Origin of the sequence: Thiohalocapsa halophila, assembly GCF_016583825.1 — a bacterium.
Lineage (GTDB): Bacteria > Pseudomonadota > Gammaproteobacteria > Chromatiales > Chromatiaceae > Thiohalocapsa > Thiohalocapsa halophila.
The window spans coordinates 1-56,214 of sequence record NZ_NRRV01000019.1 but is presented as its reverse complement, the minus strand read 5'-3'; the positions used below and the strand labels follow the sequence as shown (position 1 = coordinate 56,214).

Genomic DNA, 56,214 nt, shown 5'->3' with positions numbered 1-56,214 from the left:
CATCCAAACGGACGATCCGGCGCTGGCCATCGAGCAGTATCGCCGCGTGCTCGACAGCAATCCCGACAACCCCCTGGCGCTGAACAACCTGGCGATGCTGCTGGCCGAAGAGCATCCCGACGAGGCACTCGACTATGCCGAGCGCGCGCTCGAGCTAAATCCCGAGGATGCAGCCTTCATCGACACCAAGGGCACGGTGCTGCTGGCCAAGGGCGACTACGAGGCGGCGCTGCCGCTGCTATCCAAGGCCCATGCCGGCAGCACCGACCCGAGCATTGCCTTCCGCTACGCCAAGGCGCTGGCGGGCACCGGCGACGAGGCCGGCGCGCGGCGCGTGCTGCTGAACCTCAAGGCGCAGTCCTTCCCGGAGAAGGCGGAGGCCAACGCCCTTTATCAGCGCCTGGCCGGCGGCAACTGAGAGCCCGAGCCAGAGGTCCAGGGGGCGTCGTCACGAATGGATTCGATCCGCATCCGCGGGGCGCGCACGCACAATCTCAAGGATTTGGACCTGGATCTGCCGCGGGACCGGCTGGTGGTGCTCACCGGCCTGTCCGGCTCGGGCAAGTCGTCCCTGGCCTTCGACACGATTTATGCGGAGGGCCAGCGCCGCTACGTGGAGTCCCTGTCCGCCTATGCGCGGCAGTTCCTGTCCATGATGGACAAGCCGGACGTGGACCTCATCGAGGGCCTGTCGCCGGCCATCGCCATCGAGCAGAAGACCACCTCTCACAACCCCCGCTCCACCGTCGGCACCATCACCGAGATCCACGACTACCTGCGCCTGCTCTACGCGCGGGTGGGCACGCCGCACTGCCCCGAGCACGGCGAGCCGCTGTCGGCACAGACCGTCACGCAGATGGTGGATCAGATCCTCGCCCGCCCCGAGGGTGAGCGCCTGATGCTGCTGGCGCCCTTGGTGGCCGCGCGCAAGGGCGAGTACCAGCACCTGCTTACCGAGCTGAACGCCCAGGGCTTCGTGCGCGCACGCATCGACGGCGAGATCCACGAGCTGGACGACCCCCCGCAGCTGGACGCCAAGAAGAAGCACGACATCGAAGTCGTCGTCGACCGCTTCCGCGTGCGGCCCGATCTGCAGCTGCGGCTCGCCGAGTCCATCGAGACGGCGCTCAAGCTCTCCGGCGGCATCGTCCGCCTCGCGTCCATGGACGACACCGACGCCGAGCCTGAGACCTTCTCCGCCAACTTCGCCTGCCCCGTGTGCAGCTGGAGCCTGGCGGAGCTGGAGCCCCGGCTGTTCTCGTTCAACAACCCCGCCGGCGCCTGCCCCACCTGCGATGGCCTCGGCGTGGAGCAGTACTTCGACCCGGCCAAGGTCATCGCCCAGCCCGAGCTCAGCCTCGCCGACGGCGCCATACGCGGCTGGGACAGGCGCAACGGCTATTACCACCAGATGATCAAGTCGTTGGCCGCGCATTTCGGCTTCGAGCTGGACGTGCCCTGGCAGGACCTGGAGGCCTTTGCGCAGGAGGTGGTGCTGCACGGCAGCGGCGACGAGAAGCTCAAGCTCAAGCTCCCGCACGAGCGCGGCGCCGGCAAACAGCGCAGCTTCGAGGGCGTGCTCGGCAACATGCAGCGCCGTTACCGGGAGACGGACTCGCCGACGGTACGCGAGGAGCTGGCGCGGTTCATCTCCACCCGCCCCTGCCCCGCCTGTGGCGGCGCCCGGCTCAACCCCGCTGCGCGCCACGTGCTGGTGGCGGGCAAGGATCTGGGGACGATCTCGGCGATGCCGGTGGGCGAGTCGCTCCGGTGGTTCGACGGGCTGCAAGACGACGGCCAGCTCAAGGGCCAGCGCGCGGAGATCGCCGCCAAGGTCTTGCAAGAGATCGCCCAGCGGCTTCGGTTCCTCTCAGACGTGGGCCTCGATTATCTGACCCTGGAGCGCAGCGCCGAGAGCCTCTCCGGCGGCGAGGCCCAGCGCATTCGCTTGGCGAGCCAGATCGGCGCCGGGCTGGTGGGTGTCATGTACATCCTGGACGAGCCCAGCATCGGCCTGCACCAGCGCGACAACGAGCGGCTGCTGGGCACCCTCACCAGACTCAGGGACCTCGGCAACACCGTCATCGTGGTCGAGCACGACGCCGACGCCATCCGCGCCGCCGACCATGTGGTGGACTTAGGCCCAGGCGCCGGCGCCCACGGCGGCGAGCTGGTGGCGGCCGGCACGGCGGAGGAAATCGCCGCCGATCCGAGCTCCCTCACCGGCCGCTACCTCTCCGGCGCCCTGCGCATCGAGATCCCCGCCGAGCGCAAGCTCGCCCAAGACGGCAAAGTGCTCATCATCCGCGGCGCCGCCGGCAACAACCTACAGGCCGTGGATGCCGCCATCCCCGTCGGCACCTTCTGCTGTGTCACCGGCGTGTCCGGCTCCGGCAAGTCGACACTGGTCAACGACACCCTCTATCCCGCCGCCGCCCGCCGGCTCAATGCCGCCAGCCTGCGCGCGGCCGAGCACGCCGCCATCGATGGCCTGGAGCACTTCGACAAGGTGGTGGACATCGACCAGAGCCCCATCGGCCGCACGCCGCGCTCCAACCCCGCCACCTACACCGGCGTGTTCAACCTGATCCGGGACCTGTTCGCCAATGTGCCGGAGGCCCGCTCCCGCGGCTACGGCCCCGGGCGCTTCAGCTTCAACGTCAAGGGCGGGCGCTGCGAGGCCTGCAAGGGCGACGGCCTGATTCGGGTGGAGATGCACTTCCTGCCGGATGTCTATGTCCAGTGCGATGTCTGCCGCGGCCGGCGCTACAACCGCGAGACCCTGGAGGTCCGCTACAAGGGCAAGACCATCGACGAGGTGCTGGACCTGACGGTGGAGGACGCGCTGACCTTCTTCCTGCCCGTGCAGGTGATCCACCGCAAGCTGAAGACCCTTGTCGAGGTTGGCCTGGGCTACCTGCGCCTGGGCCAGAACGCGGTCACGCTGTCCGGCGGCGAGGCGCAGCGGGTCAAGCTCGCCCGGGAGCTGTCCAAGCGCGACACCGGCCGCACCCTCTACATCCTGGACGAGCCCACCACCGGCCTGCACTTCCACGACGTCAAGCACCTGCTGGACGTGCTGCACCGCCTGCGCGACCACGGCAACACCGTCGTCGTCATCGAGCACAACCTCGACGTCATCAAGACCGCGGACTGGATCATCGACTTGGGCCCCGAGGGCGGCGACAAGGGCGGGCAGATCGTCGCCGCCGGCACGCCGGAGCAGATCGCCGAGATCGACGCCTCCCATACCGGGCGGTTCCTCGCGCCGTTGCTGGCGCGGGGCTGGTGACAGGACGAAGGGGCTCCATGACCCGAGTTTACCGTCCATAATGGACACAACCTCTGTCCATGAGGAGCCCCGCCATGTCCTGGAACATCGCCGATGCAAAACAGCGCTTCTCGGAGCTGATCAAGCAGGCCGTCGCGGAGCCGCAGCTCATCTACAACCGCAAGCGCCTGGTCGCCGCAGTGATCGACGCCGAGGACTATCAGGCCTTCAAGGCATGGTCCGAGCAGCGTGCCGCCCGGACCCTCGCCGACGAGATGGCCGAGCTGCGCGCGCTGATGCAGGAAGAAGACTATGCGCTGACCCCGCCGCCACGCAGCACCCGCCCCAGCGCCTTCACCGCGGCCTGCGACGACTGAGCCGGTTGGCTGCTTGGTCTTCACGACCATGTCTGACGCGTCTTGACGCTGCTGCGCTCGACCTCCGGGCGCTCATAGAGTGCATGCCCGCACGGGGCGCAGGAGCGCCCCCAGGATGCATGTCACCGCCGCAGCGGTGTTACGAGCCGAGTGGCAGGCTCAGCCCGCCCGCAACGCCTCCCGGAACGCCCGCACCGCATCGTATTGGTCGCGCATGCCGACCAAGCGCACCAGGTGCACCACATCGAGCCCCGGCAGCAGCTTGCTGCGCGGACTCACGCTATAGGCTCCGCCTGCGAGACAGTGGATGACTAGCCGGTCCTGCTCCCATATCCAGACCTCGGCAACCCCCTTGTCCCGATACAGCGGCAGCTTGCTCAGCGCATCACTGGAGACCACCACCTCGATCACCAAGTCCGGCACCGTCTTATCCGCGCCGATGCAGTAAGACTCGTCCGGCTCACCCGCGGCACGGCCCGGCTGCGTCAGCGTAAAGCCGCCGCGTCGATACCAGCGGATGCCGGCCACGTCCAGATAAGTCTCCAGCAGGACGCCCAGATTGCTCTTGATGCGCTCGTGCTCCGCACCGATCGGGGACATGATCTCCAGGCTCCCGTCGATATAGGTAAGGCGCACCGTTCGCGTGTCACCGAAGCAGGCGGCCAACCGCTCGTAGCGCTCCCAGGGCACAGCCTCCACCAGGACGCGACGCTCCTCGGTGACAGGGGGACCAGTTGTCTCAAAGATGGCTGACATGAGTATCTCTAGCGAGCCGGCGACGGCCCGGTTGAAGCGACAGCAAACCCGGGTGCGTTCTCGGCATGAGCAACCAGTCGGCATCTTACGCCGGCACCTGGATTCCGCTTTGCTTCATCCAGGCTGCGGTGCGAAGCGTTCACACATTCTTGCGCAGCTTTAACGACATTGTCACTCGTGTGGCACGGCGCAACGGGAGATGCCTAATTGCACTCTCCACGCGGGCCGGCAGGATGCCGGCGCTGCGTCAGCAGCACTCGTGCTCGAGGGTCTCCAGCAGCTCAACCAGGTCGGGGCGCTCGGCGCGGAGCAGCATGTCGCGCACCGGGTTGAGGTTGGCATGGATGTGGTAGAGCGCGTCGTGCGCAGGACCGCGCTCGCCGTCGAGCTTGGCGCGGAAGTAGGTCCAGAAGGGGTCGGCATCGGCGTCTGTCTCCAGCGCCTCGCGCATGGCGGCGGCGAAGCGCTCGGCCTTGCCGTCACAGTCGAGGCCGATGAAGCTGATGTAGCGGTCGAGCCCTGTGGGCTGGGGGGAGTCGGTCATGGGTACGTCGGCGCTGGAAGGTTCGCGTTGAGGGGGTTGCGATTGCAATTCGAGGGGGTGGCGCAACACCTGCGGTGTCGGCAGATCCATGACGGGGACCCGACAAACCCACGCAGGCGGCGTCGCGAAGCCTGCACGACAATCGGCTCAGCAGAGATCAAGCCTGCCGAAACAAGGCTTTCGCTGCTGCGATTAGCTCCGCCGGATGCCCCCACTGAGAAGGCAGCATATTGCTTGCCAACTTTCGAGAAGTCCCAAGCGCAAGCAGGCCGCCACCCTGGCCCCGCGCTAGCGCTCCAGCCAGTCTTCGCTGGCGCTAGGTAGGACGGTGCGGACGCTGAAGACAGGCTCGGCGTCCAGGTCGACGCTCACCCAGACCCCGGCGACAAAGGGCGAGCCCGGCACCTCCAGGCGTTGCACCCGGGCGATGGGCTCGCCGGTGGCGGGGTCCACCATGGGACGGTCGAGCTTGTAGCTATGGGTGTCGCCGTGGATCAGCAGCACCGCGCCGTCGAAGCCCGCCAGGAACCGCTGCAGATCCTGCTTGAGGGACATAAAGCCGCGCTTGCCGGGCTGCTCGAACACGGGGTTGGCGTGAAAGATCAGCACCGCAGCCTGCACCCCGGCGCCCATGCCTGCTTCCAATGCCTGCGCCAGCAGCGCCCGGTTCGCGTCGGCACGCGCTTTGAATGCAGCGTTTCGGGCGGGGACCCGCGGCTGCCAAGCATTGTTGCTGCCGACGACATGCAGCACCACGAAGAGCACATCATCGCGGATGAGCCAGACGTTCTCGGGAAACTCGGGCTGCGGCGCCCTGAGCCCGAGGGCGCGGTTGTGCAGCACGGCCGGATCACCGAAGAACATCCGGCGCACACTGGCGAGGCGGGCCAGCGGGTCCAGTCCGCCCGCGGCTGCGCGGTGGCAGTCGGTCCATTCGTTGTCGCCTGGGGTATAGACCATAGGCACGGGCTGATCACGGAACAGCCGCGCCACGGCACGGTTGCGGGCGTCGGTGCAGGGCTGGCCGCCGCCCTTGATGTCACCGACATGGACAATGAACGCGGGCTCCTCTGCGGCAGCCTGTTCCAACAGGCGCTCCAGCAGGTCGGCCTCTGCGTTGGAGTACGGCAGATCACCGACCGCAAAGAAGCGCAGCGACCCGGCCGCCGCCGGCCACGCCAGCGCGGCGGCCACCAGCAGGACGGCGAGCCAGGCGACGAGGGACAGACGGCGGGCGACTGAGGACGAGGACATAGAGCCGAGGCTGCGGTTAGCGTGGGTCAGCCGGCTCGACGCCGCCGGGACGACCAACGGATAAGGTCCAGCCGAGTGACCGCACGCCGCGGCGCTCAACGAGGCACCGGCGCACGTCGAGGGCCGGGGCTGTCAACGCAAATGGCCGCGACCGCCCGGCCGCGGCGGCTGGATGCCGAGATGTCCACGCCGGCGGCGCGGCTCGGGCTGTACCGGCACGGGATAAGGCACCACCACCGGCGCTCGACCATAGCCGCTGCCGGAATACGCAGGGTGATTGCAGTCGCCGGTGTGGCCCCAGCCGCGGGCGCGCTGTTGCACGCACTTGTTGGACCAGTACTGGCGCACGGCAGGGTCGACGGCCTCCATCAGCGTCGGCCGGGGCGCCCGGGCCGAGGGCGTGACCAGGCGCGCGCCCGACCCGCGGCTGCCCGCGCTGCCGGCACTGGCGCCTTGTGGCGCATGCCGCGCCGTATCTTCACCGGATTGCCGGCGCTCGGCGGCCGAGAGCACAGCGGGCGGCAGGCACGACAGGAACCCCAGCACCACCACCGGGAGGATCTTGCTGACTGATCGGGGACTGAAAAGCATCACAATGCGCTCAGGCGGGGGCGGCGCGCGAGCCATGGCCGACGCGCACGTCGAGGGTGATCAGCGGCATGGGCATGCCGTCGCGAATGACGGCGCGATTCCACGGAATCAGCGCCGTATTCAGCGCCTCGCGGGCGCGGGCGCGGGCGTAGGGGTCCAGGTTGACCTCGACGGCGCAGCGCCACCGGCGCAGACCAAAGCCGTCCTCGCAGCGCGATACCAACCGATAGCGCGCGGCCGGCACCAGGCCCTCGGCAATACAGGCATCCAGCGCCTGGCGCAGCAAGCCCTCGGCGGCATCGGCGCTGGCCGGGCACTGATGGCGCGAGCCCTGCCAGGCCCGCGCCTGCTCCGCCAGTGCGCGCTCGGGCTGGGCCAGCAACTGGCGCCGACGCTCGGTGATCCAGTCGCCCGCGACCAGGGTCAATGCCACGGACGCCACTTCTTCGGAGCAGAAGCGACGCCCCGACAGCGCCACGACGGCGGGAGGCACGTAGACCCCCAGCAGGCGCATGGCGCGGCGCTGCTCCGCGGCGGTCAGCGGTCGGCGCCCGGCGGTGGCGGTGGTGCGCTCGGCCATCTCGAACCAGCGCCGCGCCTCGGCCATGGCGTGGGTGTCGACCACACGCACGGCGCCGTCGGACTCCAGCACCCAGCCGTCCGGCCAAAGTGCGATGCGATAAGCCGGCTGGGCGCGAATCGCGTCGGCGGCAGCGCGCCGCGCGGCGAGCTGGGTGCGGATGGGATGGCTGCGCAGCAGCAGGCGGCTCGGCAACATCGACGCAATGCCTCGTATGGCCCCACGGCCCGACTATACCGAACCCCCGCCGCAGGGATGAAATGCCATTCCAACCAAGGCGCCCGCATCCTCGCGCGCGGCGGCGCGCGGGAACCCTCAGTGCAGCCGCAGCGACTGCCCCGCAAGCGCTTCGATGACGGGGGTGGCGGCGGCGATCTGCTCGGCGTCGTCCGAGACCTCCGCGAAGCGGCGCAGGTCTGCCAGCGCAGCGGGTGCATGCCCCAGCTTGTGCAGCAGCATGCCGCGCTGCTGGAGTGCATCCGGCAGGTCCGGCAGCAGGTTCAGCATCGCCGTGAGCGCTTCCAGCTGATTGCCGTCGTCTTGGCGTTGGGTGTAGATGCCCGCCAGGTTGCGCAGCATGCGCACCAGGATCTCGCGCCGCGCCGCTGGGCGCAACAGCGACGGATAAGCGCGAATGCTCGCGGTCCCCTCGCCATAGACTTCGGCCAGCCGGCGGTCCAGCTCCGACTCCGGCAGCACGATACCGCCGGCGTAGACATCGAGCATCAAGGCGCTGTTGCCGCGGCCGACCCGCACCAGGAAATGCGCCGGAAAGCTCACACCATAGGCCGGCAGCCCGAGACGACGGGCCACCTCGCAGTACAGCACCGACAGTGAGATGGGAATGCCGCGGCGTCGGGCCAGGACCTGGTCCAGGAAGCTGTTGCGTGGGTCGTAGAAGTCGTCCCGCTCGCCGGCGAAGCCCAGCTCGTCGAACAATAGATCGTTCAGCGCCTGCACTTGGCGCATCAGATCGGCATCCGTCGGCCAGCGGCTGCGTGCCGCCGCCGCGAGCAAGTCCAGCTCGCCCACGGCCGCCGGGATATCGACCTGACTCTGGAAGAGCTGGCTGACGGCCAGCGCCCCGTGCGCCAGGTCGATGGTGTCGTCCGGACAGCGTCCGAGGGCGGCGAAGGTCTGCTGTGCGTCGGCCATTGGCCTCACCGTTGCTATAGGTCATTGTGGAAGGGTCGCGTCTCGGCGGATGCCGCGCCGAGACCGCAGCGCGCGCCACACCCTCGCCTGCGATGACCCTATAATGTTGGGCTTTGCGCGCGGAACAAGCCCGAATCATGCCTTCCAACCCGGCGAGCGGGGCGCTATACATGCTGCGTGGCATCCGCCTGCTGATGCGCCCCGGACTCAAGCGCTACGTATTGATTCCACTGCTGGTGAACATCGCCGTGTTCGGCGGTGGCATCTGGCTCGGGGCGGCAGGCTTCGAGCACCTCATGAGCCAGATGCAAGCCAATATCCCCAACTGGCTCGCCTGGGTGGAATGGCTGCTGTGGCCGCTGTTCTTGGTGGCGGTGCTCGTCATCGTGTTCTACAGCTTCACGCTGGTGGCCAACCTGCTCGCGGCCCCCTTCAACGGGTTGCTCGCCGAGAAGGCCGAGCGCCTGATCACGGGCCAGCCGGTGGGCGATGACATGGGCTGGGCGAAGCTGCTGCGGGAACTGCCGGCAACCCTGGGGGACGAGGTGCGCAAGCTCCTGTATGCGGTGCTCTGGAGCCTGCCGTTCTTGATCTTGGCATTCGTGGTGCCTGTGATCGGTCCGCTGCTGTGGTTTCTGTTCACCGCCTGGATGCTGACCCTGGAGTACGCCGATTTCCCCATGGGCAACCACGGCCTCAAGTTCCGCCAGATGCGCGCGACCCTGCGCCGCCGGCGTCTTCTGAGCTTCGGCTTCGGCGCCACCACCGCCGCCCTCACGGCCATTCCGGTGGTGAACTTCATCGTCATGCCGGCTGCTGTCGCCGGCGCTACGCTGATGTGGGTCCGGGACTTGCACAAGGTCGCCGCGGACACCTGATCTCTAAGTTCGGGCGCTGCCGTGGTGCCCCGCTACGAGCGGTCGATTGCCTCCAACGCCTGACGGCCGATCTCCAGCTCCTCGTCCGTCGGCACAACCAGCACCGCGACCCGGCTGTCGGCGCTGGAGATGACCTCGAGGCTCCCCTGAGCACGCGCGTTCGCTTCGGCATCCAGGGCAATACCGAGCTGCGTGAGGTCGGCACAGGCGCAACGGCGAACCTCCGCGTCGTTCTCGCCGATGCCGCCGGTAAAAACCAATGCATCGACATGCCCGAGAACGGCCGCATAGGCACCGATGTACTTGCGCAGGCGATGGCAGGTGACCCCAAGGGCAAGCTCCGCATCCTCGTTGCCGGCTTCGGCGAGCCGATGGACTTCGCGCATATCGTTGACGCCGCAGAGTCCGACCAAACCGCTTTGGCGATTCAGCAAGTCGTCCAGGGTGTCATTGTCGAAGCCCAGGTGCCGGCATAGGTAGAAATGCACCGCCGGGTCGATGTCGCCGCAGCGCGAGCCCATGACCAAGCCCTCCAGGGGGGTCATGCCCATGGACGTGTCGACGCTGGCGCCGTCGCGGATGGCCGTTGCGCTGGCGCCGTTGCCGAGGTGCAGAGTGATGAGATTGCATTGCGACAAGGGCTTGCCGAGCCTCCGCGCCGCCGCCTTGGCGACGTAATGGTGGGAGGTGCCGTGAAAGCCGTAACGGCGTACGTGGTGCTCGCGATAGAGATAGCCCGGAATCGCATACCGATACGCGGTCCGCGGCATGGTCTGATGGAAGGCGGTGTCGAAGACGGCCACCTGCGGCACGCCGGGGAACAGCTCCCGGGCGACGAGGATGCCATCGAGGTTGGCCGGGTTATGCAGCGGCGCCAGCGGGATCATCTGGCGGATGGCGGCAATGACATCATCGTCCACCAGCGTCGGCGCGTGAAAGGCCTCCCCGCCATGCACCACCCGATGCCCGACGGCGCCGAGCTCATCGATCCCGCCCAAGGCGCCGGTGTCCTGCAGCGAGGCGACGATGCGCTCGATACCGGCGTGATGCGATCCGATCTCCGCGGCCTCCTCGCGCGCACGCGCCTCGCCGGAGGCATCGCTCCAGCTGAGGCGCACCGACGCGCCCTCCTCGCCGAGGCGGGTGACCGCCCCGCTGGCGGCGACCTGCCAGTCGCCATCGCTCACGCTGAACAGCCGGAACTTGATGGACGAGCTGCCGGAGTTGAGCACCAGTATCTTCATCGGCTGCCTCTGGAGGATGTGTTCTGTCGCGGCGATCGCGCGGGCTCAGCCGGCTCGGTCCTAAGCCTCGCTCGCTTCCGCCGCTGCGGTTTGCGCCTGAATGGCGGTGATGGCCACGGTATTGACGATGTCGGTGACGGTGCAGCCGCGGCTCAGGTCGTTCACGGGCTTGTTCAGACCCTGGAGCACGGGCCCGATGGCCACCGCATCCGCGCTGCGCTGCACCGCTTTGTAGGTATTGTTGCCGGTGTTGAGGTCCGGAAAGATGAACACCGTCGCCTGGCCCGCCACCTCGCTGTCCGGCAGCTTGGAGCGCGCGACGCTGGCGTCCACGGCGGCATCGTACTGGATCGGCCCCTCGATCTTCAGGTCCGGCCGACGCCCGCGGGCAATGCGCGCCGCTTCGCGCACGCGCTCCACGTCCTCGCCCTTACCCGAGGTGCCGGTGGAGTATGACAGCATGGCCACCCGCGGCTCGACGCCGAAGGCCGCCGCGGTGCCGGCGGAGGTGATGGCGATGTCCGCCAGCTCCTCGGCATCGGGGTTCGGGTTCACGGCGCAGTCGCCGTACACCAACACCCGGTCCGCCAGGCACATGAAAAAGACACTGGACACCAGCTTGGTGTGCGGCTTGGTCTTGATGGTCTCGAACGACGGGCGGATGGTGTGCTGGGTGGTATGCGCGGCGCCGGAGACCATGCCGTCGGCGTCACCGCAGTAGACCATGAGCGTGCCGAAGTAGCTGACGTCTTCCAAGGCATCGTAGGCCATCTGCTCCGAAATGCCCTTGTGCTTGCGAAGCTCGAAGTAGACGCCGGCGTACTCGTCGCGTTTCGGCGAGCCCATGGGGTCGATGATGGCGATGTCCGCCAGCTGCAGACCGAGCTCGTCGATTCGCCGCCGGATCTTCTCCGGGTTGCCGAGCAGGGTGAGATCGGCGACACCGCGCAGGGTCAGGATCTCCGCAGCGCGCAGGATACGCTCGTCGGTGCCCTCCGGCAGCACGACGTGCTTGCGGTCGGCCTTGGCGCGGTGCACCAGCTGGTATTCGAACATCAGCGGTGTCATGCGCTCGGTACGGTGCACGGCGATGCGCTGCTGCAGATCCTTGATCTCGACGTTCTGCTCGAACAGGCCCAGCGCACCGGCGATCTTGCGGTCGTCGCCGGGCAGGATGGTGGACTCCACGCGGTTCACCGCCAGTGCCGTCTGGAAGGTGTCAGCGCTCACGCTAAGGATGGACACCCGCGTGCGCCTTAGACCGGCGAGCAGGCGCTGGACGTTCTCCGCCGGCTGCAAGCCGCCGGTGAGCAGCAGCCCCGCCACGCGCGGGAAGGCCGCCGACACGTCCGCAGCCAGGCTCGCGAGGATGATGTCGCTGCGGTCGCCGGGGGTGATGATCAGGCTGCCGTCCTCGACGTAGTTCAGGAAGTCAGGGATCTCCATGGCCGCGACCTTGTAGTTGGTCACCACCTGGTTGAGCGCGTCGTCGTCACCGCACAGGCACTCGCCGCCCAGCATCTCGCTGATCTCGCCGATGGTGGGCTTGGCGAGCGACTCGGTGTCGGGCAGCACGTAGAGGGTCTCCTGGGATGGCACTACTGCGCGGGACCGCTTTTTGATGGTCGCGACGAAATCCGGGTCGACGCCGTTGACAATGGTGGCGAGCAGGTCGCCGCCGCGGTCGACCATGGACTCGTGCGCCATGTGCACGGCGTGCAGCGCCTCATCCGGACTGCGCCCGAAGCCCTTGACCACGACCACGATGGCGCAGCCGAAGTTGTTGGCGACATCGGCGTTGAAGTCGAACTCCAGCGACGGCACTAGGCCGTCGTAGTCGGTGCCGGCACACAGCACCATGTCGCATTCCTCCTCGAGCAGCATGTACTTGTCGAGGATGCGCTTGAGCAGCTCGTCGTACTGGCCGGCGGCCACCAGCTCACTCGCCTGCTCGGCGGTGCAGCCGTAGAGCCGCTCGGCCGGAAAGGGCAGGTCGTAGCGTCGCCGGATCAGGGTGGTCAGGTTGTCCTCGTGCACATCCCGGCTGACTACGGGCCGAAAGAAGCCCACGCGCCGGTTGAGGGCGGACAGGAGCTCCATGAACCCCAGGACCACCACTGATTTACCGCTGCCGGCGCCGGCACCGGCGATGTAGATGCTCTGCATGTCGCTTCGATCTCGATGTTGAAAATGTGCCGCGGCCGCCCGGCGCCGCCGTCATCTGTGCGGATGATGCCGCAGCCGGCCCGCCGGCGAAGTTACCTGCTGTTTACAAGGCCGGGCTGCGGGTCCACACTGCCGATAAACACCCAAAGTGGACGGCTGATCACCCTATCTGACGCCTGACGGAGATCAAGCAAATTGCGTGCACAGACGAGCAGAACATTCTCGGCTGCGCTCGGCGCCGGCTGCGCACTGGCCTTGCTCACACTGCCGGGCAGCCTCGCCGCCCAGGCGCAGGTTTATCGCTGCACCTCTGCGGACGGCAGCATCGAGTTTCGCCAGCACCCCTGCGCCGAGAGACAGCGCTCCAGGACAGTGAAAATCGAGGATACGCGCACCGGCTGGGTGCCGCCCAAGCCGGCGCCGGAGCCGAAATCCAAATCACGGGGCCCGGCCGGGCGCGAGAGCGCCGCATCGCGCAGGCGAGCCGGGCGCTCCTCGGACGAGCACAAGTATGCCGAGCGGTGCTGGCGCAAACGCCAGCAGATCCAGCGCATCAACAATGAGCTCCGGGCCGGCTATCGGCCGGCCCGCGGCGAGCGCCTAAAGGACCGCCGCCGCCAGTACGAGGCCTATGTAAACGAGTTCTGCCGCTGATGGTGGCGCCGGCGGCTCAGGCCTCACCGGCGCCCGTCACTTGAGCGGATACCAGGTATCGTCGTCCCGGCGCGGCGGCAGCAGCTCCCGGCGCAGCTCACGCAGGCTGGGGGCCCCGCCGGCGGTGAGTCCCGCAAGCGGATCCTCGGTATCCAGCACGTCGCCATATTCGGCTTCCAGCGCGTCTGGATCCTCCCCCGCCTCCATGCGCCCCAGCATATCGGCCATGGCGTCCCCGGGCTTCAAGCCGGCCGACTCGAACAGCCGCCGCATCACACGGGCCGCCTGCTTCGGGTCGTCCTCGTCGATATTCTCCAGCTCGCCGGACATGGCGGCCATGGCTTTCATCATCGCCTCCTCGTCCATGCCGGGCGGCATCTCGGCATCGTCGTCGCCTTCGGCATCCCCGCGGCCCTTCGAGATCGCGAACAACGAGGCCCGCCGATCCAGCTCCGCGCGCTGGCACTTGGGGCATGCGGGCTGCGTCTCGGTATCCACCCGACGCGAAAAAAAATTATAAATGGCGTGGCAGTCTGGGCAGTAGAACTCGTAGACGGGCATGGTCGATCCACTCCTTTGTTGCGCTCGCGGGTACTGGGCTCGCGCGCTCGGCGCGCTCGCAGCCGAGATTTAAGCCTCCCCGCGGGATTCCGACAAGTCCCCAGCGATGTCAGCGCCATCACCTGTCCCAAGCACTGCCGCGAGCGCCGCCAACAAGCGCTGGTTCTCCGCCGGTGTCCGCACCGCCACGCGCAGCCAGCGCGCGTCGAGGCCGCGATAATCCTCGCAAGTCCGAACGGCGATGTGCTTGCGCCGCAGCAGTACGTCGGCAACCTCGGCGCCCGGCGGGGCGCTCGCGGGCAGTCGCCACAACAGGTAGTTGGCGCTACCGTCGACGACCCGCGCGCCCAGCCGCCGCAGCCCGGCGGCGAGCGACGCGCGCTGCGTGCGTATCAAACGCCGCGTACGGGCGGTGAACTCCACCAGTCCTGAGTCCGCCAACAACGCGGCCCCGACCCTCTGCGCCGGCGTGCTGACGGACCACGCCGGCAGCAGCCGCCGCCCGGCGGCCGCAAGGTCCGGCGCCAGCACCGCGTAGCCCAGGCGCAAGCCCGGCATGGCGAAGAACTTGGTCAGGGAGCGCACCACGACCACGTTGTCCAAACCGAGCTCGACGCCGGATGCCGCGCCGTCCACGAAGTCGATAAAGGCCTCGTCCAGCGCCCACCAGACATCGGGGCGGGCAGCAGCGGCCGCCGCCAACGCATCCAGGTCCAGGAGCCGCCCGGTTGGGTTGTTCGGATGCCCGAGCCAAACCAAGTCCCCGCCCACCGCCATAGCGGCGAGCGCCGGCAAATCCACCTCGAAATCGGTCCTGGTGTGCTGGTCGACCGGCAGGACCTTCAACCCCCACGCGCTGGCCGCGCGCCAATGATCCAGGTAACAGGGCGCCGTTACCACGACACGCCCCGCCTGCACCAACCGCGGCAGCCACCAGATGAGCTGCTCGGCGCCATTGCCCGCGAGGACGCACTCCGGCGCCACGGCGAGCACATCGCCGACCACCGCGCGCAGCGCCGTACAGTCCGGGTCCGGATAGTCCGCGAGCGCCTGCATCGCCTGCCCCAGCGCCTCCTGTCCCGACAGCGGCATACCCAGGGGATTGATGTTGGCGCTGAAATCCAGCAGGTCGCCGGGCCGGCAGCCGGCGCGCCGAGCCAGCGCTTCGCGGTTGCCGCCGTGCGTGCCGGGGACGCCCTGCGCAGTCATGGCAGCGCAGACCGCCCGCAGATCGACTCACCGAGAACGCGGTTGCGACTCACTCGTATTTGCATTATCGTTCTACAGCAAGGCTGGGCCGAGGACCGGGCCGGTTTCAGGGCTCGAGCGCGCCGCGGCAGGTCGCGCACGACATAGACACACCGCCAGCCGCAACGCAGCACAACAACCCCCGAATCCTTAAGGCCTGTGCCAAACCCCGTATCGCAACCCTCAGTCCGCAACCCTAGAGTCCATCCGGAGAGAAGCCATGCAGCAACCCGCACAGTCCCTCCCCGATAGCAACCGTGCTGCACAGTTGCCGCCGCGGCGCCTCACCAGCGACGAGCTCATGCAGGGCGAGCGGCGCATCGTCATCGAGCACGGCGACGCCCGTTACACCCTCCTGGTGACGCGCAATGACAAACTGATCCTCGTGAAGTAGCACGGCGCGGCGGACGTAGGCGTGGTTGCGCCGCCAAACGACGTTTGACAGAGTCCGAATGCTTCGCAAGCGCTGTTGCTGCCAACGAGTGTTTACTACTCGACAGGCACGCAAAGAAAAAGGGGCCACGGTCACCCGTAGCCCCTTGATCATGTTGGCTCCCCGAACTGGACTCGAACCAGTGACCCACTGATTAACAGTCAGTTGCTCTACCAGCTGAGCTATCGGGGATCAGCGAGCCGCGAAGAGTAACCCTTGGGCGCCGGCGCGTCAACCGCTGTTGCAACAAAACCGGCAAACTGGCTCGGGCGCTGGCCATTGCCGATCAGCACGGCTGGCCGTCGGCGGCACTGCGACTGCGCGCCCGCCGCTCAGCTGTCCGGGCAGGTGACGCCGGTTTCTTCCAGCCTGATCCGGCCCATGGACGAGACCACGACTCTGGCCGCGTCCATGCCGTCGGGGTCCGGGTCGCAGAAGCGAATACTGCCGGGGCCTGAGCAGCCGCCGAACTTCAGGGTTCCGTCGTCTTCGAACTCGAAGCACACCCGGTTGCCGATGATGTCCACGGCGCGCGCGCCCTGTTGCACGCGCAGCACCGAAGCCGTGCCCCCTGCCGCGTCCAGCTCCACGATTGCATAGCCGTCGCTCCAGGAGCCATTGGTCGGCGCAGCATCACAGCCCGCACTGAGGTCGTGCGGATCGGCAGGACAGACCCGGACGTTCGCCGCGCGCATAATCGCTTGCGCCCGCGCGAAGTTCAGGTGCCCCACCATGGTGTTGACTTCCGCCGCGCGGGCATTGCGCTTGATGACCATCCTCATGCCCGAGACGCCCACAGTGATCAGGATCACGACGATGCTCATGGTGATCAGCAGCTCCACGAGCGTCACGCCGCGCTGCGGCTGTCGGGCGACTGCGATGGTCATGGCGTGATCTCGGCATCGGTCCTGCGTACTCGCCACTAGAACACACTTCGCCGTCTAAGCCGGGACCGCCTAAAACTCTCGTCGCCGTGGAATCCTGCGGCGCCTCAGCCGGCGACGGCGGCGATGCGCTGCATGGCTTGCTCCAGGTTGTCCCGACTGGTGGCGATGGAGATGCGTGCGCAGCCGTCGAGCCCGAACGCCGAGCCCGGCACCAGCGCGACTCCGGCCTGCTCGATGAGGTACTCGGCAAGCTCCAGGTCGTTGCCAACACCGTCCAGACGGTCGATGAGGCCGCTCACCTCCGGGAAGACGTAGAAGGTGCCGTCCGTCGGCAGACAGCGGACGCCGGGGATGACGTTCAGGGCCTCGACGACGAAGTCGTGCCGCTCCTTGAAGGCCGTCAGCATCTCGCCAATGCAGTCCTGCGGGCCCTCCAGCGCCGCCTGCGCGGCCACCTGGCTGATGGAGGTGGGGTTGGAGGTGCTCTGGGACTGGACCTTCTTCATGGCCTTGATCACCTCGGCGGGGCCGCCCGCGTAGCCGATGCGCCAGCCGGTCATGCTGTAGGCCTTGGAGACGCCGTTGAGCACCAGGGTGCGGTCGGTGAGGTCCGGGCAGGCGTTCAGGATATTGGCGAAGGGCGTGGCCGTGTCCCAGCGGATGTGCTCGTACATGTCGTCCGTGGCGATGAGCGCGTTGGGATAGTCCCGCAGCACTTCGCCGAGGGCGGCCAGCTCGGCCTTACCGTAGGCCATGCCCGTAGGGTTGGACGGGCTGTTGATGACCACGAGCCGGGTGCGCTCGGTCATGGCCGCGCGCAGCTGCTCTGCCGTGATCTTGAACCGCTGCTCGGCGCCGGCATCGACGATCACCGGCTTGCCGCCCGCCAGTAGCACCATGTCGGGATAGGACACCCAGTAGGGGGCCGGGATGACCACCTCGTCGCCGGGGTCCAGCAAGGCCTGGGCGAGGTTGTAGAAGCTCTGCTTGCCGCCGCAGGACACCAGGATCTGGTCCGGCTGGTAGTCGAGGCCGTTGTCGCGCTGGAACTTGGCGATGACGGCGCGCTTGAGCTCCGGCGTGCCGTCCACGGCGGTGTACTTGGTGAAGCCCTCGTTGATGGCCGCAATGGCGGCCTGCTTGATGTGGTCCGGCGTATCGAAGTCCGGCTCGCCGGCGCCTAGGCCGATGACGTCCTTGCCGGCGGCCTTGAGCTCCTTGGCGCGGGCGGTGATGGCGAGGGTGGCCGAGGGCTTCACGGCCTGGACACGGGCGGAGAGCTTGATGGTCATCGGCTTGGTCTGCTGCTACGGCTTTGGGTGGGCGAATGGCGGCATTGGGCTGGGGGTCGGGCGCACAGGCCGGTGTCGCGCCTGGGCGGGGCGTTTTGCATCGCGTCGCGCACAGGCCTGGGCGAGCATTCCGCGCCGGCCGGGCCAGCACCTTAGCGCCGCGGCCTCTGACGCGGTGCCCGCGTAGCCCGTTGATCGGACGTCGACGCCGCTTGGCAAGCGTCGAATGCAGCCCGAATAATAGCCAATCATTGAGCCTCATGGCATCCGCCTGCAACGACGGCGCCCTCGACACACAGCATCATGTCCAAGCCCTTCGAGCTCGAATCCCAGTTTCCACCCGCCGGCGACCAGCCCGCCGCCATCCTCCGGCTCGTGGAGGGTCTGCGCGACGGCGAAGCCGGCATGACGCTGCTCGGTGTCACCGGCTCCGGCAAGACCTTCACCATCGCCAACGTCATCAACGAGGTGCAGCGCCCGACCCTGATCCTGGCGCCCAACAAGACCCTCGCCGCGCAGCTCTACGGCGAGATGCGCGAATTCTTCCCGCACAACGCCGTGGAGTACTTCGTCTCCTACTACGACTACTACCAGCCGGAGGCCTATGTGCCGGCCTCCGACACCTACATCGAGAAGGACGCCTCCATCAACGAGCACATCGAGCAGATGCGCCTGTCCGCCACCAAGGCGCTGCTGGAGCGCCCGGATGTCATCCTGGTGGCCACGGTGTCCAGCATCTACGGCCTGGGCGATCCGGAGGCGTATCTAAAGATGGTCCTGCACCTGTCCCGCGGCGAGCAGATCGATCAGCGCGCCATCCTGCGGCGGCTGACGGCGCTCCAGTACCGGCGCAACGAGGTGGAGCTGAACCGCGGCAGCTACCGGGTGCGCGGCGACGTCATCGACATCTACCCGGCGGAGTCCGACGACGAGGCCCTGCGCGTGGAGCTCTTCGACGACGAGGTGGAGGCCCTGTCCCTGTTCGACCCGCTGACGGGCGAGCTCAAGTACAAGGTGCCCCGTTACACCGTCTTCCCGAAGACCCACTATGCGACCCCGCGGGAGACGGTGCTGAACGCCGTAGAGCAGATCAAGGACGAGCTGCGCGAGCGCCTGGAATGGCTGCGCACCAACGACAAGCTGGTGGAGGCCCAGCGCCTGGAGCAGCGCACCATCTTCGACCTGGAGATGATGGTGGAGGTGGGCTACTGCTCCGGCATCGAGAACTACAGCCGGTACCTGTCCGGCCGCGGTCCCGGCGAGCCGCCGCCGACGCTATTCGACTACATCCCATCCAGCACCCTGCTGGTCATCGACGAGAGCCATGTCACCGTGCCCCAGCTGGGCGGCATGTACCGCGGCGATCGCTCGCGCAAAGAGAACCTGGTGGAGTACGGCTTCCGGCTGCCGTCGGCGCTGGACAACCGCCCGTTGCGGTTCGAGGAATTCGAGGCCCGCCAGCCGCAGGCCATCTACGTCTCGGCCACACCGCGGGACTACGAGGCCCAGCACTCCGGCGCCGTCATCGAGCAGGTGGTGCGCCCCACCGGCCTGGTGGACCCGGAGGTGGAGGTCCGCCCGGCGCTGACCCAGGTGGACGACCTGCTGAGCGAGATCCGCGAGCGCGTCGCCGCCGACGAGCGCGTGCTGGCGACGACGCTCACCAAGCGCATGGCCGAGGACCTGACGGATTATCTCGGCGAGCACGGCGTGCGCGTGCGGTATCTGCACAGCGACATCGACACCGTCGAGCGGGTGGAGATCATCCGCGACCTGCGCCTGGGCGAGTTCGACGTGCTGGTGGGCATCAACCTGCTGCGCGAAGGGCTGGACATGCCGGAGGTGAGCCTGGTCGCCATCCTCGACGCCGACAAGGAAGGCTTCCTGCGCTCCGAGGGCTCGCTGATCCAGACCATCGGCCGCGCCGCCCGCAACGCCCACGGCAAGGCCATCCTCTACGCCGAGACCGTCACCGGCTCCATGCAGCGCGCCATCGACGAGACCGAGCGCCGCCGCGCCAAGCAAATCGCCTTCAACGAAGAACACGGCATCACGCCCCAGACCATCAAGAAGGCCGTCGCCGACATCATGGAGGCCCATGTGCCGGGCGCGCCCAAGAGCGCCCGCGAGTACGCCCGCGTCGCCGACGAGATCGCCGAGTACGCCGATCTCACCCCGGCGCAGATGGCCGCCAAGGTCAAGCAGCTGGAGAAGGACATGTACCGCGCCGCCCGGGAGCTGGAGTTCGAGCGCGCGGCGGCGATCCGGGACCAGATCAAGGAGCTGCGGGGGCGGGGCCTGGCGGCTTGAGCGCCGACGCCAAGTCGGCGCCGACTTCGGGCCTATTGAGCTGCCCTGTCATGCGTACGAGAGTCGCCTGAGCCATGAAGTTCGAGTGGGACGAGCGCAAGAACCAGGCGAACAGACGCAAGCACGGCGTCGACTTCCGTCAGGCGATCTATGCCTTCTCCGACCCGTTTGCACTGAACCTGCCGGATGAGGAGCACTCGGCGTTGGAAGACCGCTGGGTACTGCTCGGCGCAGCCGCCCCGAACAGGCTCGTCGTCGTTGTGCACACCGACCGCAGTTCCGGCAGAATACGAATCATCTCTGCGCGCAAGGCAACTCGCCGCGAGCACGCCACCTACGAATCCAGGTTGCAGCGATGAAAGACGAGTACGATTTTTCACATGCCGAGCAAGGCAAGTTCTACGTCCCCGCCAGCGAAATCGAGCTGCCGATCTATCTGGATGCCGATATTCTCCAGCATCTGCGCCGCCACGGGGAGGGCACGGACGTCCAGACGCTGGTCAACGACCTGCTTCGCAAGGATATCGAGATCGCAGGGCGATTGTCAGATTAATCGAGTGGAAATCAGTGTCATTGATCCGGGCACGGCCCTCGATGGCTTCGCGCATGCCTGGCACCAAGCCGAGCTTGGGCATCCGCAGCCGTCCAAACTCGCTTTTGGGTCGCGTGGCTCAGACCTCGCGGCCCCGCATCGCCCCTGAGCCGAAGGATCCCCAAAGCTGCTGCGACGCTGCAATGGCCGGCACGGAGCACCGAGCCGCTACAATGCGGCCCCATGCTGCTGTCGCCGAAACACCGCTTCCTGTTCGTGCACATCGCCAAGACCGGCGGCACCAGCGTGCGCGCGGCACTCCAGCGGCGGCGCTGGGCGGACCCCTGGTACTGGCCCATGTTCCTGTGCAGCCGCTTCAGCCACCTGAGCGGGCACCGCATTGCCACCAAGCTGCCGCGGCACGCCAAGGTCGTGGCCGCCAAGGAGCTGCTGCCGAAGGAGTGGTTCGATACGCTGTTCAAGTTCGCGTTCGTGCGCAACCCCTGGGACCTCCAGGTGAGCTCCTTCCACCACATCCGCCGCGAGCGCCCGCAATTCCTCGGCGGCCATGACGACTTCGCGGGCTTCCTGCGCTGGAAGCTGGACCCGGGCCGCCGCTACCAGTTCCATGTGGATACCTCCATCGAGCTGCAGACGGACTATCTCATGGACCTCCACGGCAACATTGTCGTGGACTTCATCGGCCGCTACGAGCGTCTGGAAGCCGACTTCGACGAGGCCTGCCGGCGCATCGGGCTCACGCAGGTCCAGCTCCCGCACCGCCGCCAAGCCAAGGACCGCGCGCACGACTACCGCAGCTACTACGACGCCGACACCGCCGAGCTCGTCGCCAGTCATTTCGCCCGCGACATCGCGCTGCTGGGCTACGCGTTCGACCCCGCCGACGACTGAGCCCGCCGCGCGTCGCGCGCCGCCATTCATCGCCCTGCCCGCCTGCAACACCCAACATGGACTGGTTTCTGCTCGCGCTGCTGTCGGCGGCGGCCCTGGCGTCCGCGGATGCCGCCACCAAGGCCTGGCTCCAGGACTACTCCGCCGCCGAGGTGAGCGTCGTGCGCTTCTCGGTGAGCGGCCTGTTGCTGTCGCCGCTGCTGCTCGGGATGCCGGCGCTCGGGACCCTGCCGGCCCCCTTCTGGGGCTGGCTCGCGGCGATGCTGCCGCTGGAGATCGCCGCGATGCTGCTGTACATGGCCGCCATCCGCGATCATCCGCTGTCCCTGACTCTGCCCTATCTCGCGTTCACGCCCGTGTTCGTGCTGGTGATTGCCGATGTGCTGCTAGGGGAGCAGGTGTCGGCGCAGGGCGCCTTCGGCGTGTTGCTGGTGGTGGCCGGTGCCTGGCTGCTCAACGTCCGCCACGCCAGGCTCGCCAAGGTGCGCAGCTGGGCGGCACCCCTGGCGGCCATCTTCTGGGAGCCGGGCTCGCGGATGATGCTCGCCGTGGCGCTGCTCTACGGCTTCACGGCCACCATGGGCAAGGCCGTGCTGGACTACCTGCCGCCGGCCTACTTCGGGCCCTTCTATTTCCTGGTGCTCGGGCTCACGATGCCGCTGGTGTGGGCACTGCCGCTGCGCCTCGGCCCAGGCAAGGGCGCCGGCGGCACTCCGGGCGCTCGACTGGCGCTGCTCGGACCCCGCGGGCTGTTGCGCCGCCCGCGGGCGGTGCTCACGGTGGCGGCCCTGCATGGGCTCATGGCCTTCACCCATTTCCTGGCCATCGCCCGGGTGGAGGTGGCCTATATGATCGCCATCAAGCGCACCAGCCTGCTGTTCGGCATCCTCTACGGCGCCCTGGTGTTCGGCGAGATGGGCTTGCGCTCGCACCTGGCCGCCGGTGCGCTGATGGTGGCCGGCGTGGCCGTGATCGTCGCCAGCTGACGGCTTCGCCCGCCGGCCCGAGCCTCCGATGAGCGAGCCCGCCGACCCCGTGCTGCCCATTCGTCGCGCCTTTCCGCCGGTGCTCGGCGACGCGCCGCGGCTGTTGATCCTGGGCTCCATGCCGAGCGAGGCATCGCTCGCCCGCCGGCAATACTACGGCCATGCCCGCAACGCCTTCTGGCCCATCATGGAGCGATTGCTGGGCCTGCCCGCGGGCACGGACTATGCCGGGCGCACCCGGGCCCTGCGCAACCACGGCATCGCGCTGTGGGACGTCATCGCCGCCTGCGCCCGGCCCGGCAGCCTGGATGCGGACATCCGCCCGGAGACGGTGCAGGTCAACGACTTCGCGGCCCTACTGGCGGCTCACCCGAGCATCCAATGCATCGCCTTCAACGGCGGCACCGCCGAGCGGGAATTCCGCCGCCGCGTGCTGCCGACGCTGGCAGCCGAGCAAGCCGGCATCGAGCGCCTGCGCCTGCCGTCCACGAGCCCGGCGCATGCGGGGATGCGGTTCGAGGCCAAGCTGCACGCCTGGCGGGTGATTCTGGACAAGATCGCGGGGTCCGCGTAGGTCGGCGCCGACGACAGGAGGCCCGACACCGCACCGACCACCGCCATCGCGTCGGGCTTCGCTGCCGCTCAGCACCGACCTACGGCGCCCGGGTAGGTCGGCGCCGACGACAGGAGGCCCGACAGCGCACCGGCCGCCGTCATGGCGTCGGGGGCTTCAGCAGCCGCCTTCGGTGGTGGCGTCCACGTTCTCTTGCCACCAATCTTGATAGGCCTGATCCGGCGCCAGCACCCGGGCGGTGCCGGACGACAGCGGCTCGCCGGCCGCGTCGCGCACCTCGATGGCGATGTCAACGATACCGCCGCGCAAAATGCGGGCGACGGTCAGCGTGACACCAATCTCATCGCCCGGGCAAATCGGCCGGCGGAAGCGCTCCGGGCAGAAGGTGAGCCCGAGGGTGCCGTCACCCGGAAATAGGGTGCCGAAGAGCGCAGAGACGGTGGTCTGGATCAGCCCGCCCGGCACGACGATGTCGTGGATGTCCGGGAAGCGCAGACGCGCTGCGTCCAGGTCGCGGTGAATGGCGTTGTAGTCGCCCACCAAATCGCAGTACTGATCCACCTGCTCGCGGGTGAAGGCGAGCCGCGCCTCGTGGCGCATGCCCTCTTCGAGCATGTTCGCCGTCAAGCAACGGGTTCGGGTCATGGGCGGGTTTCTCCCTGGCATGGAAACGGACCGACAGACACGAACCCTTCATGATAGCCCGTGCCGGCGCCGCTTGCCCCGACCGGGCGCAAGTCAGCCCTCCTCAGGCCGCCGCGGACTGCGTGCTCGTGTCGGCGCGCAGACCCTGCCAGCGCCGCGCAGCCGGCGCCGGGTCGAACAGCTCCAGCCAATGCACCACAGGCACCTCGGCGCCGCCGGCGAGATGCGTCTGGCAGCCGACATTGGCCGTGGCGATGAGTGCCGGGCCGCCCTGTTCCAGCGCCTCCAGCTTGCGCGCCCGCAGCTGGTTGGAAAGCTCGGCCTGGAGGATGGAATAGGTGCCGGCGGAGCCGCAGCAGCTGTGGGCATCGCGCACGGGCGACAGCTCGAAGCCGGCGGCGCGCAGCAGACCCTCCACCCGGCCCATGAGTCCCTGGCCGTGCTGGAGGGTGCAGGGTGGGTGGAACGCGATGTGCTGCGGGACACCCCGGGCAATGGGGTCCGGCAGTCGGGCGAGGTCCTCGGCGCTGAGCAGCTCGGCCGGGTCCCGCGCCAGCTCGGACACCCGGGCGGCCTTATGGGTATAGGCCGGGTCGTCCCTCAGGTGATGGCCGTAGTCCTTGACCATGGCGCCGCAGCCGCTGGCGGTGACGACGATGGCCTCCGCCGGATCGGCCGCGTCCGGGGCCATGTAGGGCCACCAGGCGTCGATGTTGCGGCGCATGAAGCCGCGGGCCTCATCACCTGCGGCCAGGTGCTCGCTGACGGCACCGCAGCAGCCGCCGCCGGGGCGGATCACCTCGATGCCGGCGGCGTCCAGCACCCGGATCGCCGCGCCGACGGCGGCGGGCGTCAGCGCCGGCTCCACACAGTTCTCCAGCATGAGGACCCGGCGCCGATGGCGGCTTTGCGGTAGCGGGCCGAGCGCCCCGCCGTCCGGCAGCTTGGCCTTGAGCGTCGCCGGCAGCAGCGGCCTGACGCTCTGCCCGAGCTTGAGCAGCGGCGTGAACCGGCGCGGATAGGGCACCACCAGCCGCAGCACACGGCGCAGCAGCCGCTCCGTGAGCGGGCGCTGGACTTGCTCCTCCACCAGCTCGCGGCCGGTGGCCAACAGCTTGTCGTACTGTACGCCGGAGGGGCAGGTGGTCATGCAGTTGAGGCAGGTGAGGCAGCGGTCCAGGTGGGTCTGCACCGTGCGCGTCGGCTCATCACCCTCCAGCAGGGACTTGATCTGGTAGATGCGCCCGCGCGGGCCGTCCAGCTCATCGCCGAGGAGCTGGTAGGTGGGACAGGTGGCGGTGCAGAAGCCGCAGTGGACACAGCTGCGCAGGATGCGGTCGGCCTCCAGGCCGGCGTCGGTGCTCGCGAGCTCGGAGAGCAGGTTGGTTTGCATGGCGGACTGAGGCTCGGCTGCTTGCGCTGGGGGCATCGGCGGGCGGCAGCCGCACCGCCGGGCGACGCGCTAGAGGTCGGGATATAACCGTCCCGGGTTCAATATCCCTTCCGGGTCGAAGGCGCGCTTCAGGTTCCGGTGCAGGCGCAGCGCCACGGCGGCCTGTGGCGCGAAGACCCCATCCGCGGGCGGCTCGCCGCCGCCGATACGGAACAGGGTCGCGTGGCCGCCGGCAGCCTTTGCGACCTCCCGCACCCGCGCCGGCGGCAGCTCGCCGCGCAGCCAGCGCAAGGCCCCGCCCCACTCCATCAGAGACTCGCCGGCGCCGAGGCCGGCCGTGGCCTCGGCGGCGGTGGCCGGCGGCAGAGACAAGCGCCACAGCGGCGCATCGCCGGCAAAGAAGCCGAGGCGCTGCTCGCGCAGATCCCGCCAGAACGCGTCGGCCGCCTCCAGCGGCAGGCCCTCGACGATGCGCTGCGTCTGCGCCAGCGCTTCCTCACCGCCGTCCACCCGCACATGGAGCCGCCCGTCGAGCCAAGCCGCGGCGGTGATGGGCAGCGCCTTGCGGGACCAGCGCCGCAGCAGGTCCAGCGCCCCGGACAGCGTCTCCTCGCGCACCAGCGTCAGGGTACCGGGCGCCCGCGGAATGACCTTGAGCGACACCTCCAGCAGCACACCAAGCACCCCGAGGGAGCCCGCCATGAGCCGCGAGACGTCATAGCCGGCGACGTTCTTCATCACCCGGCCGCCGAATTCCAGCACCTCGCCCTTCCCGTTCAGCAGCCGCACGCCGAGCACCGCGTCGCGAACGCTTGCGGCATAGGGCCGCCGGGGGCCGGACAGCCCGGCGGCGACGGCACCGCCGATGGTGGCCGTCGACGCGCCGGGCTCGGACCCGGCAGCGAAGTGCGGCGGCTCGAAGGGCAGTTGCTGGCCGTGCTCGTCCAGCAGCGCTTCGACCTCGGCGAGTCGCGTGCCGCCGCGCACCGTGATGGCGAGCTCCGTGGGCTCGTAGGCGACGACGCCGGTGTGGGCCGTGCAGTCCAGCGCCGCGTCTGCCGTCACCGGGTTGCCGTAGAAGGCCTTGCTGCCGCCGCCGCGGATGGCGACGCGGCGGCCGGCGGCGACCGCGGCGCGGACCTGCTCGGCGAGGACTTGCTCGGCGTCGATGCTTGGGTTTTCGGCTGGCATCATGGACAACGCTGGGGCTCGTTCTCGATCCGCTGGGAGGGCCGATCAGATCGTACAGACTGGTCGTCTGCGGGATCAATTAGATTAACTGTCACCGTTTTTTGGGGTTTCAGTCTCGGGGCAGACGGTAAGACACCTTATCCCCGTCCAGGGTGATGTAGCCCTGGTCCTGCAGGTCGCGGATGAGCTGGTCCACGTCGCCCTCCTCCAGCTTCGGCTTGAACAGGGAGTAAATGGTATTGGCCAGCGTCTTGACCTTGCGCGGACGGGACTGGCCGCGGCCGGCGAGGTTCTTGACGATGACGCCCACCTTGTCGCCCTCGGCCACCGTCGCCGGCGTGCGCAGCGGCGGGATCTCGGCGAGGTCCTGCTCGCGGTGGGCCTCGATGCCGAGGCGGCGCAGGTGCTTGATGAGCGGGTCGAAGCCCGTGTCACGGCTGATGACGTGGAAGTAGCCCTTCGGGTCCTGGTGCACCAGCTCGCCCAGTGTGAAGGCGATGTGAAAATCCAGGGCGTTGCGGCCGTTGCCGGCGATCTTCACATAGCGCCCGGCGTCGCCCAGCTGCTGCATGGCATCCACCAGCTCGAAGGGCAGCTTGGCTTGGTTCTCGCCGACGAAGACGTGGACCCGATACCCCTTGCCCACCAGCAGCGACAGGTTCTTCGGCTGCACGTTCTCGAAGTCGATGAGGACGTGGTTGAGCTTTGTCGGCATCGCGTCGCCGGGGCGTTCGTCCATTTACCGGGCCTCGTAGAAGGTTCTGCAGGCAGGACTGAAGGCCAAGGGCTGAGGGCTGAGGGCTGAGGGCTGAGGATGCGCCGGACCTCAGCCCTCGGCCCTCAGCCCTTTCTCGGCCATCGACCACCGGTTATCGCTCAAAATCTAGGCAGCTCCGGAAACTTGAGCTCGCCGTGATGCACATGCATCGCACCGAATTCGGCGCAGCGGTGCAGCGTCGGCACCGCCTTGCCGGGGTTCAGCAGTCCGTGCGGGTCGAAGGCGGCCTTCACGGCATGCATCTGAGTCAGCTCCTCGCTGTTGAACTGCACGCACATCTGGTTCAGCTTCTCGACGCCGACGCCGTGCTCGCCGGTGACGGTGCCGCCGACCTCGACGCACAGGGTGAGGATGTCGCCGCCCAGCTCCTCGGCGCGCTCCAGCTCGCCGGGGATATTGGCATCATAGAGCACCAGCGGGTGCAGGTTGCCGTCGCCGGCGTGGAAGACATTGGCCACGCGCAGGCCGTACTGACTGGACAGCTCGGCGACGCGGCTCAGCACCGTCGGCAGCTCCTTGCGGGGGATGGTGCCGTCCATGCAGTAGTAGTCCGGCGAGATGCGCCCCACCGCCGGGAAGGCGGCCTTGCGACCCTTCCAGAAGATCATGCGCTCGGCGTCGTCGCGGGCGGTGCGGACGTCGCTGGCGCCGGCGGCGAGCAGCAGCTCGCGCACCCGCATAACCTCCGTCGAGACCTCGGCGTTGAAGCCGTCCAGCTCGCAGATCAGGATGGCGGCGGCGTCCACCGGATAGCCGGCATGCACGAAGTCCTCAGCGGCGCGGATGGCCGGGTTGTCCATCATCTCGAGGCCCGCCGGGACGATGCCGGCGGCGATGATCTGTGCCACCGCGGCGCCGGCGGTCTCGACGCTGTCGAAGGCGGCGAGCAGCGCCTGGGCGCGCTCGGGCTGGGGCAGGAGCTTGACGGTGACTTCGACGATGACCGCGAGCATGCCCTCGGAGCCCGTCATCAGCGCCAGCAGATCGAGGCCCGGCGAGTCCAATGCCTCGGAGCCCACCTCGAACAGCTCGCCGTCGACGGTGACCAGCTTGAGCTTGACGATGTTGTGCACCGTGAGCCCGTACTTCAGGCAATGCACACCGCCGGAGTTCTCGGCGACATTGCCGCCGATGGTGCAGGCGATCTGGCTGGACGGGTCCGGCGCATAGTAGAGCCCGTGGGGCGCCGCCGCCTCGCTGATGGCGAGGTTGCGCACGCCGGGCTCGACCCGCGCGGTGCGGTTGTCCGGGTCGATGTCGATGAGCCGGTTGAACTTGGCCAGCGACAGCAGCACCCCGTCCGCCAGCGGCAGCGCGCCGCCGGATAAGCCCGTGCCGGCGCCGCGGGCCACCACCGGCACGGCCATGTCACTGCAGAGCTTCAGCACCGACTGTACCTGGGCGATGGTCTCAGGCAGCGCCACCGCCAGCGGGCGCTGGGCAAAGGCCGTCAGCCCGTCGCACTCATACGGCCCGAGCTCCGCCGGCGTGGACAGCACCGAGGCCGCCGGCAGGATGCGCCTCAGCGCGTCGACGATCTCGGGCTTGGGGTTCAGTGGGCGTTCGTCTGGGATTCTGGGCATGGCAGTGTCGTGCATTCGCGCTGTTGCTGTGCATGCTGCGGCGGAGCCGACCGGCTTGCAAGCCGGGAGTCATCGTTCGCCGTGGGAGCGGCATCCTTGCCGCGACGCCCAGCTGGCATGGTTCTGGAAGCCGTCGCGGCAGGGATGCCGCTCCCACACGCCGATCGCGGCAGGGATGCCGCTCCCACGGGCCGGGATCACTGTGGGGGCGTGCTCATGATCCGGTAGACCTCGGTCAGCGACTCGTCGCCGCCGACATTCCCGGGAAAGATCACCACGGGCAGCTCCGGAAAGCGCGGGTGATCCGCGGGGCAGCGCACCACGGAGCAGCCGGCGCGCACCTGGCCCAGCACCCGGGCGGTGGTGAGCGCGAGGCCCTTGCTCAGGGTGTCGTTGGAGGTGATGCCGCCCTTGCTGATGAGAAAGCCGATATCCGGGGGCAGGCTCTGCACGATGCGCACCAGAAGGTCCGACACCCGCTCGCCGAAGGTCAGGCGCTCGGCCTTGCTCGGAAAGCGGTACTCGCCGCGGCTGGTGTAGAGCACCGCACCACGGCCCTCGGCCGCAGCCGCTTCGACGCCGGCGATGAGGTCTGCGATGAGCGCGTCCGCGTCGGCCAGGCGGTCCAGATCCACCTCCAGCGCGGCGATGTCGGTGTTGGCGATCAGGTGCTCCAGCTGGCGGGAGGACTTGCCGACATGGCTGCCCATGAGCACCACCCCCGGCCATTTCTCGGAGGCGTCTCCGCGGGTGAACTGCCCCATGTCGGCGGGCGCCACCGGCTGGGTCGGCAGCGCGGCCAGCGAGGTCAGCAGGCTCGCGGCGCTGCGAAACAGGAAGCGCTTGCCCTGCTCGGTGGCCGCGAGCACGGCCGCGGCGAAGGCGTCCAGGTCCGCCTGCCGCTCCGCGTCCACGGCGCCGCAGGCGTTGCCGTCGAGGGCGATGAGTCGCGCTTGCAGCCGACCCGGGTCACCGCGCAGGTCGTCGAGCCCGAAGCGCTCCACCATGCCCGCCGGGATGCGCCCGCCGGTCTTCTCCTCCACATAGTCCGGCAGGAAGGCGGTGCTGAAGCCGAACACCGAATCCTGCGCAAACTCGGTCTCATGCACCGGCACGGGCCGGTCGTCGACAATCAGATAATGGGTGCCGTCGCGGGTGATGCGCCCGCCCTCGAAGAAGGCCGGCACCAGGAAATGCGCATCGAAGGGCCCGAGCTCGGCGGCGATGACATCCGTCTCCACCGGGTAGTGGCCGCGCAGGGTGCTGTCGGAGCGGCTCACGATGACGGGCTGCACCGGCGTGCCGGCGGCGGCCATGTCGGCGAGCGCGAGCCGCAGGTTGACGCAGATGTCCCCCGTCACCTTCGCCGCGCGCTCCGCGTCCATGCCGCGGGTGTTGCTGAGCACGAAGAACAGCGGGGCGTCGTCCTGCAGCGCCCGGGTCAGGGTGCGCACGTCCCAGCGCGTCAGCAGCAGGCAGCCGTGGACCGTCTGCGAGCCGGTGGGGTCGTCATCAATGGCGATGATCTTTGTGGTGGTCATTTACGGAGAGGGGCGAGGTTCGAGGGGCTGGGTGCGTGGGGGTTGAGTGGGGTGTACGAAGTGCGGAGTACGGAGTACGAGGCGCCGGTTTCGACGCCTCACGCCCTGACCCCGCGGTCATTCGTACCCTGTACTCCTAACAACTCCCGAAGGACGCAGCGGCGGTTCCGTAGGCGCTCGCTTTGGCCGCGCCGTACTTCGTATTCCGTACTCCGTACTCCAATCCCTAACTGCTCCCGAAGGACGCAGCGGCGGTTCCATAGGCGCTCGCTTTGGCGGCGCCGTACTCCGTACTCCGTACTCCAATCCCTGAGCCTATCCGCGTGCGCCCGTCAGTCGGACAGCGCGCTCCGCCAGCGCCTCGCCCGTGATGCCGTTATAAGCCATGATCTCCGCCGGGCTCGCGGTGGTCTCGCCGCGCTGCCAGGCGATGAGGTCCCGCGCCGGCGACCGGGTGCGCAGCAGGACCGGCTCCAGGGCCGTGCTGCCGCCGCCGCTGACGGCCAGCAGCGCATCGCCGTCGAACAGCTCCGCGAAAGCCGCATCGCTCATGAAGACACCGTCGGCCTCGGCGCTGTGCTGCCAGGCGACGTCGCCGGGGCGGAACAGCCGGCGCGGGTTGGCAACGGCGACGATGCGCACGCGCTTGCCTGCCGCCTCCAGCTGGTCCTTGGCCGCAAACACCGGCAGCAGCACCATGTCGCCGGTGACGGCGAAGACCACCAGCGGGCCGGCGCCGACGTCGGACTCGTACAGGCCGACGGCGCCGTGGTCGATGGCCTGCTGCGCCTGCTCGGGCGTGGTGTACACCGGCAGCGCGGACTTGCTGGCAACGATGCTGACGGCCTTGTTGGACTGCTGCACCGCCCAGGCGTAGGCCGCCTGGATCATGTTGGCGTCGCTCGGGTAGAGCAGATACACATTGCCGTTGCGCATCTGGGCGCCGATGTAGTTTTCGATCTCCGGGCGCTGGTGGGTCCAGCCGTTGCGGCCCTGCTCCAGGGCGCCGGCGGTGAACATGGTCACCACCGCCGGCGTTCTGCGGCGCAGCTCCGCCATGGCCTGGCCCACGGTCTGCACAATGGGCCAGCCGTTGATGGCGAAGGACTCGTAGCTGAGCCACAGCGAGCGCCCACCGAAGAGCGCAATGCCGGCGGCGAGGCCCGCGCAGGCGTCTTCGGACAAGGGCTCGTAGACCTGGCCGCTCGGGCCCTGATGATAGAGCTCGTCGGCGGTGGGATGGCGAATGCCGAGCCGCTGGTTGATGACCTTCATGGCACTCGCCTCGGTGCCGTCGGCATTGCTGACGATGAAGGCCGGGTCCCGCTCACCGAGTGCCGCGACCATCTCCGCCATGGCCGTGGAGGGCACCGCCTTCTCGCCCACCGGAAAGGCCCGGGTGGGCAGGGTGCCGATGGCATCCAGCGCCCGCTCGTGCTCGGTGACGGCCACTTCGGCGGCCGGGCCGCCGCCGGCGCGGGACAGATTCTGCCGCACCAAGGCCCACTGCTGCGGCGACAGCGCGCCGCGCGCCAGGGCCTCGGCGATGGCCGGCTTCTCCGCCGTGTCGCCGGGGTAGAGGTTGTGGGACTTGGCGCCGTTGGCATGCACGCCGGCGCCCTTGAGCTGCTTGATGATCACCACGGTGAGCGTGCCGCTCATGGCGGACTCGGCCGCCTCCTGCATGGCTTCCAGCACCGCGCGGGTGAAGGCGTCCCGGGCCTGCTCGCCGAGACGGGTGCTGTCCACATAGGCGCCCGGCTGACCGGCGTCGTCATAGTCCTTCGCATCCACCAGGATCACGCGCTCGAAGTCGTGCGCCTGCCAGAGCCGGGTCATGGCCGCGTTGTCCATCAGCGAGACCATGGCATGGTGCTCCTGGCTGTAGCCGTTCCACACCAGCACCGGCAGGAAGTTGGTGATGTCCGGATAGGCCGTGTGGAAGTGCTTCATGGCGCTCAGCACATAGGGCTCGCCCAGGCCGCCGTCGCCGATGGTGCAGGGGAAGAGCTTGTCCGGATGCAGATAGGCCCCGGCCATGGCGAAGTGCTGCCCCTGCCCGAGCGGGCCCGCCGGTGCCAGCAGGCCGGGAATGGCGCCGGAGAGGTGCCCGAGCAGGCCGTCGCGCTCGCGGAAACGCGCCTGGAGGTCCGTCATGGTCTCAATTCCCATGCCGGCCAGGGAGCCGTCCAGGAACATGGCGCTGTAGAAGCCCGGCGCATGGTGGCCGACCTCGGTCACGATGTTCTTGTGCCCGAGCAGCGTCAGCGCCGCGACGGCGTCCGCGGAGCTGGCGAAGCCGCCGGGGTGCCCTGATTGCTTGGACGCGCAGAGCTGCAGCGTCGTGTAGCGCAGGGCGTCCGCGGCGAGCCGGGTCTGGTAGACGGCGGCGGCGTCGATGGCAGCGATGGCCGTCTCGCCCTCGGCGATGACCGGCTCACAGGCGAGGTCCGCATCACGCGGATCGGGCTCGCCAAAGTACAGCATGCCTTCGCAGAAATCGGGGACGGCCTCGGCAGAGGCTTGAGCGGAGGTTAGGGACGGCTCGAAATCGCGGGTGCTCAGCACGGCGGACATGGCAGGGCTCCAGGTTGACGGACGGCGAAACGGGCCGCGGGGGCAGCGGCACGGCGTACGGTCAAGCTGAAGCCGTGGGCGTTTTTTCGCAATGAGCAATAGTTTTCACAATGCGAGAAACGGTGCATTCCTCACCGGAGCCGAGACTGCTGAGCGCTGAGCGTTGTGAGGTGCAGCAGCAATTATGGTGACGGTAACCATAATAAAGTCCTGCTCACGCGACAGCCCGTGACTGCATCAAGGTTACCGTCCCCGTAATTCTGTTCAGCACCCCGTCCTCCGACACGCAGGCAGGCTATCGCAGGCCCGCGTCAGAGCCGCCGCCCAACCGCTCGAGATCGCCGCGCTCGATGCCCTCCTGGATCTTCTTCTCGGCGAGGGCGTCGATGAGCCGCATGGCGTGGATCTCCAGTCGCAGCTTGCGGCCGGCTGCTATGTAGGCTACACACATCACTGCATGTAACCCATCGCGGGAGTCAAGCAATGCCGCAGCTGTACTTCTCCGTGGAACGCCCCCTGGCGGACGAATTAGCCCGGCGCGCAGCCGCAGAGAATCTGCCGCTGTCGCAGTATCTGGCCCGACTCGTGCGCCAGCAGGTGCAGAGCGAATGGCCGGAAGGCTATCTGTCGGCGGTCATCGGCTGCTGTGCGGTGGAAGACTGGGAAATTCCCTGAGTCCGCCGCGCGAGCCACAACACCGGCGCTTTCACGATACGCAGAAGTTTTCACAATGCGGAAATGCAAGCACCGCAGTGCTGCAATGCACAAAGCCCGTAACCGGCGCCGATGCTGGGCTTACAGGCGGTCGGCCGAAAAACTATAGATCAGAGGCTATCCAAGAAATCGAAATCTTAAGTCTTGTCTAAGTGACGCAGGCGGCTATGTTTCGCTCCGTGCCCCGGGCAACGGGGATTCAACGAGGAGGAGACCATGTCTGCGACCGCCTTCACCGTAAGCACCGCCGCCGCCCTGGCGGCACCCGTGATCCTCTGGCTCACCGGCTTCGTGCCGCGTGACACCGCCGACCGCCACGGCGCCACCATGGCCAAGCTCGCCACTGGTGTCGCCTGGAGCGCCTTCGCGCTGGCCATCGTCGCCTTCGCGGGCTATGCCGCCGGACCCGGCTTCGGCAGTGCCCAGACGCTGAATCTGTTCGCCATCGCCCTGCCCTTCGGCGTCGGCGATTTCGCCATCGGCGTCTTCGTCAACGCCGTCACGGTGATCATGCTCGCCCTGGTGTCCCTGGTGGGCGCCGTGGTCACCACTTATGCCCGCAACTATATGGCGGGCGACGCCGGCGAGGGCCATTTCCACAAGTGGCTGATGCTGACGCTGGCGGCAATCCTGACGCTGCTGGTGTCGAGCAACCTGCTGATGTTCGCGCTGGCCTGGATGGCCACCAGCCTGAACCTGCACCGGCTGCTGCTGTTCTACCCGGAGCGCCGGGCGGCGCAGATGGCGGCGCACAAGAAGTTCGTGTTCAGCCGCATCGGCGACGCGAGCCTCTTCATCGCGGTGCTGCTCATCGGCGCCTCGGTGCACACGCTGGACTTCCAGACCCTGTTCGCGGCCATGGAGACCGTCGAGGGCCCGCTGCCGCTGGCGCTCGAAGTCGCCGCCTGGCTCATCGCGCTCGCGGCGATCCTGAAGTGCGCCCAATTCCCCTTCCACGGCTGGATCATCCAGGTGATGGAGGCGCCGACGCCGGTGTCCGCCCTGCTGCACGCCGGCATCGTCAACGCCGGCGCCTTCCTGGTGATCCGCATGAGCCCGGTGATGTCGGTGTCGGGCGGTGCGCTGGAGGCCCTCGCCGTGGTGGGCCTGGTGACCCTCGCCGTGGCTTCGCTGGTGATGCTCACACAGACCAGCATCAAGGTGTCCCTGGCCTGGTCCACGTCGGCACAGATGGGCTTCATGCTGATGGAAGCGGGCCTCGGCCTCTACAGCCTGGCGCTGCTGCACTTGGTGGCCCACTCGCTCTACAAGGCCCATGCTTTCCTGGCCTCGGGCAGCAGCGTGGACGGCTTTCGGACGCCTGCGCTCAAGTTCAAGGGCGGCGCGCCCGAGGCCTGGCACTGGCTGGTGGCCTTCCAGGGGGCCATCCTGACGGCACTCATCGCCGGCTTTGCGTTCGGCGTGGACCCGACCCATCAGCCGGCGCTCATCGTCACCGGTGCCATCGTCGCCATCGCCACGGCCCAGCTCCTGCTCCAGGCCCTGGTGCTGGAGGAAAACGCCCGGCTCCTGATCCGCGCCACGGCCATCGGTGCCTTCGTCTGCTTCGCGTACTTCGGGCTGCATGCGGCCTTCGAGCACGCGCTGATCGGCAGCGTGCGCCCGGCGGAGACCATGGGCGGCGCCTTCGAGCTCTGGCTCAGCATCGCCATCGTCGCCGTGTTCGTCGGGCTCATCACGCTCCAGCACCTGTTCACCCGCATTCAGGGCCGGCTGCGCCAGGCCATTCAGGTGCACCTCTACAACGGCCTCTATGTCGACGTGCTGGTGACCCGGCTCATCGTGCGCCTGTGGCCCATCCGCCAATCCTTGACGGCCACTCCGGCCACCGCCTGACCCATGGCTGCAATCACACTCAACGAGGACAGGACCATGAACCCGCAAGACCTGCGCTTCGACGACGAGACCCTGGCGATGCTGCCGCAGGAGGCCACCAACGAGGGCTACGAGCCCCTGATGCCCGCCGATGCCGACCCGGTGACGCCGGCGCTGGACCAGCAGATCGAGGCCGCCTGCAACCGCATCGCGCCGGTGTGGCCCCTGGACCGCTTCGTCGCCGTGAACCCCTTCCACGGGCTGGTGGACCAGCGCTTCGAGGAGGCGGCGGCGACGCTGCGGCGTATCGCCGACGCGCGCATGTACATGCCCCGCAGCTGGTACCACGAGCAGCTTCAGGCGGGCCGCATCACCGACGACGACCTGTGCGAGGCGGCCTGCCTCTGCGGCAGCGGGCTCACGCCGCAACAGCTCCGCGACGCCGCAGCCGCCGAGCGTCAGGGCCCGGCCGGTGGCGTGCCCTTGCTGACGGCCCTGGTGGACGAGCTGGACGCCGATGATTGGTCCAGCTTCGTCGTGGAGCGCATCAGCCACCACTGCGCGGCCTATTTCGACATGGGCCAGGCCACCTGGAAGCGGCCCTGGGAGGGCATGTCGCTGTATGCGGCCTGGCGGCGCTTCGCGTCCCTGGACTACAGCCTGACCATGATGGGACAGGACGGCATGCGTGCCCGGGTCAAGGCCCTGCCAGAGTCGCCGCGGGCCTGCATCGCCTCGGCCATCCGCCGGCTCGGCATCCCGGAGACCGCGGCGCTCGACTATATGCACGCGGCGCTGATGGACATCGGCGGCTGGGCGGCTTGGACGCGGCTGCTGCGCTGGGAGGCTGAGCTGAACGGCGGCAGCGACGACACCATCGTCGAGCTGCTGGCCATTCGCCTCGCCTGGGACATGCTGCTCTATGAGCACAAGTCCACGCCGGCCATCCGCCCGCGCTGGCGCGAGATCTGTGCCCGGCTCGGCCGCGGCGACACCGGCGCCGGTGTCGGCGGCGACCGCACGGCCACCGGCGGCAACGACGCCGAAGTGGAGCACGTGCTGCTCACCGCGCTGGAGCAGGGCTATCAGCGCCGGCTCATCGACCAGCTCGCGGCCGGCGGCGACGGCAAGACCCCGGAGACAAGGCCCGCGGTGCAGGCGGCCTTCTGCATCGACGTGCGCTCGGAGATCATCCGCCGCGCCTTCGAGACGGTCTGCCCCAAGGCGCAGACGCTCGGCTTCGCCGGCTTCTTCGGCGTGCCCATCGAGCACGTGCCGCTGGGTGCCGTCGAGCCGCGCTCGCACATGCCGGTGCTGCTGACGCCGACCTACCAGGTCTGCTCCGCCCTGCTCGATGAGCATGGCCAGGGTGCCGACGCGGATGAGGAGGAAGAAGCACTCGCCACCCAGCGCCGGCGCACGGGTATCCTCAAGTCCTGGAAGGCATTCAAGATGGGCGCCTCCAGCTGCTTCAGCTTCGTGGAGGCGGCGGGTCTGCTGCTGTACGCGCCGAAGATCATCGCCGACAGCTTCGGCTGGAGCCGCCCGGTGGCGGCCCCGGACGACCTGCACTTGGACGAGGCCACCGAGCGCCGTGTGGGCCCCACGCTGGATACCCCGCACCACGGCCCCTGCGCGCACCATCATGAGCACGAGAGCATCGGCATCCCGGAGGCCGACCGCGTGCCGCTGGCGGAGGGCATCCTCAAGGCCATGTCCATGACGGACAACTTCGCGCGCCTGGTGCTGCTGGTGGGCCACGGCAGCACCGTGGTCAACAACCCGCACGCCACCGGCCTGGACTGCGGCGCCTGCGGCGGCATGACCGGCGAGGCCAGCGCCCGCGTCGGTGCAGCGCTGCTGAACGACCCGCAGGTGCGCAAGGGCCTTGTGACGCGCGGCATCGAGATCCCGGCGGACACCTGGTTCATCGGCGCCCAGCACGACACCTGCACGGACGCGGTCAGGCTCTACGACACCCACCGGCTGCCGGCGGGCTATGCCGAGGAGCTGGCGGAGCTGAAGAGCTGGCTCAAGCAGGCCGGCGAGCTGACCCGGCTGCAGCGCGCCGCGCGTCTTGGCCTGGAGAGCCAGTCCCTGCGCGCCGTCACCGCCAATGTCCAGCACCGCAGCCGCGACTGGGCGCAGGTGCGGCCCGAGTGGGCGCTGGCGGGCTGCGCCGCCTTCATCGCCGCTCCCCGGGCGCGCACCCGCGGGCTGGACCTGGGCGGGCGCACCTTCCTGCACGACTACCACTGGCAGCAGGATGAAGGCTATGGCGTGCTGGAGCTCATCATGACCGCGCCCATGGTGGTGGCCGGCTGGATCAACCTGCAGTACTACGGCTCCACCACGGACAACCGGCGCTTCGGCAGCGGCAACAAGGTGCTGCACAACGTCGTCGGCGGGGCCATCGGCGTGCTGGAGGGTAATGCCGGCGACCTGCGGGTCGGTCTGCCCATGCAGTCCCTGCACGACGGCAAGCAGTGGATGCACGAGCCCGTGCGCCTGAGCGTCTTCCTGGAGGCACCGCAGCAGGCCATCGACGACATCATCGCCCGCCACGACCTGGTGCGGCAGATGCTCGACAACGGCTGGCTGCATCTCTTTCGCATGGACGACGACGGCGGCATGCACCGTCGCGTGCCGGGCGCCGGCTGGCAGCAGCTGAGCCAAGAGGCGCTGCCGGCAGCCGCCTGACGGGCTGGGAGCGCCGACTTTCCAGTCGGCTGCACCCGGCGCGGGCTCGATGCCCGCGCCGGGTGCCCTGCGGGCCTTGCGTAGAACGGCATCAGCCCGATGCGAGCACCGCCCTCGAGGCCAATAGCGATTTTCGACCGCCAACCACCACCGCGAGGTAACCGCCATGAGCGAAGCACTGCAAGCCGCCATCGCCCGCCAACGCATGCTGCTCCGGGGCCGGCTCGCCGGCCAGCTGGACCGGCTGGTGGCACCCTGCCGCACGGCCTGGGGCGAGCGGGCCGCACTGGAAGCGATTCTCGAGCGTGCGCTCGCAGAGCTGCCGGCGTGCAAGTACCTCTACCTGCTGGACGCGGACGCCCGCCAACTGACCAGTAACTTCTCCCGCCAAGGGCCCATGCCGGAGCACCACGACCGCGACCGCAGCCAGCGCCCCTACATGGCCGAGGCCCTGGCCGGTGCCGAGTTCTCGCTGTCGCCGGCCTACCTCAGCCGCAATCAGGGCCGCCCGTCGCTGACGGCCATCCAGCGCATCACCGCCGCCGACGGCAGCCTGCTCGGCTTCCTCGGCGCCGACTTCGACCTGCGCGAACTGCCGCTGACCCGCGAGCTCTACCGCCAGTCGGACCAATGGCTTCAGCTCAAGGGCGACCCGGCCATCCGCGGCGGGCTCTTCTACCAGCAGCGGGTGGAGAGCTTGATGGACAGCCGCATCGACAGCGTGCTGGCGCTGTTCGCGGGGCTCATCACCGACCACGGCGTCTTCCACGGCAAGCTGCATTTCTCCAGCTCCCGGGCGACGATCTGGTCCCTGGACGACCCCTACCGCTTTCGGGTGCTGGACTTCGAGGATCTGACCAACCCCGACACCCGGCTCGCCTATCCGCAGCGGGACTACCCCGAGGAAGCCGAGATCCCGGCCGCGCGCGTGGGCGAGGTATTCCAGTCCTTCAAGGCGCTCAGATTCATGGACGAGAACATTTACCTCCGCTCGGGGTCGCTCAACATCTTCAACGGCGTCGTCGCGCTCAACTTCAGCTGCGACGGCTCGCACTACATGCGCTGGGACGAATTCCTGGACAAGGACATGGACTTCTGGATCGGCGCCGGCGTGTCCTGCAACGCCGAGCCGACGGCGGCGGATGCGGAGCCGGCCGGCGAGCCCGCGGCGGCGTAGGCGAATTCACGCAACGACCCCGAACACCGCGGCCGGTAGGTCGGTGCCGACGCCCGGAGGCCCGACGGGATCGGCCGCGCAACGGCGGCAACGACAACATGTCGTTGCGGCGCACCGACGCGTCCTGGCCTTTCGTTGTGGGCCGGCGTCGGGCTTCGCTGCCGCTCAACCCGACCTACGCCCCTACGCTCCACAACCCATAACGCTCGCGAAACCCAACAACCCGTCAGCGGCCAAAAACCACAACCCCCGGAGCGGACCCACTGCCATGCAAGCCCTCAAGCATATCCTCTATTTCGCCGACGGCGAGTTCGGCCCCACCCGGGCCTTCCGGCGCGCGGTAGCCCTCGCCCGCGAGCACGGCGCGAAGCTCACGCTCATGGACGTCACCGTCGAGTCCGGCATCAGCGCGGAGCTGGTGCAGCGCTTCGGGCTTGCCGACGACGTGCAGCAGTGCGAGCAGCGCCTGTGGGCGCTTACCCACCTCGCAGAAGAGTGGGTGCGGGGCCAGCCGCCGCGACTGCGGGTCAACATCGGCACGCCCTTCATCGAAGTCGTCCAGGCGGTGCAGCGCGACGGGCACGACCTGGTCATCAAGCCGGCGCGCGAGCGCCCGAGCAGCCGCGGGCTCTTCGCCAGCACCGATATGCACCTGCTGCGCAAGTGCCCCTGCCCGGTCTGGATCGACCGCGAGCCCGAGCAGGCCGAGCCACGGCAGCCGGCACAGCCCTCGGACGCCGCCGCAGACCCGCGCTGCACCCGGGTGCTCGCCGCGGTGGACGCAACCCAGCCGGACAGCCGGCCGCTGAACAGGACCATCCTCGAGACGGCGGCGGCCATCGCGGGGCTCGACGGCGCAGCGCTCGACGTGGTGCACGCCTGGCAGGCCCCCTTCGACGGCAGTCTCCCCGGGGCCGGCCCGGTGGACCACAATGCGCAGCGCGCCGATGTCCTCGGCCTGCTGGAGCGCGAGCACGATGCGGCGCTCTCCGAGCTTGCCGCCGACTACCGTGCCCGGCTGAACGGCGGCGACACCCACCTCGTCTGCGGCGAGCCGGCGGCGACGGTGCTGCAACAGGCGGGCGCGCTCGGCAGCGATCTCCTCGTCCTCGCCACCCTGAGCCGCCCGCGCGAGCCGGGCCTCTTCATCGGCACCACCGCAGAGGACGTGCTCCAGGGCGCCCAGACCTCGGTGCTGGCGCTGAAGCCCGAGGGCTTCGTGTCACCGGTGCTCGGGCCGTTCGCGTAGCGCGCCTTCGATGCTCTCCAGCGACTCGGTTCGTATGCTTCACACCGGATACCTGACATGAGTCGCCTGACCATCACGCTCAAAGCCGCTCTGCACCGTGCCTTGAAGGAGACCGCGGCCAGGCAGAAGCGCTCGATCGCATCGATCATCGAAGAAAGCCTGCGCCTTCGCGGCATTCGGGATCAGGCGAGTGCCCGATCACTGGTCGCTCAAGCGCGCACGCTCTAATCTTGAGGCCGGGGCAGCGCTGGCGCTGGCGGTCGAAGAGACGCGCGCCGCGCGCGGACAATGATCCCGAGCGCGTCGCCGAGAGCTTACCGACAGCCGAATGAAATCAGGCAATCGCATGGAGGGATGTTGCAGATGACGGCCAGGGCCAATCGAGCGCACCCACACGCAACACGGCAACCTGTAGGTCGGTGCCGACGCCAGGAGGCCCGACAGAAGCGGGCTCTTCGCCAGCACCGACATGTACCTGCTGCGCAAGTGCCCCTGCCCGGTGTGGATCGACCGCGAGCCCGAGCACGTCCTCCAAGGCGCCCGAACCTCGGTGCCGGCGCTGAAGCCCAAGGGGTTCGTCTCGCCGGTGTCCCAGCGCGCTCCCGGGCGTCGGCGGGGCCCGCTTGCGCAGGCACGGCGGATTCACGGCGCTGCGGCCGATAACCCCCAGCACCGAGTCCATACTCGAACGCATCGCGCCGCGATCAACAGCCTTTGACTGACCGCCGGCCTGAACGCCGGCCTGAACCCCGGGAAGGCCCTCAGTACCAAAGCCCCGGCGGGCGCCAGCGCGGCGGCAGGGGCTCGGCCGGCGGCGGGCGCCGCGCAGCGGGACCGGCCTGGTCCAGGGCCGGCTGCGGGCTCCGCGGCACCAGCGTCATGAGCCGGCGCACGCGGTCCGCCGTGTCCGGGTGGGTGCGCAGCAGCGAGGGCTCCGGCACGCCGCGGCCGGGCATGAAGATCTGCTCCCAGTACCGGCCCTGGTAGCGCTCCAGCTTGTCCAGCGCGGAGGCGAGGCCCGCCGGGTCGCCGGTGAGCTCGGCGGCGGCGAGGTCCGCCTCGTACTCGCGATTGCGCGACAGGGCCAGTTGCACCAGGGCGCTGACGGTGGGCGCCGCCAGCAGGATCAGCAGCGCGAGCCAGGGCATGTCCGCCCCCGTGAGCAAGGCGGCCGGCAAGCTCAGCAGGAACAGAATCTGCCCCAACAGACCAAAGACACCGGCCACCCGGCTCACCAGGTCGGCGAAGGCCATGACGGCGAGGTCGCCGTTGGCGACATGGCTGATCTCGTGGGCCAGCACGCCCGCCTGCTCGCGCAGGTCCAGCCGCCGCAAGAGGCCGTCGGACACCGCCACCAGCGCATCGTCGCGGTCGCCGGTGGCGAAGGCGTTCATCACGCTGGAGGGGATGTAATAGAGTTGGGGGACCTCGGGCAGTCCGGCGCGGCGGGCGAGCTCTCGCACCAGTGCGTATTGCTGCGGTGCTTCGCTCGGGTGCAGCAGCCGGCCCGGATAGAGCAGGGTCACCAGCCGCGGCGAGGCCGCCGGGTTGGCCAGAAAGAGCCCGGTCACCATCGCCAGCGCGAGCACCGCCAGCAGGCCGCCGCCGATGATCCACGCCAGCAAGCCGAGGAGTGCCGCCAGTGTCGCCACCAGCAGCGCCGACTGCAGCCCGTTGACCCATCGGTGTGCTTGTAAGCGTTCTTGATCCATGCCCGAGCAATTGGGGACAGCCACCGGCCGCCCAACAGCATTCGCCGACGGGAGCATCGCGGGCGACGACGCCGCAGGGGCCGGCTCCGACACGGGCCTCGGCGCCGGACCCGCCTGCGCGACCCTGCGCTGCTATGCCGAGCTCAACGAGCACCTGCCCGAGCAATGGCGCCAGCGGGACATACCGGTGCGGTTCACGCCGCCGCTGACGGTGGCGGCATTGCTGGACAAGCTGGATATCCCGCCGAGCGCCGTGGAGCTGGTGCTGCTCGATGGCCAAAGCGCGGCGCTTGAGGCTACCTTGCACGACGGCGCCCGCGTCAGCCTGTACCCGGTGTTCGAGGCCTTCGACGTCGCGCCATTGCTGCGCTTGCACGACGAGCCCCTGCGCGAGCCCCGGTTCGTCTGCGACGCCCACCTGGGCAAGCTCGGCCGGCGGCTGCGGCTGCTGGGCTTCGACACCGTCCTGGCCCAGGATGCCACCGGTGCGGACCCCGGGGATGACGCGCTGGTGCAGCTCGCCCGGGACGAGCACCGCATCCTGCTCACCCGCGACCGCGAGCTGCTGGAGCGCCCCGGCCTGACCCATGCACTGGAGGTGCCGCAGGCCCCCGTGGACACCCAGCTGCGGGGCCTGATCCAGCGGCTGCAGCTGCAAGGGGCCGCCGCCCCCTTCACCCGCTGCACCTGCTGCAACACCCCCATCGAGCTCGCTGACCCCGCGGACCTGCCCGACTTGCCGCCCGGCGTGCTGGCGCACCAGGATCGTTTCTGGCGCTGCCCCGGCTGCGGACGCAGCTATTGGGAGGGCAGCCATCACCGGCGGATGTCGCGGCTGGTGCAAGCATTGCTGAGGGATTGAGCCAGCCGTCCTTGCATACACGTATCTGACACCTGGCCGCGCATCGACTAGACTGGAGCGCACCGCAAGCCGCTGCAGCCCCCATACCCGCCATGAAGCCCGACGATCGCGTCGCCGAGCATCCCGGCGAGCCAGCCGCGCACTACGAGGCCGACGTCATCGCTTGGGCGCACCGCCAGGTGGCGCTGCTGCGTGCCGGACGCTTCGACGAGCTGGACATCGAGCACATCGCGGACGAGATCGAGGACGTGGCCAGGAGTGAGCAGCGGGAGCTGGCGAGCCGCATGGCGGTGCTGCTGACGCATCTGATCAAGTGGCAGCATCAGCCGCAGCGCCGGGGTCGAAGCTGGCGGCTTACCATTCGCAACCAGCGGCGCGGTATCGAGCGGCGGCTCCGCCGAACGCCGAGCTTGCAGGCATCGCTGCGCGATGCGGAGTGGTGGACAGACGCTTGGGACGATGCTTTCGCGCAAGCGTCTGCCGAAACCGGGCTCGAAGACCTACCCGAGGTCTGCCCCTGGACCGCCGAGCAGATCCTCGACCATAACTGGCTGCCCGACTGATCCCGCGCCCGACGTCAGCCGGCCCTACGTCGCATCCCCGACAAGCGGTTGTCGGCGCTGTCGCAAAGCCCGCAGCCCGCGACGCACCTGCGCCCACAAGCGATTGATTCTCATGCGTCTTCCACGCTGGCCTGTCATTTGCTTTGCATCGCTGCAACACCTTTGTGGAGCAGGCCGATGCAGACCGAAGCCGCCACCACCCGCCCCAAGCCGCGCACGCTGATCGCCATCAACGACACCACGCTGCGCGACGGCGAGCAGTCGGCGGGCGTGGCCTTCTCGCTGGAGGAGAAGCTCGCCATCGCCCGCGGGCTGGACGCCCTCGGCGTGCCCGAGCTGGAAGTCGGCATCCCGAGCATGGGCGAGGAGGAGCGCGAGGCCATCCGCGCCACCGCCGATTTGGGCCTCGGCGCCCGGCTCATGGTCTGGGCGCGCATGCTGCCGGCGGACATCGCCGCCTGCCGCGACCTAGGCGTGGCCCTGGTGGATCTGTCCATGCCGGTGTCGGACCAGCAGATCGCGCGCAAGCTCGGCCGCGACCGCGACTGGGTGCTGGCGCAGGTCGCTCGGCTGGTGCCGACGGCGCTGGAGCTGGGGCTCGACGTCGGCGTCGGCATGGAGGACGCCTCCCGCGCCGATCCGGACTTCCTCAAGCAAGTGGCGGAGGCCGCGCAGCGGGCCGGCGCGCGGCGGGTGCGCTTCGCCGACACCGTGGGCCTGTTGGACCCCTTCGGCACCTGCGAGCGCATCCGCGACCTTGCCTCCGGCTGCAGCTGCGAGGTCGAGATGCACGCCCACGACGACCTCGGGCTCGCCACCGCCAATACGCTCGCCGCGGTGCGCGGCGGCGCGACGCACGTCAACACCACCGTCCACGGCATGGGCGAGCGCGCCGGCAATGCCGCACTGGAGGAGGTCGTGGTCGGCCTGCGCCACGTCCACCAGCTCGACACCGGCGTGGACCTGACCCGCTTCGAGGCCCTGTCCAAGCTCGTCGCCACCGCCTCCGGCCATCCGGTGGCCTGGCACAAGAGCCTGGTGGGCGACGGCGCCTTCACCCACGAGGCCGGCATCCACGTGGACGGCCTGCTCAAGGATCCCGAGAACTACCAGGGCATCGACCCCGCGGAGGTGGGCCGCCGCCACCGCATGGTGCTCGGCAAGCACTCCGGCCGCCATGCCGTGCAGATGGCCTATGCCGAGCAGTTGGCCACCGCCATCGACGACGGCCAGGCCGAGCGGCTGCTGCCCCTGGTGCGCCGCTTCGTGACACAAACCAAGCATTCGCCGCAGGGCGATGACCTGCGCCGCTTCCTTGACGAGCTGGCGGCCAGCACGCCGGTGTGCATGGGCGACAGCACCGCCGCCGAGCCCGCCGCGGACGCCGTCTGAGGTCGCCCACCCGGTACCTGTGCAGCATGGATTTACTCGACATCACCGTCGACGAGATGTACTTCGAGCGCGCGCTGCCGGCGCCTGTCGCCGCGCTCATCGAAGAGGCATCCGAGCGCTACGCCGAGGACGCCGACGGCGCCGAGCAATGCCTGGCGCGCGCCCGGTTTCTGGCGCCGGACGACTTGAGCGTGCTGGTGGCCCAGTACCGCTTCTTCTTCTACCGCCACCGCTGCGAGGACGCCCTCGCCGTGGCCGAGCGCTGCATCGCCGCCGCGGCCCGCGAGCTCGGCATCGACGAGGACTGGCGCCGGCTCGACGATGCGCGCTTCGGCCACGCCGTGCAGCAGTCCATGCCCATGACGCGCTTCCTGCTGCTGGCGCTCAAGGGGACCGGCTACCTGCTGCTGCGCCTGAACCGCCCCGCCGAGGCCCGCGCACGCCTGGAGCGCACGGTTGCCTTCGACCAAAAAGACCGCCTCGGCGCCGCGGTCCTGCTGCGCTGGGCCGACGACGCCCTGGCCCGCGAGCAGGCCGCCGCCAGTGGCGGCAAGGTCCGCTGGATCCGTGCCTCGCAGCAAAGCGAGAAGCCGCAAGCGCCAACTTCGCAGACCGAGCCCTCATAGCCGCCCTCAGCAGCCAAGTCGCAACGCATCGACGCCCGAGCACAGCCCGCAACCGCCGCCTGGAGAACGCCATGACCGCCACCGCCATCCCGCCCCAAACCCTGGACGACTTCGAGGACGCCCTCGAGGAGCTGGAAAGCGCCGAGGACTTCCTGACCTTTTTCGCCGTGCCCTACGACCCGGCCGTCGTGCACGTGAACCGGCTGCACATCCTGCAGCGCTTCCACGACTACCTGGACGCCGAAGACGAGACCCCCGCCGAGCCCACGGCCCGCTTCGAGCGCTATGCCGCGCTGCTCACCGCCGCCTACCAGGACTTCGTCGCCTCCGACGCCCGCACCGAGAAGGTCTTCGCCGTGTTCCGGATGCACGAGCCGCGCACCGTGAGCGTGGGTCTCGACGAGCTGCTGGCCGCCCGCCCGAAGACGTCCGACGAGGGCCCCGCCGATCATGCGTCCTAAGTTCGACTACGGCACCGAGGTGCGCGTGCTGCGCAACGTGCGCAACGACGGCACCTATCCCGGCGAGGCCACGGGCGCGCTGCTGGTGCGCCGGGGCAGCACCGGCTATGTGCGCGATGTCGGCACCTTCCTGCAGGACCAGATCGTCTACACGGTGCACTTCCTGGAGCAGGACCGCATCGTCGGCTGCCGGGAGGAAGAGCTCCAGCCCGCCGCCGAGCCCTGGACGCCCAGCCTGTTCGAGTCCAGGGAGAAGGTCGCCGCCCGGCTGGCGCTGGGCGCCGGCGGCCGTGTGCTGGTGCAGCCCGGCACCGTCGGCGAGATCGCCCGGGTGCTGCGGGGCAACCCGTACCCGGACGGCAGACCGGGGGACGTCGCCTATTATGTCGACTTCCCCGGCTGCAACACCCTGCAGGTGCCGGAGTCCGCGCTGGCGGCGCCACCGACAAACGCCGACGAGGTCCCGCCGCCCGCCGACGGCACAGCCGCCCAGGAGGATGCCGCATGAGCCCAGCCGAGCTTACAGCCGCTGCTGACGCAGCGCAGCCGGCCGCAACCGAGGCTGAAGCCGCCTACCGCTACCACCTGCTGCGCGCGGCCACCGAGCGGTTCCAATACAACATCCCGGCGCTGGACGCGAGCCAGCGCGCCGCCGCCGAGGCCCAGGCTCGCCAGACCTTCGCGCTCGAGGAGCTGGTGCTGGGGTCGGAGGAGGCCGCCGACATCATCATCCCCGCGGCCAGCGTCCAGCAGAGCCTGGACGCCGTCGCCGGACGCTTCGACGACCCGGCCGAATTCGAAGCGGACCTCGCCCGCAACGGCCTCGACCCAGACGGGCTGCGCGCTGCCCTGCGCCGGGAGCTCGCCTTCGACGCCCTGATGCAGCGCATCGGCAGCCGCCATGCCGAAGTCACCGACACCGACGCCCGGCTCTTCTACGAGCTGCACGCAGAGCGCTTCCAGGCCCTGGAGCGCCGCAGCGCCCGCCATATCCTCATCACCGTCAACGCCGACTATGCCGAGAATACCCGGGACGCCGCGCGCGCCCGCGCCGATGCGCTGGCCGCGAAGCTCTCGGCGGAAGTCGCGGGCGGCGGGGATGACAACCCGGTGCAGCGCTTCGCCCGCCTCGCCCAGCGCCACTCCGAATGCCCCACGGCCATGGAGGACGGCAAGCTCGGCGATATCGCCCCGGGCCAGCTCTACCCCGAGGTGGACGCCGCCCTGTTCGCGCTGGACCAAGGCGCCGTCAGCGCCCCGGTGGAATCCGAGATGGGCTTTCACATTTTGCTCTGCGAGCGCATCGAGCCCGCCCGTACCCTGCCCTTCGCGCAGGTCGAGGACCGCATCCGCGCTGCGCTGACGAAGCGCCGCCGCCGCGAGGCCCAGCGCGCCTGGATCGCGGAGCTCAACGAGCGCGAGGCCGCCGCAGCCTGAGCACACCCTGTGGGAGCGGCATCCCTGCCGCGACGCCGCGCTCGATCGCTGCCCCATGGCGAGAGCGGCCTCCCCAAACATCCCACCTGGCACGTCCCCGATCGCGGCCAGAGGCCGCTCCCACGGCGGCTCCCTCCCTCCGTGGGAGCGGCATCCCTGCCGCGACGCCACGCTCGATCGCTGCCCCATGGCGAGAGCGGCCTCCCCAAACATCCCACCCGGCACGTCCCCGATCGCGGCCAGAGGCCGCTCCCACAGCGGCTCCCTCCGTGGGAGCGGCATCCCTGCCGCGACTCGAGCGTGGTGCGCGCGGAGCGCTACATCGGCGGCCTGGTCAACAGCCGTGGCAGGCGCAAACCAAGGTTACTGTCGACTGTTCGCTCAGGGGGGGCGGCACGGCTCGCTCCCTGCGGCGGCAGTATCATCCACGGAGGTCACGCCCGAGCGTCGCCGATGGCGGCCGGGGGCCGGGGGCCGAGCGCTGGGTACAGCGAGCCTGTCCTGGAGATATGGATACCGTCACCGTTTCTGCCGGGGTGCCGGGGAGGCACTGGACCGGTCAGTGCTGGCGCCAAACGTCGAGCGCGGCCTCACACATGGGTAACAGGCTCTCGGTGGGCTCTCCCTTGCGGTTGGCCTCGGTCAGGCTTTCGAGGGCAAGATGTGCGAGCTGGGCGCGGTCCCGCACCTGGGCCAATGCGGTTTTCAGGTGCGCGATCACCTTGTCTTTCGCGTAGATCTCGCCGATGAGCTGGTCAAAGTTCGGCTCGCGGAAATGATCCATCAGCGTAGCCACGACGGGCTCATTGCCGATGAGGTAATCGAACGTGAAATCGTCTGCGGTGAAGTCCTTGAGCCCCTCGACCCGTTGTAGGCTCTGGTCGGTGATCTCCGCGAATCCCATGGACCAATCTGCGTACTGGCGTTCAGTCACGACCTGTCGGCCCAGCAGCCGTACGTCCTGGTGTCGATCGTCCTTCCAGATCTGCTCGACCAAGGGGTCTACGACGGCTTCATCGCCTTCGATGGTCTGCAGGAATGTGCCTCTACCGTAAAGCAGCATGCCGGTAATGCCGCGCTCGGCGTTATTGGTGCGGCACTGCAGCAGCAGCGCCAGGAGCTGCTCTCGCGACAGAGGGGCGCTCACGCAGCTCGCGTAGGTCACTTGAATCATGGCTCTCCTCCCAGGTAGCGTAAAATCGCGCAGGGCGTGGCGCCTCTTTTTTCGCGTGCGCGTTTGGCGTTGCGGCAGGCCCATGCGGCGCGATGCACAGGCCCACACGAGTCCCGAGCTCTACGCTGATGGTGTGGGGTCCGGAAACCAGCGACCCGGGCGTATTGAGAGAGGTTGGGGGTTGGTCAACGTCCAGCAAGGGGCGCCCTGAGCAGAAGGGAACCGCAGCCTGCGCCGCCAAACCTTGTGGCATTACTGGGTGATCACTCGACGTCTTCGAGGTCCCGTTCAGATTGGCATGGCATCCGCGGGCGCGCGTCGCTAGCGCCGCAACAGCAGCAATCACGCCAGCCCCCCTCCTTGCGTGCATTACGCGACACTGATCACCCCACCCACACCCGCGCATTGCGGAACAGCCGCAGCCAGGGCGCGTCCTCGCCCCAGTCTTGCGGGCACCAGGAGTGCTGGATGCTGCGGAAGACCCGCTCCGGGTGCGGCATCAGGATGGTGACGCGGCCATCGGTGGTGGTGAGGCCGGTGATGCCGCCGGGTGAGCCGTTGGGGTTGGCGGGATAGCGCGTCGCCGGCTCGCCGGTGTGCTCGATGTAGCGCACCGCGGTGTAGGGCGCGGCGGCGGCGAGGTGGTCGGCATCGCGGAATTCGGCGCGGCCCTCGCCGTGGGCGACGGCGATGGGCAGGCGCGAGCCGGCCATGCCGGCGAGCAGCACCGACGGCGTCTCCAGCACCTCCACCAGTGCGAGCCTGGCCTCGAACTGCTCGGAGCGGTTGCGCACGAAGTGCGGCCAGTGGTCGGCGCCCGGGATCAGCTCGCGCAGGTTGGCGAGCATCTGGCAGCCGTTGCAGACGCCGAGGCCAAAGGTGTCGGCGCGCGCGAAGAAGGCCTGGAACTGCTCTCGGGCACGGGTGTTGAACAGGATGGTCTTCGCCCAGCCCTCGCCGGCGCCGAGCACATCGCCGTAGCTGAAGCCGCCGCAGGCGGCGAGGCCCTTGAAGTCGGCGAGGTCGCGGCGCCCTTCGATGATGTCCGACATGTGCACGTCGATGCAGTCGAAGCCGGCGCGGTGGAAGGCCGCCGCCATTTCCAGCTGGCCGTTGACGCCCTGCTCGCGCAATACGGCGAGCTTGGGCCGAGCGCCGGTCTTGATGAAGGGCGCGGCGATGTCGTCCGCCGGCTCGAAGGCCGGCGCCGCATGCAGGCCCGGGTCGTCGGCGTCGATGCGGGCGTGCTCCTCGTCGGCGCAGTCCGGGTTGTCGCGCAGGCGCTGCATCCGCCAGCTGGTCTCCGCCCACAGGCGCTGCAGCTCGGCGCGGCTCGCATCCAGCGGTGTGTGGATGCCGTGGCGGATCACCACCCGCGCCAGCGCCGTGGGCCGGCCGATGACCGCCGCGCAGTCGCTCAAGCCCTGCGCCGCCAGGCAGTCCAGCACCGCCGCCCGTTCCGAGCGGCGGATCTGCAAGACGGTGCCCAGCTCCTCGCTGAGCAGGGCCGCAAGCGGCTCGCGCTCGGGCGGTCCGTCGCCGCCCGTCGGCAGCAGCGCCAGGTCCACGTCCACGCCGCAGCGCCCGGCGAAGGCCATCTCGGCGAGGGTCACCAGCAGGCCCCCGTCGGCGCGGTCGTGGTAGGCCAGCAGCCGGCCCTCGGCATTGAGCTGCTGCACGGCGGCGAAGAAGCCCCGCAGCAGCGCCGGGTCGTCCAAGTCCGGCGGCGTGCTGCCGACACGGCCGAAGACCTGCGCCAGAGAAGATCCGCCGAGGCGGTCCTGCCCGCGTCCGAGATCCACCAGCACCAGGTCCGTATCCTCCAGCGCCAGCGCGGCCGCCGGCTCGGCCCGGAGCTGCGGGGTCAGACTCCTTGAGGCATCCGTCACCGGCGCAAAGGCCGAGACGATCAGCGACAGCGGCGCCGCCATGACGTGCTCGGTGCCGTCGGCGCCCTGCCAGACCGTGCGCATACTCATGGAGTCCTTGCCCACGGGGATGGCGATGCCAAGCGCCGGGCACAGCTCTTGGCCCACGGCGCGGACCGTGTCGTAGAGCCGCGCGTCCTCGCCGGCGTGGCCGGCGGCGGCCATCCAGTTGGCGGAGAGCTTGATGTCGCCGAGCTGCCCGATGGGCGCCGCGGCGATGTTGGTGATGGCCTCGGCGACGGCCATGCGCCCGGCGGCCGGGGCGTCCAGCAACGCCAGCGGGGTGCGCTCGCCGACGGCCATGGCCTCGCCGGTGAGCCCGTCATAGTCCGTCAAGGTCACGGCGCAGTCGGCCACGGGCACCTGCCAGGGGCCGACCATCTGGTCCCGCGCGACCAGGCCCGTCACCGTGCGGTCGCCGATGGTGATGAGAAAGGTCTTGTCCGCCACCGCCGGCAGGCGCAGCACGCGGCGCACGGCCTCGGCCAGGTCAATGTTGGTGGTGTCCCACGGCTCGGCGGGCGCCGGCAGCCGGGCCACATCCCGGGTCATCTTCGGCGGCTTGCCGAACAGCAGCTGCATGGGCATGTCGATGGGCGCTTCCCCAAAGTGCTCGTCGGTGAGCCGGAGCTGCGCTTCGGACTCGGCGGTGCCGACGACGGCGTAGGGGCAGCGCTCGCGCGCGCAGATGGCGGCGAAGTCGTCGAGGCGTGCCTGGTCCACCGCCAGCACGTAGCGCTCCTGGGCCTCGTTGCACCAGATCTCCATGGGCGACATGCCGGGGTCGGCGTTGGGCACCTTGCGCAGCTCGAAGGTCGCCCCGCCGCCCGCACCGTCATCGGCGCCATCGGCGCCGTCGTGCACCAGCTCCGGCAGGGCGTTGGACAGGCCGCCGGCGCCGACGTCGTGGATGAACAGCACGGGATTGTCGTCGCCGCGGGCCCAGCAGCGGTCGATGACCTCCTGACAGCGGCGTTGCATCTCCGGGTTGGCGCGCTGCACCGAGGCGAAGTCCAGATCCTCCGCCGACGCCCCGCTGGCCATGCTCGAGGCCGCCCCGCCGCCGAGACCGATGAGCATCGCCGGGCCGCCGAGCACGATCAGCGGCGTGCCCGCCGGGAAGTCCGTCTTCTCCACATGCTCGCCGCGGATGTTGCCCAAGCCCCCGGCGAGCATGATGGGCTTGTGGTAGCCCCGCAGCTCGGTGCCCCCGGCGGCCAGCGGCACCCGCTGCTCGAAGGTGCGGAACCAGCCGGCGAGGCCCGGGCGGCCGAACTCGTTGTTGAAGGCGGCGGCGCCGATGGGGCCCTCCAGCATGATGTCCAGCGCCGAGACCATGCGCCCCGGCTTGCCCCAGTCCTGCCCGGCCTCCCAGGGCCGCTCGGCACCGGGGATGCGCAGATTGGACACGGAGAAGCCGCACAGGCCCGCCTTGGGCTTGGCACCGCGGCCGGTGGCGCCCTCGTCGCGGATCTCGCCGCCGGCGCCGGTGGCCGCGCCCGGGTCCGGGGCGATGGCGGTGGGGTGGTTGTGGGTCTCCACCTTCATCAGGATGTGCACCGGCTCCGCACTCGGGCGGTACCGACCGGTGGACGGCTCCGGCAGGAAGCGCCGGCCGGGCCAGCCCGCGATGACCGCGGCGTTGTCCTTGTAGGCGGACAGCACCCCGGCGGGCGAGCGCTGGGTGCTGTGGCGGATCATCTTGAACAGCGAGCTCGGCTGCGCCTCGCCGTCGATGATCCAGTCGGCGTTGAAGATCTTGTGCCGGCAATGCTCGGAGTTGGCCTGCGCGAACATCATGAGCTCGACATCCGTCGGGTCGCGGCCGAGGGCGCCGAAGCTCGCCACCAGGTAATCGATCTCGTCCTCGGACAGCGCGAGCCCGAGCTCGGCATTGGCGGCCACCAGCGCGTCCCGACCGCCCGCCATGAGACCGACACGCCCGAGCGGCTCGGGCTTAGCGTGCGCGAACAGGGCCTCGGCCTCGGCAAGGTCCAACAGCACCGCCTCGGTCATGCGGTCGTGCAGCAGGGCGGCGGCGGTCGCGAGGGCGACGTCATCGAGCGCCGGCGCGTCGACATAGAAGGCGACGCCCCGCTCCAGCCGCGTGACCGCGCCGAGTCCGCAGTGCTGCGCGATGTCCGTCGCCTTCGACGACCAGGGCGAGATGGTGCCCGGTCGCGGCACCACCAGCAGCAGCCGGCCGGGCGGCTCCGCGCCGGTCCCAGCGCCGCTTTCTGCACCGGCCGCCACCGCCGGGCCATAGCGCAGCAGCCGCTCCAGCACCGCCAGCTCCGTCGCCGTCAGATCGCGCGACAGGTCCGCGAAGTGCACCAGCTCGGCCGCCAGGCGCGCATCGGGCAAGCCCGCCGCCCGCAGGCGCTCCTCCAACTTGGCCAGACGAAAGGCGGACAGGGCGGGCGCACCGCGCAGACAGAGCATCTCGGCATTCTCCGGGGGGCTGCGGATCAGTCCCGGCATGATACGTGAGCCCCCGGGCACCCGCAGACCGACGACGGCGACTCGACGACTACGACGCCAAGGAGTGGGAGCACGTCATCCGCATCAACCTCACCGCGCCCTTCCTGCTGACACAGGCCTGCCTGCCGCTGCTGCGGGCCGCCGACCATGCCTCGATCCTGTTCACGTCCGACCGCGTCGGCCGCAAGGGGCTCGCCTACTGGGGCGCCTTCGCCGCCGCCAAGCTCGGCACCGAAGGCCTCATGCAGACGCTGGCCGAGGAACTGCGCGACAGCAGCCGAATCCGCGTGAACAGTCCGCCGGCAGCGCGTCGGCGTTCCTCGCCGCGCTCCAGGGACGGTAGGCAGCGCTGGCTGCGAAATCGCGTCGTGGTCCTGCGCGTGTTAGCCTATGCTCCAACCTAGGCCAAACGAGCCACCCCCAATGAACGCTCCGCGTCGCGCCACCCTCTTCGCCAATGGTCGTAACCAAGCCATCCGCATCCCGCGAGACTTCGAGCTGCCGGGGAAGGAAGCACTGATCTACAAGGACGGCAATCGGCTGATCATCGAGCCCGTCCCGCCGCCACGACTGCTCGCGGTTCTCGCGACCCTGGAGCCGCTCGACGAAACCTTTGCGGACTTCGACGATTGTCCGCCCGAGCCGGTCGAGCTCTAGCGGCTGCCGGCCATGCCCGAGCCCGCGTATCTGCTCCACACGAACATCCTGTCCGACCTCGTTCGGCGCCCGGCCGGTCGCGTTCGCGACCGCATCGCCAAGCATGGCGAGGACAGCATCTGCACCAGCATCGTCGTGGCCGCGGAGCTGCGCTTCGGCGCGTCCAAGAAGGGCTCCGAGCGATTGACGACGCAGTTGGAGGCCGTCCTCGACGCCTTGGACATCCTACCCTTCGCCGAGCCTGCCGATCGGCACTACGCCGAGGTGAGATGCGCGCTCGAACGCGCGGGCACCCCGATCGGGGCCAACGATCTCCTGATTGCCGCCCACGCCCGGGCGCACGGTCTCACCCTCGTCACGGCCAACACCAGAGAATTTCGCCGCGTGCCGGGGCTCGCCGTCGTGGACTGGCTGCACGGGTTGTAGCTGCTGTCGAGGCGCGTGAAGCGCCGCCCGTCCCCGCGCTGCTCGATGCGCACGAGGTTGCCGGTGAGCCGGTCCGTCAGCCAGGCCTCGATCAGCGCGGCGAGAAGGAGGCGCTCGGCTCGCCGCCGCTCGCAAGCCCCCCTTGCAGCAGGTCGAGCTCGACCGTGGCAGCGACGATACCGGCGGCGTCCAGCGCGGTGCCGCCCGCGCCAGGTCCCAAGACGCCGTCGCTGTCCTCGGTGGTAGTGATCTCGAAGGTGTGGGTCCACCCGGGGCCGAGTGCGGAAGCGGGTGATCCGTATGTCGTGACTTGGGTCTTTTGGATGCTTGGATGGAAGTGGGACTAACGGATAGGAAATCCAAGCCGCCCTGAGAGTCTAGCCCCGCGGCCCGGCGCTGAGGCAGGGCGGCAGCGGCACTCTGCATGTGGGGTCAAGGCCCGGAAACAGGGCGGAGCGACCTCACGCGACGCTCGTTGCAGGCCGAAGCGGCGCGCTGGAGCGGGCTCGGGGGCATGCCGGACGGCGGCAGGACGAAGGCGCCCGGCACCGCCTCCGAGGCGGTGAACTGACCTCGGTCGGTGCGCCAATTGCGTCCGGATACGCACCTGTTCGGTTATGGCAGCAACGGCCTCCTAGGATTCGGCCAGCCCGTAGCGGCGGATGAGCCGGTAGATGTTGCGCTCGCTCACGGCCAGGACCCGGGCGACCTTGGCCCGCCGGCCGCTTTGTTTTTGCAATTGCAGGCGTAGGTAGGCCGCCTGGAGCTCCTCCAGGGTCGGGTCGTGGTCGAAGCTCACGGTCACCCCGCCGGTGTCGCCGCCACGGCGTCCGCCGAAGGCTAGATGCTCCGGGCCGATGCTTCGGCTGGTCCCGGACAGGATGATGGCCCGCTCCACGACGTTCTTCAGCTCGCGCACATTGCCGGGCCAGTCATAGGCGTGCAGGCTCCGCAGTGCCGCCGCGGACAGCGCCTTGTCGATGCGGCGCGAGAAGTTGTGATGCGCGATTAGATGCTCGACCAGCTGCGCAATGTCCTCGCGGCGCTCGCGCAGCGGCGGCACCTGGATGACGAAGGTGCTGAGCCGATAGAAGAGATCCGCCCGGAAGCCGCCCGCCTCGCTCATCGCCGCGAGGTCCCGGTTGGTGGCGGCGACGATGCGGGCGTTGGCCTGGAGGTCCTTGGTGCCGCCCAGACGGCGGAAGACGCCCGTTTCGATGACGCGCAGCAGCTTGGCCTGCACGGCGGCGTCGATCTCGCCGATCTCGTCGAGGAACAGGGTGCCGCCCTCGGCGCCCTCGACGTTGACGTCGGTGGGGTCGACCATCACAATGGCCTCGCGGGTGCGCGCGGGGGCCGCGCTTTGGCCGACCATGAAGTCCGCCCCTTGATCAGGCGGCTCAGCACGCGATCATCCTCGATGACCAAAACTCGCGGGGCGACCTGCTGCACCATGGCTCAAGACTCCATTGGCGGCGGCGGTTGATGCCCAGCGCCGGGACGATCAGGCGTGCGGCGGCCGGCACGCCAGGCCCCGAGCGCTCTGGAGATGTCACCCGGGTCGGCCCTGGCTCGGGGTCACGGCGATGTCCCACCTCAGGGCATCACCGTCTCCACCTCGAAGCCAACGAGCGTGCGTTGTTCGCGGCTGAGCTCGATGCCGATCAGGTGCATCGGCAGGCCCTCGGCGCGGTACTTCTCGGCGTAGCCCCGGTCCTTGATCTGCTGTAGCGCCGCACCCTCCGGCGCCAGCTCCACCACCTTGAGCTCGAACAGCCAAAGCTGGCCGTTGAAGCGCAGGCGCAAATCCAGCCGCCCGTGGCTGCTGGCGTCCTCGCAGGCCAGGTCCAGCCCGAGGGCGGCCAGGTGGCTGTAGAAGACGCTAGCGTAGAAGCCCTCATAACGC

52 protein-coding genes, 1 tRNA gene and 1 pseudogene (1 of these 54 only partly in view) are annotated in these 56,214 nt (G+C 69.1%); 28 read left to right on the top strand and 26 right to left on the bottom strand.

The features are described 5' to 3' along the window. The 3 genes from prsT to CKO31_RS09710 form a co-directional block, all read left to right on the top strand. Positions 1–418, top strand: partial view of an XrtA/PEP-CTERM system TPR-repeat protein PrsT gene (gene prsT / locus CKO31_RS09720; protein WP_200236427.1) — the final stretch only. Its footprint begins 2,372 nt before the window's first position; 418 of the gene's 2,790 nt are visible here — the last part of the coding sequence; its start codon lies off the left edge, out of view; its stop codon occupies positions 416–418. A gap of 36 nt (positions 419–454) precedes the next feature. Then, positions 455–3,292 (top strand): excinuclease ABC subunit UvrA, encoded by a 2,838-nt coding sequence (gene uvrA, locus CKO31_RS09715; RefSeq protein ID WP_200236424.1) that lies wholly within the window; start codon positions 455–457, stop codon positions 3,290–3,292. Positions 3,293–3,366: 74 nt separating this feature from the next. Continuing rightward, the gene (locus CKO31_RS09710; protein WP_200236421.1) at positions 3,367–3,648 is read left to right on the top strand and encodes a type II toxin-antitoxin system prevent-host-death family antitoxin; all 282 of its coding nucleotides are present in this window, start codon (positions 3,367–3,369) and stop codon (positions 3,646–3,648) included. A 159-nt stretch (positions 3,649–3,807) separates the two neighbouring features. On the opposite strand, the gene CKO31_RS09705 is transcribed toward CKO31_RS09710, so the two are convergent. From CKO31_RS09705 to CKO31_RS09680, 6 genes are all read right to left on the bottom strand, one after another. Next, a complete protein-coding gene (locus tag CKO31_RS09705; protein ID WP_200236420.1) occupies positions 3,808–4,404 on the bottom strand; it encodes a Uma2 family endonuclease in 597 nt (198 codons plus the stop codon). A 247-nt stretch (positions 4,405–4,651) separates the two neighbouring features. After that, positions 4,652–4,948, bottom strand: a complete 297-nt coding sequence (cowN, locus tag CKO31_RS09700; protein ID WP_200236417.1) for a N(2)-fixation sustaining protein CowN — start codon at positions 4,946–4,948, stop codon at positions 4,652–4,654. A gap of 288 nt (positions 4,949–5,236) precedes the next feature. Further along, entirely contained in the window at positions 5,237–6,202 is a 966-nt protein-coding gene (locus CKO31_RS09695; RefSeq protein WP_200236414.1) for a metallophosphoesterase, read from the bottom strand. Between the two features lie 132 nt (positions 6,203–6,334). Next, positions 6,335–6,793 (bottom strand): hypothetical protein, encoded by a 459-nt coding sequence (locus CKO31_RS09690; protein WP_200236413.1) that lies wholly within the window; start codon positions 6,791–6,793, stop codon positions 6,335–6,337. Positions 6,794–6,803: 10 nt separating this feature from the next. Next, positions 6,804–7,571: a hypothetical protein gene (locus tag CKO31_RS09685; RefSeq protein WP_200236410.1), complete on the bottom strand. Its 768-nt coding sequence runs from the start codon at positions 7,569–7,571 to the stop codon at positions 6,804–6,806. 117 nt (positions 7,572–7,688) lie between these two features. Further along, positions 7,689–8,528 (bottom strand): SirB1 family protein, encoded by an 840-nt coding sequence (locus tag CKO31_RS09680; RefSeq protein WP_200236408.1) that lies wholly within the window; start codon positions 8,526–8,528, stop codon positions 7,689–7,691. Between the two features lie 137 nt (positions 8,529–8,665). Here CKO31_RS09680 and cysZ point away from each other — a divergent pair, with 137 nt between their 5' ends. After that, positions 8,666–9,406, top strand: a complete 741-nt coding sequence (gene cysZ / locus CKO31_RS09675; protein ID WP_200236405.1) for a sulfate transporter CysZ — start codon at positions 8,666–8,668, stop codon at positions 9,404–9,406. 32 nt (positions 9,407–9,438) lie between these two features. On the opposite strand, the gene CKO31_RS09670 is transcribed toward cysZ, so the two are convergent. Then, entirely contained in the window at positions 9,439–10,650 is a 1,212-nt protein-coding gene (locus CKO31_RS09670) for an acetate/propionate family kinase (protein WP_200236403.1), read from the bottom strand. A 60-nt stretch (positions 10,651–10,710) separates the two neighbouring features. Further along, positions 10,711–12,816: a phosphate acetyltransferase gene (gene pta / locus CKO31_RS09665; RefSeq protein WP_200236400.1), complete on the bottom strand. Its 2,106-nt coding sequence runs from the start codon at positions 12,814–12,816 to the stop codon at positions 10,711–10,713. A gap of 195 nt (positions 12,817–13,011) precedes the next feature. Between pta and CKO31_RS09660 the strand changes: the two genes are divergently transcribed. Further along, positions 13,012–13,470: a DUF4124 domain-containing protein gene (locus CKO31_RS09660; RefSeq protein WP_200236397.1), complete on the top strand. Its 459-nt coding sequence runs from the start codon at positions 13,012–13,014 to the stop codon at positions 13,468–13,470. Positions 13,471–13,506: 36 nt separating this feature from the next. Here CKO31_RS09660 and CKO31_RS09655 read toward each other — a convergent pair whose 3' ends face one another. Beyond that, complete coding sequence (locus CKO31_RS09655; protein WP_200236394.1) at positions 13,507–14,031, bottom strand: FmdB family zinc ribbon protein; 525 nt, start codon at positions 14,029–14,031, stop codon at positions 13,507–13,509. A 69-nt stretch (positions 14,032–14,100) separates the two neighbouring features. Beyond that, complete coding sequence (gene cobD, locus CKO31_RS09650) at positions 14,101–15,240, bottom strand: threonine-phosphate decarboxylase CobD (RefSeq protein WP_200236391.1); 1,140 nt, start codon at positions 15,238–15,240, stop codon at positions 14,101–14,103. 259 nt (positions 15,241–15,499) lie between these two features. On the opposite strand from cobD, the gene hemP reads away from it, so the two are divergent. Continuing rightward, entirely contained in the window at positions 15,500–15,673 is a 174-nt protein-coding gene (gene hemP, locus CKO31_RS09645; protein ID WP_200236388.1) for a hemin uptake protein HemP, read from the top strand. 155 nt (positions 15,674–15,828) lie between these two features. Here the strand turns inward: hemP and CKO31_RS09640 are convergent. The 3 genes from CKO31_RS09640 to CKO31_RS09630 all read right to left on the bottom strand — a co-directional run bounded on the left by CKO31_RS09640 (position 15,829) and on the right by CKO31_RS09630 (position 17,891). After that, a tRNA-Asn gene (locus CKO31_RS09640) sits at positions 15,829–15,904 on the bottom strand. A gap of 140 nt (positions 15,905–16,044) precedes the next feature. Further along, the gene (locus CKO31_RS09635) at positions 16,045–16,599 is read right to left on the bottom strand and encodes a GspH/FimT family pseudopilin (protein ID WP_200236384.1); all 555 of its coding nucleotides are present in this window, start codon (positions 16,597–16,599) and stop codon (positions 16,045–16,047) included. Positions 16,600–16,703: 104 nt separating this feature from the next. Further along, entirely contained in the window at positions 16,704–17,891 is a 1,188-nt protein-coding gene (locus CKO31_RS09630; RefSeq protein WP_200236381.1) for a pyridoxal phosphate-dependent aminotransferase, read from the bottom strand. Between the two features lie 303 nt (positions 17,892–18,194). Between CKO31_RS09630 and uvrB the strand changes: the two genes are divergently transcribed. The 6 genes from uvrB to CKO31_RS09600 all read left to right on the top strand — a co-directional run bounded on the left by uvrB (position 18,195) and on the right by CKO31_RS09600 (position 23,205). Further along, positions 18,195–20,201, top strand: a complete 2,007-nt coding sequence (gene uvrB / locus CKO31_RS09625) for an excinuclease ABC subunit UvrB (RefSeq protein ID WP_200236378.1) — start codon at positions 18,195–18,197, stop codon at positions 20,199–20,201. Positions 20,202–20,275: 74 nt separating this feature from the next. Further along, on the top strand, positions 20,276–20,560 hold the full coding sequence (locus CKO31_RS09620; RefSeq protein ID WP_200236375.1) for a BrnT family toxin: 285 nt from the start codon (positions 20,276–20,278) through the stop codon (positions 20,558–20,560). Next, positions 20,557–20,754, top strand: a complete 198-nt coding sequence (locus tag CKO31_RS09615) for a BrnA antitoxin family protein (protein WP_200236372.1) — start codon at positions 20,557–20,559, stop codon at positions 20,752–20,754. Before CKO31_RS09620 ends, CKO31_RS09615 begins: the two co-directional genes overlap by 4 nt. 222 nt (positions 20,755–20,976) lie before the next feature. Beyond that, the gene (locus tag CKO31_RS09610; RefSeq protein ID WP_200236369.1) at positions 20,977–21,645 is read left to right on the top strand and encodes a sulfotransferase family 2 domain-containing protein; all 669 of its coding nucleotides are present in this window, start codon (positions 20,977–20,979) and stop codon (positions 21,643–21,645) included. 56 nt (positions 21,646–21,701) lie between these two features. Beyond that, on the top strand, positions 21,702–22,631 hold the full coding sequence (locus CKO31_RS09605) for an EamA family transporter (protein ID WP_200236366.1): 930 nt from the start codon (positions 21,702–21,704) through the stop codon (positions 22,629–22,631). A 28-nt stretch (positions 22,632–22,659) separates the two neighbouring features. Continuing rightward, the gene (locus CKO31_RS09600; RefSeq protein WP_200236363.1) at positions 22,660–23,205 is read left to right on the top strand and encodes a DNA-deoxyinosine glycosylase; all 546 of its coding nucleotides are present in this window, start codon (positions 22,660–22,662) and stop codon (positions 23,203–23,205) included. A gap of 156 nt (positions 23,206–23,361) precedes the next feature. On the opposite strand, the gene CKO31_RS09595 is transcribed toward CKO31_RS09600, so the two are convergent. From CKO31_RS09595 to CKO31_RS09565, 7 genes are all read right to left on the bottom strand, one after another. Further along, positions 23,362–23,850 carry a MaoC family dehydratase gene (locus CKO31_RS09595; RefSeq protein WP_200236360.1) on the bottom strand — a complete coding sequence of 163 codons (489 nt, stop codon included), beginning with the start codon at positions 23,848–23,850 and terminating at the stop codon, positions 23,362–23,364. A 103-nt stretch (positions 23,851–23,953) separates the two neighbouring features. Continuing rightward, a complete protein-coding gene (gene glcF, locus CKO31_RS09590) occupies positions 23,954–25,243 on the bottom strand; it encodes a glycolate oxidase subunit GlcF (RefSeq protein ID WP_200236357.1) in 1,290 nt (429 codons plus the stop codon). A gap of 69 nt (positions 25,244–25,312) precedes the next feature. Next, a complete protein-coding gene (glcE, locus tag CKO31_RS09585; protein WP_200236355.1) occupies positions 25,313–26,437 on the bottom strand; it encodes a glycolate oxidase subunit GlcE in 1,125 nt (374 codons plus the stop codon). A gap of 106 nt (positions 26,438–26,543) precedes the next feature. Further along, the gene (locus tag CKO31_RS09580) at positions 26,544–27,173 is read right to left on the bottom strand and encodes a PIN domain-containing protein (RefSeq protein ID WP_242475270.1); all 630 of its coding nucleotides are present in this window, start codon (positions 27,171–27,173) and stop codon (positions 26,544–26,546) included. Positions 27,174–27,310: 137 nt separating this feature from the next. Beyond that, positions 27,311–28,795, bottom strand: a complete 1,485-nt coding sequence (locus CKO31_RS09575; protein ID WP_200236352.1) for an FAD-linked oxidase C-terminal domain-containing protein — start codon at positions 28,793–28,795, stop codon at positions 27,311–27,313. Between the two features lie 197 nt (positions 28,796–28,992). After that, a complete protein-coding gene (locus CKO31_RS09570; protein ID WP_200236350.1) occupies positions 28,993–30,336 on the bottom strand; it encodes a four-carbon acid sugar kinase family protein in 1,344 nt (447 codons plus the stop codon). A gap of 315 nt (positions 30,337–30,651) precedes the next feature. Continuing rightward, positions 30,652–32,913 carry a phosphoketolase family protein gene (locus CKO31_RS09565; RefSeq protein WP_200236347.1) on the bottom strand — a complete coding sequence of 754 codons (2,262 nt, stop codon included), beginning with the start codon at positions 32,911–32,913 and terminating at the stop codon, positions 30,652–30,654. A 483-nt stretch (positions 32,914–33,396) separates the two neighbouring features. Here CKO31_RS09565 and CKO31_RS09560 point away from each other — a divergent pair, with 483 nt between their 5' ends. The 6 genes from CKO31_RS09560 (at position 33,397) to CKO31_RS09535 (ending at position 40,817) form a co-directional block, all read left to right on the top strand. After that, positions 33,397–33,588, top strand: a complete 192-nt coding sequence (locus CKO31_RS09560) for a hypothetical protein (protein ID WP_200236345.1) — start codon at positions 33,397–33,399, stop codon at positions 33,586–33,588. 255 nt (positions 33,589–33,843) lie between these two features. Next, a complete protein-coding gene (locus tag CKO31_RS09555; RefSeq protein ID WP_200236343.1) occupies positions 33,844–35,484 on the top strand; it encodes an NADH-quinone oxidoreductase subunit L in 1,641 nt (546 codons plus the stop codon). Between the two features lie 36 nt (positions 35,485–35,520). Further along, positions 35,521–38,163: a YbcC family protein gene (locus tag CKO31_RS09550; protein WP_242475269.1), complete on the top strand. Its 2,643-nt coding sequence runs from the start codon at positions 35,521–35,523 to the stop codon at positions 38,161–38,163. A 166-nt stretch (positions 38,164–38,329) separates the two neighbouring features. After that, the gene (locus CKO31_RS09545; RefSeq protein ID WP_200236340.1) at positions 38,330–39,340 is read left to right on the top strand and encodes a PDC sensor domain-containing protein; all 1,011 of its coding nucleotides are present in this window, start codon (positions 38,330–38,332) and stop codon (positions 39,338–39,340) included. Between the two features lie 268 nt (positions 39,341–39,608). Continuing rightward, positions 39,609–40,589: a universal stress protein gene (locus tag CKO31_RS09540; protein WP_200236338.1), complete on the top strand. Its 981-nt coding sequence runs from the start codon at positions 39,609–39,611 to the stop codon at positions 40,587–40,589. Between the two features lie 57 nt (positions 40,590–40,646). Then, complete coding sequence (locus CKO31_RS09535) at positions 40,647–40,817, top strand: hypothetical protein (RefSeq protein ID WP_242475268.1); 171 nt, start codon at positions 40,647–40,649, stop codon at positions 40,815–40,817. Positions 40,818–41,350: 533 nt separating this feature from the next. Here the strand turns inward: CKO31_RS09535 and CKO31_RS09530 are convergent. Continuing rightward, positions 41,351–42,301: a zinc metalloprotease HtpX gene (locus tag CKO31_RS09530; RefSeq protein ID WP_200236335.1), complete on the bottom strand. Its 951-nt coding sequence runs from the start codon at positions 42,299–42,301 to the stop codon at positions 41,351–41,353. On the opposite strand from CKO31_RS09530, the gene CKO31_RS09525 reads away from it, so the two are divergent. The 7 genes from CKO31_RS09525 to nifM all read left to right on the top strand — a co-directional run bounded on the left by CKO31_RS09525 (position 42,300) and on the right by nifM (position 47,642). Beyond that, on the top strand, positions 42,300–43,163 hold the full coding sequence (locus CKO31_RS09525; protein WP_200236333.1) for a Mut7-C RNAse domain-containing protein: 864 nt from the start codon (positions 42,300–42,302) through the stop codon (positions 43,161–43,163). The genes CKO31_RS09530 and CKO31_RS09525 overlap by 2 nt on opposite strands. A gap of 92 nt (positions 43,164–43,255) precedes the next feature. Then, positions 43,256–43,726 carry a DUF29 domain-containing protein gene (locus CKO31_RS09520; protein WP_200236330.1) on the top strand — a complete coding sequence of 157 codons (471 nt, stop codon included), beginning with the start codon at positions 43,256–43,258 and terminating at the stop codon, positions 43,724–43,726. 177 nt (positions 43,727–43,903) lie between these two features. Next, on the top strand, positions 43,904–45,118 hold the full coding sequence (gene nifV, locus CKO31_RS09515; protein WP_200236328.1) for a homocitrate synthase: 1,215 nt from the start codon (positions 43,904–43,906) through the stop codon (positions 45,116–45,118). Between the two features lie 26 nt (positions 45,119–45,144). Continuing rightward, positions 45,145–45,744: a hypothetical protein gene (locus CKO31_RS09510; RefSeq protein ID WP_200236324.1), complete on the top strand. Its 600-nt coding sequence runs from the start codon at positions 45,145–45,147 to the stop codon at positions 45,742–45,744. Positions 45,745–45,815: 71 nt separating this feature from the next. Continuing rightward, complete coding sequence (gene nifW, locus CKO31_RS09505; protein ID WP_200236322.1) at positions 45,816–46,205, top strand: nitrogenase-stabilizing/protective protein NifW; 390 nt, start codon at positions 45,816–45,818, stop codon at positions 46,203–46,205. Beyond that, positions 46,195–46,713 (top strand): nitrogen fixation protein NifZ, encoded by a 519-nt coding sequence (locus tag CKO31_RS09500; RefSeq protein WP_200236319.1) that lies wholly within the window; start codon positions 46,195–46,197, stop codon positions 46,711–46,713. Before nifW ends, CKO31_RS09500 begins: the two co-directional genes overlap by 11 nt. Beyond that, positions 46,710–47,642, top strand: a complete 933-nt coding sequence (nifM, locus tag CKO31_RS09495) for a nitrogen fixation protein NifM (RefSeq protein WP_200236316.1) — start codon at positions 46,710–46,712, stop codon at positions 47,640–47,642. Before CKO31_RS09500 ends, nifM begins: the two co-directional genes overlap by 4 nt. A 559-nt stretch (positions 47,643–48,201) precedes the next feature. Here nifM and CKO31_RS09490 read toward each other — a convergent pair. Continuing rightward, a complete protein-coding gene (locus tag CKO31_RS09490) occupies positions 48,202–48,816 on the bottom strand; it encodes a BLUF domain-containing protein (protein WP_200236314.1) in 615 nt (204 codons plus the stop codon). 383 nt (positions 48,817–49,199) lie between these two features. Further along, on the bottom strand, positions 49,200–53,186 hold the full coding sequence (gene purL / locus CKO31_RS09485) for a phosphoribosylformylglycinamidine synthase (protein WP_200236487.1): 3,987 nt from the start codon (positions 53,184–53,186) through the stop codon (positions 49,200–49,202). A 77-nt stretch (positions 53,187–53,263) separates the two neighbouring features. Between purL and CKO31_RS09480 the strand changes: the two are divergent. The 3 genes and pseudogenes from CKO31_RS09480 to CKO31_RS09470 all read left to right on the top strand — a co-directional run. Beyond that, positions 53,264–53,521, top strand: a pseudogene (locus tag CKO31_RS09480) (SDR family NAD(P)-dependent oxidoreductase); the annotation flags it as partial. Between the two features lie 127 nt (positions 53,522–53,648). After that, positions 53,649–53,882, top strand: a complete 234-nt coding sequence (locus CKO31_RS09475) for an antitoxin (protein ID WP_200236311.1) — start codon at positions 53,649–53,651, stop codon at positions 53,880–53,882. A gap of 12 nt (positions 53,883–53,894) precedes the next feature. After that, positions 53,895–54,308, top strand: a complete 414-nt coding sequence (locus tag CKO31_RS09470) for a type II toxin-antitoxin system VapC family toxin (protein WP_200236308.1) — start codon at positions 53,895–53,897, stop codon at positions 54,306–54,308. 91 nt (positions 54,309–54,399) lie between these two features. Here the strand turns inward: CKO31_RS09470 and CKO31_RS27205 are convergent, their stop codons facing one another. The 3 genes from CKO31_RS27205 to CKO31_RS09460 all read right to left on the bottom strand — a co-directional run. Beyond that, positions 54,400–54,528, bottom strand: coding sequence for a hypothetical protein (locus tag CKO31_RS27205; RefSeq protein ID WP_274607721.1), 129 nt, complete (start codon positions 54,526–54,528; stop codon positions 54,400–54,402). A gap of 414 nt (positions 54,529–54,942) precedes the next feature. Beyond that, positions 54,943–55,683 carry a sigma 54-interacting transcriptional regulator gene (locus CKO31_RS09465; RefSeq protein ID WP_200236306.1) on the bottom strand — a complete coding sequence of 247 codons (741 nt, stop codon included), beginning with the start codon at positions 55,681–55,683 and terminating at the stop codon, positions 54,943–54,945. 221 nt (positions 55,684–55,904) lie between these two features. Next, positions 55,905–56,214, bottom strand: a 310-nt coding sequence (locus tag CKO31_RS09460) for a PD-(D/E)XK nuclease domain-containing protein (protein WP_200236303.1), incomplete at its 5' end; no start/stop codon positions are given.

Coding starts and splice junctions, on each gene's coding strand:
- CKO31_RS09695 (WP_200236414.1), bottom strand. CDS start 6,202: ATGTCCTCGTCCTCAGTCGCCCGCCGTCTGTCCCTCGTCGCCTGGCTC.
- cowN (WP_200236417.1), bottom strand. CDS start 4,948: ATGACCGACTCCCCCCAGCCCACAGGGCTCGACCGCTACATCAGCTTC.
- CKO31_RS09630 (WP_200236381.1), bottom strand. CDS start 17,891: ATGACCATCAAGCTCTCCGCCCGTGTCCAGGCCGTGAAGCCCTCGGCC.
- glcE (WP_200236355.1), bottom strand. CDS start 26,437: ATGATGCCAGCCGAAAACCCAAGCATCGACGCCGAGCAAGTCCTCGCC.
- CKO31_RS09550 (WP_242475269.1), top strand. CDS start 35,521: ATGAACCCGCAAGACCTGCGCTTCGACGACGAGACCCTGGCGATGCTG.
- CKO31_RS09655 (WP_200236394.1), bottom strand. CDS start 14,031: ATGCCCGTCTACGAGTTCTACTGCCCAGACTGCCACGCCATTTATAAT.
- CKO31_RS09565 (WP_200236347.1), bottom strand. CDS start 32,913: ATGTCCGCCGTGCTGAGCACCCGCGATTTCGAGCCGTCCCTAACCTCC.
- CKO31_RS09705 (WP_200236420.1), bottom strand. CDS start 4,404: ATGTCAGCCATCTTTGAGACAACTGGTCCCCCTGTCACCGAGGAGCGT.
- CKO31_RS09670 (WP_200236403.1), bottom strand. CDS start 10,650: ATGAAGATACTGGTGCTCAACTCCGGCAGCTCGTCCATCAAGTTCCGG.
- uvrA (WP_200236424.1), top strand. CDS start 455: ATGGATTCGATCCGCATCCGCGGGGCGCGCACGCACAATCTCAAGGAT.
- CKO31_RS09605 (WP_200236366.1), top strand. CDS start 21,702: ATGGACTGGTTTCTGCTCGCGCTGCTGTCGGCGGCGGCCCTGGCGTCC.
- uvrB (WP_200236378.1), top strand. CDS start 18,195: ATGTCCAAGCCCTTCGAGCTCGAATCCCAGTTTCCACCCGCCGGCGAC.
- pta (WP_200236400.1), bottom strand. CDS start 12,816: ATGCAGAGCATCTACATCGCCGGTGCCGGCGCCGGCAGCGGTAAATCA.
- CKO31_RS09510 (WP_200236324.1), top strand. CDS start 45,145: ATGGATTTACTCGACATCACCGTCGACGAGATGTACTTCGAGCGCGCG.
- CKO31_RS09520 (WP_200236330.1), top strand. CDS start 43,256: ATGAAGCCCGACGATCGCGTCGCCGAGCATCCCGGCGAGCCAGCCGCG.
- CKO31_RS09685 (WP_200236410.1), bottom strand. CDS start 7,571: ATGTTGCCGAGCCGCCTGCTGCTGCGCAGCCATCCCATCCGCACCCAG.
- CKO31_RS09570 (WP_200236350.1), bottom strand. CDS start 30,336: ATGACCACCACAAAGATCATCGCCATTGATGACGACCCCACCGGCTCG.
- CKO31_RS09465 (WP_200236306.1), bottom strand. CDS start 55,683: ATGGTCGGCCAAAGCGCGGCCCCCGCGCGCACCCGCGAGGCCATTGTG.
- CKO31_RS09635 (WP_200236384.1), bottom strand. CDS start 16,599: ATGACCATCGCAGTCGCCCGACAGCCGCAGCGCGGCGTGACGCTCGTG.
- CKO31_RS09490 (WP_200236314.1), bottom strand. CDS start 48,816: ATGATTCAAGTGACCTACGCGAGCTGCGTGAGCGCCCCTCTGTCGCGA.
- glcF (WP_200236357.1), bottom strand. CDS start 25,243: ATGCAAACCAACCTGCTCTCCGAGCTCGCGAGCACCGACGCCGGCCTG.
- CKO31_RS09470 (WP_200236308.1), top strand. CDS start 53,895: ATGCCCGAGCCCGCGTATCTGCTCCACACGAACATCCTGTCCGACCTC.
- CKO31_RS09560 (WP_200236345.1), top strand. CDS start 33,397: ATGCCGCAGCTGTACTTCTCCGTGGAACGCCCCCTGGCGGACGAATTA.
- CKO31_RS09535 (WP_242475268.1), top strand. CDS start 40,647: ATGAGTCGCCTGACCATCACGCTCAAAGCCGCTCTGCACCGTGCCTTG.
- nifW (WP_200236322.1), top strand. CDS start 45,816: ATGACCGCCACCGCCATCCCGCCCCAAACCCTGGACGACTTCGAGGAC.
- nifV (WP_200236328.1), top strand. CDS start 43,904: ATGCAGACCGAAGCCGCCACCACCCGCCCCAAGCCGCGCACGCTGATC.
- cysZ (WP_200236405.1), top strand. CDS start 8,666: ATGCCTTCCAACCCGGCGAGCGGGGCGCTATACATGCTGCGTGGCATC.
- CKO31_RS09615 (WP_200236372.1), top strand. CDS start 20,557: ATGAAAGACGAGTACGATTTTTCACATGCCGAGCAAGGCAAGTTCTAC.
- CKO31_RS09600 (WP_200236363.1), top strand. CDS start 22,660: ATGAGCGAGCCCGCCGACCCCGTGCTGCCCATTCGTCGCGCCTTTCCG.
- CKO31_RS09710 (WP_200236421.1), top strand. CDS start 3,367: ATGTCCTGGAACATCGCCGATGCAAAACAGCGCTTCTCGGAGCTGATC.
- CKO31_RS09680 (WP_200236408.1), bottom strand. CDS start 8,528: ATGGCCGACGCACAGCAGACCTTCGCCGCCCTCGGACGCTGTCCGGAC.
- CKO31_RS09610 (WP_200236369.1), top strand. CDS start 20,977: ATGCTGCTGTCGCCGAAACACCGCTTCCTGTTCGTGCACATCGCCAAG.
- hemP (WP_200236388.1), top strand. CDS start 15,500: ATGCAGCAACCCGCACAGTCCCTCCCCGATAGCAACCGTGCTGCACAG.
- CKO31_RS09620 (WP_200236375.1), top strand. CDS start 20,276: ATGAAGTTCGAGTGGGACGAGCGCAAGAACCAGGCGAACAGACGCAAG.
- CKO31_RS09540 (WP_200236338.1), top strand. CDS start 39,609: ATGCAAGCCCTCAAGCATATCCTCTATTTCGCCGACGGCGAGTTCGGC.
- CKO31_RS09555 (WP_200236343.1), top strand. CDS start 33,844: ATGTCTGCGACCGCCTTCACCGTAAGCACCGCCGCCGCCCTGGCGGCA.
- purL (WP_200236487.1), bottom strand. CDS start 53,186: ATGCTCTGTCTGCGCGGTGCGCCCGCCCTGTCCGCCTTTCGTCTGGCC.
- CKO31_RS09575 (WP_200236352.1), bottom strand. CDS start 28,795: ATGCCCAGAATCCCAGACGAACGCCCACTGAACCCCAAGCCCGAGATC.
- CKO31_RS09690 (WP_200236413.1), bottom strand. CDS start 6,793: ATGCTTTTCAGTCCCCGATCAGTCAGCAAGATCCTCCCGGTGGTGGTG.
- CKO31_RS09525 (WP_200236333.1), top strand. CDS start 42,300: ATGCCCGAGCAATTGGGGACAGCCACCGGCCGCCCAACAGCATTCGCC.
- cobD (WP_200236391.1), bottom strand. CDS start 15,240: ATGACTGCGCAGGGCGTCCCCGGCACGCACGGCGGCAACCGCGAAGCG.
- nifM (WP_200236316.1), top strand. CDS start 46,710: ATGAGCCCAGCCGAGCTTACAGCCGCTGCTGACGCAGCGCAGCCGGCC.
- CKO31_RS09530 (WP_200236335.1), bottom strand. CDS start 42,301: ATGGATCAAGAACGCTTACAAGCACACCGATGGGTCAACGGGCTGCAG.
- CKO31_RS09545 (WP_200236340.1), top strand. CDS start 38,330: ATGAGCGAAGCACTGCAAGCCGCCATCGCCCGCCAACGCATGCTGCTC.
- CKO31_RS09500 (WP_200236319.1), top strand. CDS start 46,195: ATGCGTCCTAAGTTCGACTACGGCACCGAGGTGCGCGTGCTGCGCAAC.
- CKO31_RS09475 (WP_200236311.1), top strand. CDS start 53,649: ATGAACGCTCCGCGTCGCGCCACCCTCTTCGCCAATGGTCGTAACCAA.
- CKO31_RS09595 (WP_200236360.1), bottom strand. CDS start 23,850: ATGACCCGAACCCGTTGCTTGACGGCGAACATGCTCGAAGAGGGCATG.
- CKO31_RS09580 (WP_242475270.1), bottom strand. CDS start 27,173: ATGGACGAACGCCCCGGCGACGCGATGCCGACAAAGCTCAACCACGTC.